The sequence below is a fragment of the Sphingobium tyrosinilyticum genome (genome assembly GCF_042654265.1).
In the GTDB taxonomy this organism is placed as follows: Bacteria; Pseudomonadota; Alphaproteobacteria; order Sphingomonadales; family Sphingomonadaceae; genus Sphingobium; species Sphingobium tyrosinilyticum.
The window spans coordinates 278,406-334,770 of record NZ_JBHSFZ010000001.1 but is presented as its reverse complement, the minus strand read 5'-3'; the positions used below and the strand labels follow the sequence as shown (position 1 = coordinate 334,770).

The window sequence follows — 56,365 nt, the reverse complement described above, 5'->3', positions numbered from 1 at the left end:
AAATCCTGGATCTGGTCGCCGCCGTCCAATGCTCCAGCGCCCTTGAAGACGAACCAGTCAGCGCCCGCGCCGCCCCACAGCTTGTCCGCGCCAAGTTCGCCCGTCAGCTTGTCGAACCCGGCATCGCCGTGCAGCTCGTCCGCGCCGTCGCCGCCCAGCAGCAGGTCATCGCCGTCACCACCATAGAGGATATCGACACCCGCCTCGCCGTTCAGCGAGTCCGCGTCCGCTCCGCCGTCGAGAAAGTCATTGCCTGCTCCGGCTTCCATCGTATCGCGGCCTGTGCCGCCATAGAGACGATCCATGCCCCATTCGGAATCGAGAATGTCATCGCCTGCGTCGCCGTAGAGGAAATTATTGCCGTCACCGCCATCAACGCGATCATTGCCGTTGCCGCCGAAGACATGGTCGTCGCCTGACTGGCCCTTCAACTTGTCGTTGCCGTCCTCGCCGTAGATCCAGTCATTACCAGCGCCGCCGCCTACAGCCTGAGACGTCATCAGTCCGGTCGCCGGGTTGATCTCGTTCAGGAAGCCATCGTCGCCCGCGCCGGCATAGATGATATCGTCGCCAGCACCACCGTCGATATAATCGCGACCGCCTCCGGCATAGATGGTGTCGTTGCCGATATCGCCCAGGATCTGGTCATGGCCGTCGCCCCCCTCGATCCAGTCATTTCCTGTGCCGCCCGACATGATGTTGTTGCCGATACCGCCATAGAGCCGGTCATTGCCATCGCCGCCGTCGAGCTTGTCGTTTCCGTCTTCGCCCCAGATCTGATCATCGCCTAGGCCGCCCTTGATATAATCGACGCCGCCCTGGCCGTGCAGAATGTCGTGGCCGTCGCCGCCTTCAATATAATCGTCGCCCAGATCACCCCAGATTTGATCGTCGCCTGCGCCGCCATAGATGCTGTCGGCTAACGTCGTTCCCTTCAGCAGGTCATTTATGACCGTTCCGTTTATGCGCCCCATTCCGCTTCTCCCAAAATCTGCGTGCAGCCCTCCCCGGGCGGACCGGACGAATGACCACAGATTTATGAACGCTATATTTACAGGCTGAATCGAAGATGCTGCTGAAGCATGTCCATCGCAAGATAACGGCAAATCGTTACGAAATCGCATCGGAAAATTGTCTTTTATTATCAATGAGCGGAGCTTCGGTTCCTGAGGGATTTTTCCGTTCGTCTGATCAGCAAGCCGAATGGACGCACCTTCATCCATCCGGTTGCTCACAAAATGTGCAGAAAACCTGTCCTATTGCATCAGGGACTCGATCGGTGCGTCGCCATCTTCCAAGCAGTTCGTTGTTTTTAGTAGATAAATCATATTTTATTTAAAGTGCGTGCGGAAAAATCAGTGGTTCCAGGCTCATTGACTGAATGTTATTCCGTGCATCATCTGGAACGCGCTGCACTTAACTGTTGAGCAGTTCACCGTAAATTTATGGTCTTCTGTCATTTCAACGGCTCCATCAACTTGACGCTAGCTGGAGCAGGAATGACAGCGCTGTTTGACCGATCGGAAATGCACGGCTGCGTCAGTTATTCTGCGCGCATGCTGACAGGCGTTCTGGCCGGTCCTCGGGGTGGGAAATTTCAGAAAATGCCTCTGTGCGGCTCGGGTCTGCATGCCCCATGCGGTGAGCCAAAACCAGCGATCGGCGGGCGCTGGGCCAGTATCTTTGCGACTCCGTCCGCTGCGGAGCTGAACGATGGACGATGAACGCACAAGCCGCTGATCGACAAGGTAAGCGCGTGCCGCCTGCAGATAGCGGGCCGGCCGCTTTGGCGGCCTTGCTTGGCATGCACGGCATTTCCGCCGACCCAAAGCTATTGCGGCACGAATTGGGTCATTCCGATCCGCTCGATACGCGCGACATGCTTCGCCTGGCCAAGCGTCACGAAGGGGTTCGCGCCCGCGCCGTGGAGCCCGGCGGGGACCGTCTGAAGCGCGCTGCCTTGCCTGCCTTGGCGCGCGGAACGGACGAGTGGTTCATCATGGGCCGGGTCACGGACGACGGCGTCATGATCCACCGTCCCGGCGAAGGCGTGCAAAAGATGACGCACGACGCGCTTGGCGATATCTGGTCCGGCGAACTCGTGCTGATCGCCACGCGCGCCGGCGTCGTTGGCGCCAAGCCGCGCTTCGACCTGCGCTGGTTCATTCCCCAGATCGTGCGCTATCGCCGCCTTATCGGTGAAGTGCTGCTCATCACCTTGTGCCTCAATTTGCTGGGCCTTGCGGCGCCGCTTTTCTTCCAGAATGTGATCGACAAGGTGCTGGTCTATAACAGCATGGCGACCCTGCAGGTCCTCATGCTCGGCTTTGTGATCGTGTCCTGCTGGGAGGTCGCCTTCGGCTGGCTGCGGACGCGCATCTATTCCGAAACGAGCCAGAAGATCGATGTTGAGCTTGGATCCCGGCTGTTCCGCCATCTGATGCGCCTGCCGCTCGCTTATTTCGAAGGGCGGCGCGTCGGCGATACCGTGACGCGGGCAAGGCAGCTTGAATCCATCCGCGAGTTCCTGACCAACGCGTCCTTGTCGGTCCTGGTCGATCCGCCATTCACCATCGTCTTCCTGATCGCGATGTGGCTCTATTCCCCGATGCTCGCCTGCGTCGCGATGCTGACGCTGCCTGCCTATGTCGCCGTGTCCTTCATGGTCACCGGGCCGTTGCGCCAGAGGTTGAGCGAGAAGTTCGAACGCAGCGCGGCGACCAACGCCCTCCTTATCGAGAGCGTCTCGGGCATGCAGACGATCAAAGCGGCGGCTGTCGAGCCGCAATGGCAGCGTCGCTGGGAGATGCAGCTGGCCTCCTACAGCGCCGCCAGCCAGCGGGCGATCAATCTCGGCAACGGCAGCAGCCAGATGGTGCAGCTGATCTCGAAGCTCAGTCTTGCTGCCATTCTCTATTTCGGTGCGAAGGAGGTCATCGCCGGAACCTTGTCGGTGGGCGGGCTGGTGGCGTTCAACATGTTCGCGCAGCGCGTGTCTGGCCCCGTGATCCGCATGGCTCAGCTGTGGCAGGATTTTCAGCAGGTGCGGCTCTCCGTCGATCGGCTGGGGGAGGTGCTGAACGCGCAGCCGGAGCCCAGCTCGACGTCCCGCCTGGCGCTCCCGTCCATGAAGGGCGAAGTCCGGTTCGAAGGCGTCCGCTTTCGTTATTCGGACGACGGCCCGTGGATCCTGCGCGACATCAATCTCGCCATTCCCGCCGGTGGGTCGGTCGGCATTGTCGGCTCCTCGGGATCGGGCAAATCGACGCTTGCCAAGCTGCTGCAGCGCATGTACCTGCCCGCCGGCGGCCGCATCCTCGTCGATGATATCGACATTGCGCAGGTGGAGCCCGCATGGCTGCGGCGGCAGATCGGCGTGGTCCTTCAGGAAAATCTGCTTTTCAATCGCAGCCTGCGGGAAAATATCGCACTGGCCGACCCGGCGACGCCCCTGCCGCAGGTCATCGCGGCGGCGAAATTGGCGGGCGCGCACGACTTTATCATGGCGCTGCCGCACGGCTATGACACGATGATCGAGGAACGGGGCGTCAACCTGTCGGGAGGGCAGCGGCAGCGCATCGCAATCGCCCGCGCGCTCGTCACCAAGCCCCGCATCCTGGTCTTCGACGAAGCCACATCGGCCCTCGACGCAGAGAGCGAGGCGATCATCCAGAACAATCTTCAGGCCATCGCCCGGAGCCGAACCGTCCTCATCATCGCCCACCGCCTGTCTGCGGTGAGGACCTGCGAGACGATCATCGCGATGGAGAAGGGGCGGATAGTCGAGCGTGGAACCCATGAGGAGCTGATGGCGCTCAATGGCCGCTACGCCTTGCTCTTCCGCTTGCAAAATGGGCTGACGGAAGAATGACGAGCCTTGCGAACCACTGGGCGATGGCGCGCCAGCTGATAAAGGAAGAGAAGGCGCGCAGCCGGTCGATGACGCAGGTCGATGATGTCGATTTCCTGCCCGCCGCTCTCGAGATCATCGAACGCCCGGTATCTCCAACAGCCCGCTATACCGCCATGATCCTTGCCGCAGGGGTGGCGATCGCCATTTTATGGCTGATCCTCGGGCGGCTGGACATCGTCGTATCGGCGGCGGGACGCCTGGCGCCGACGGATGCCGTGAAGGTCATCCAGGCTGCAGACGGCGGGGTCGTGCGCGCGATTCTGGTGCGGGAGAGCCAGCCTGTCAAAAAGGGGCAGGTGCTGGTGGAGCTGGACCCCACCTTGTCTTCAGCAGATACGGCGCAAGCGCAAAAGGCGCTGGAGACCGCGGAATTGCAGGCGGCGCGGAGCAGGGCGGTCCTGTCATCGCTCGATGGAAAGGGCCTCGTCTTTCTCCCACCGCCGGGCACGCCTCAGTCCGTTGTCGATGTTCAGACGGCGCTTGCGCGGGCGGAGCTGGAAAATATCCAGGGGAGTTCCTCGATGCACGACGCAGAGCGGCAGGCGGCAAGTTCAGCCTATTCCGAAGCGATGCTGCAGACTGCCAAGATCAGCGAAACGCTTCCCCTTGTGGAACAGCAGATCGAAGCCAACCAGAAGCTGCTCGCCAAGGGCTATGTCTCCAAACTGCGTCTGATCGAGATGAACCGGCAGCGGCTTGCCCTGATCAAGGACAGGGAGATCGCGCAAGAGACGGCGCGAAAGGCGCGCGCCCAGATAGCGTCGGTCAGCGGTAATATCCGCCAGTCGGACGGCGCAGCGCGGGCGAAGCTGTTGCAGGACCTGGCCCAGGCGGAAGCGGAGGTGCGCCTGCGGCGGGAAGAGCTGGTGAAGGCGAGCCGCAGGTCCACCTTCCAGCGGCTGGTGAGCCCAGTTGATGGCACGGTGGCGCAGCTTTCCCTGCATACCGTGGGCGGCATAGTGGATGTGGGTAAGCCATTGATGGTGATCGTCCCTGCCAAAGGGCAGCTCGTGGCGGAGGTCAAGATGCTCAACAAGGATGTGGGCTTCGTGCGCACCGGCCAGGACGTAGCGGTGAAGGTCGCCGCCTTCCCCTTCACCCGCTTCGGAGTCGTGTCGGGCAGAGTCGAAACCATAAGCACTGATGCTATTCCGGATGAGAAGCTGGGGCTGGTCTATGTGGCGAGGGTCGCTTTGGATCGGACATGGCGCACGCGCGACGGTGGCGAGATTTCCTTGATCCCCGGTATGGAGGTAACTGCCGATATCCGCACGGGAAGGCGGAGCATCGCAAGCTATCTGATCAGCCCGCTGCAAGCGACGGCGGCCGAGGCTGGACGGGAACGCTGACGCGGCTTTGGGCGCGTTATACCTTCTGATATACCCCGCCATAGCACTGCGCCCCGCGCCGGGCAGGTGGTAGTTTCAGCCAACCCTGCATTAAAGGAGGCTACCCTTGGCTGAGGAACCTACCATCCTGTCCGCGGTCGAAGACCGGCGCCGTTTTCTCATGAACTGCGGCCGCTTCGCAGCGACTGTTCCACCGGCGATGACGATCATGTTATCGACCTCCCTTTCCTCTGCTGCGATCGCGAAGTCGAGCGGCGGCGGCGGTGGCGGCCATGGTCATGGACCCAAGGGCAATAACGGCGTCGGCAACGGCCCGGACCCGCAGCCTCCGGGCAATCCGCCGATCAACGACGGCCCCGGCACCGGCCCCGGCAATCCGGGGAACAAGGGCGGCGCGCATAAACCCTGACCTTGTACCTCAGCGACGAAATGGCAGATGGGCGGAGCGCCCGTGACGGGGCTGAACTGATGCTGCGCCTTACTCCGGGGACCTCGATGACTTTCATCGACGACCAGCCGATTATCGTGTCGCGGTCCCGCCATGCCCTTTTCGAGCTGAACCAGATCGCCGGCTATATTGGGTGCCGCCTGGAAGAGGGTGTGAGCCTGCCGCAGCTTGCGCAGGAGGTTGTCGAGCGCGGGTTCACGCCCGCATCGGCGATGCTCAAGACCGTGTTGGCGGACTGGTCCCAATCAGGGCTGGTGCATGCCACCAACCGTCCGCCCGTCTCTTCTCCCCTCCTGCTCCAGCAAATATCGCTCGGCGGGCGCAGCGTCGTACTCCGGTATCATGACGAAGCGCTGGTTCGGCATGTCGCCCCGCTGTTCACTCATTTGCAGGCGCAGGTATCCGACCGCCCGATCGACGCGACCTATCATCTCTGGTCAGCCCATGACTTGTGCCTGTTCAGCCGCGATGAGGGCCATGCTTCGGTCTTGCAGCTCAATCAGGCGGCAACCATCGTCAAGGCGCAACTCACACAGGACATCATCAACGATCCCCGCTGGAGCTTGGCCCTTCATGCAGGCTGTGTGAGCCGCAACGGGCAGGCGTTGCTGCTGACCGGCCATCCCGGCGCTGGAAAGACCACGCTGATCTCCTGGCTGCTCAAATGCGACTTCGCCTATCATGGCGACGATATCGTCATGCTGGACTCGCGCGGAAGGGTGCAGGGCCTGCCTTTCCTCCCAACGATCAAATCCGGTGCCTGGCCCATGATGGGGTTGCGTTATCCGGGCCAGCTTGAGACCCAGGTTCACTGGCGGCCTGACCGCCGGCGGGTGCGCTACCTCTCTGTGCCCGCCATGGCAGAGCAGAGTCCGGTGCCGGTCGGCTGGATCGTCAAGCTACGGCGGGTAAGAGGCGCGCGCGCGCAATTGGTGCCGCAGCATCCCGCCGCGCTCATCAAACATCTTCTCTCGGAAGCCGCCTCCGCCAGCGGTGAGGCCGATCCGCTCGCACTCGACACGCTGATCCGGACCGTAAGCGCGGCACGGACCTGCGAACTTCATTATGATGATCTGGACGAGGCGGCAGCGCTGCTTGGCACTTTCTGTGGCGCGGCTTGATCCCCTTCACGGGCTGCTCGCCTGCCTGCGCGGAGAGATGCCTGCCGTTGCCGATTGGCCTGCGATCATCGCTCTTGCCAACAAAACGCTGTGCAGTCCCACCGTCGCGACGCGGCTGCGCGACGCCGGACGCCTGGCGGACGTGCCACCCGACGTTCACCTGTTCCTGGGCGAGATGGAGAGCCGTAATGCCGAGCGCAACGATCGGCTCCTGGCCCAATTGGATGAAGCGGCTGCGGTGATGAACGCCCATGGCGTTCGCCCGATCTTGCTGAAGGGCACCGCCTGGCTCGCCCACAGCCCGCCACAGCAGCGATCGGGCCGGATGCTGGCGGACATCGATCTTATGGTTGCGGCGGATCGCTTCAGCGCCATGATCGAGCAGCTTTGCAGCATTGGCTATCAGCCGGAGTCGCTGGATCTTCCGCCGGGCGTCCCTGCCGTCCTTTCACGGCCACAGGATGCCGCGACGATCGATCTCCACTCCGAATATGGCAGCCCTAGCACGCTCTTCTACCGCTACGACGATCTCGCAAGCGCGGCGAGTGAAGTGGATCTGCCCGGCAGCATGGTCCTGCTGCCGTCTCCCGTCGCTTGCACCGCCATCCTGCTGCTGCACGACCAGCTCAAAGGCCGCGATTATCTGCGGGGCCGGATCGATCTGCGCCACCTTCTCGACATGCAATCCTATACCGCGCACTTTGAAGAGGCGGATTGGACGGAATTGAACCGGCTGTTCGGCTCGGCCTATGCGCGCAACGCGATGCGGACGCAGCTGCTCACCGCCCGTAAATTATTGGGACTGAAGGTGCCCCGCTCCCTTACGCGCGGCGTCCGCGCGCGGCTGCAATATGGGCGGCGGCTGATCCAGCTGCGGTGGCCCGGCACAGCGCCGCTCCTCACGCTGCTGTCGCTGCTTGACCCCTGCTACCTCGCGGCGCGGCGCGCTTCGCGGCGAAAGGGTGGGGACGGGACATCCTTGGAAGGCGCGGGGCTGCCCCGGCGCGACAGCCTTGAGCGGCTTTTCATCCGCAATGAGTTGGGGAAAATCTAGGAAGCGGCACTGTCCGGCGCTTCAGCCAAGAACAATCGGTCATAAACGACCAAGCGGCATCTCCAACGCGACGCCGGTTCTTTCCGCTTCTCCCGAGAGAAGAAATGGTGCGGTCGAGAAGACTCGAACTTCCACGGCCTTTCGGCCACAACGACCTCAACGTTGCGCGTCTACCAATTCCGCCACGACCGCACATTTTCCGGGGAACCGGCGGGGCCGGTGCCTTGGTAGGAGGCGGCCCTTAGCAAAGGCTTTGGCCCCATGCAACAACCGATCTTCATGCGCGTTTCTTTTGCCGGTGGTGATGACGAACAGGGCGCCGGGCGCAAAAGGAGAAGGTCGCATGTCTGCCCGTTTCTGGTTGTTCAGCATGGCGAGTGCAGGAGCGGCGCTGGCGGGCGGTCTGGCGCTTGGCCTTTATGCGACGACGCCGCCGCGCATCGCCTTCACCGACGCGGAAATACCCTATTCCGCGCAGCAGGAGAGCGCCTCACAGCCGGACGTCACGGGTTTGAGCGGGCCGACCGATATTAAGTGCCAAGGCTGCGGCCCGACTTTGGCGGACCGGCAGATGGCGGTGATGATGGGCGGGGGATGGAGCGGCTATGACGATCCTGCCGTACGCGACTATATGGCGCAGGAATATTCCGCCGACGACGATGCGCCACTGCCGCAAGATTATGAACAGCCGACGCCGGTCCGGCTACCCGCGAATATCGAGCGGTTTGCAGCAGGCGAGAGTGACGGGTCCCAGCCGGTTCAAATCGCCCAAGGCAGCGTAGCTACGGCTTCGCCTGTGACCGCCACCTCTTATTGAAGGGTAGGGTCGGAAAGGGGGCCTTATCCCACAAGCGAAGCACGAAAAGGGGGGCGAGACATCCGCCTCGCTCCCCCATTGTCCCTTATTCCGCGGCGACCACCTCAGCAGACGCATCGCTCAACGGGTGGGTCAGCCGGTGCACCATTTCCTTCGGGCAGACCTGCCAGACATAGCGCCTCCAGCGGTCCCAATCGTCCAAGATGGTGTTCGACCACTTGCTGTCGGTCGTCACCGCATGCTCGGCGATCAACGCCTTCAACTGGGCTTCCCAATGGGCGCTTTCCAGTCGCTGCCAGACAATGCTTTCCGGGTTGGCGCGCCGCTCGAAGCTGCCGTCCTCGTCCAGGATGAAGGCCATGCCGCCGGTCATGCCCGCGCCGAAGTTAGCGCCGGTGCGGCCCAGGATCACAGCCGTACCGCCGGTCATATATTCGCAGCCATTGGCCCCGCAGCCTTCCACGACGACCTGCGCGCCCGAGTTGCGGACGGCGAAGCGTTCGCCCGCCTGACCCGCCGCGAACAGCTTACCCGCGGTCGCGCCGTATAGCACGGTGTTGCCGATGATCGTGTTGTCCTTGCTCGACAGCGGCGATGACACGGTCGTGCGCACGACGATCGTGCCGCCCGACAGGCCCTTGCCCACATAGTCGTTGGCGTCGCCAAAGACTTCCAGCGTAATGCCCTTGCACAGGAACGCACCCAGCGACTGGCCAGCCGACCCGCGCAAACGCACGGTCAGATGCCCGTCCGCCAGCGTGGACATGCCGAACCGCTCGGTCACGGCGGCGGAAAGCCTGGTGCCGACCGCGCGATGCGTGTTGCGGACCGTATAGGTCAGCTGCATCTTCTCGCCACGCTCGAACACGGCCTTGGCGTCACGCATCATCTGCGCATCCAGGCTGTCGGGCACCTCGTTGCGCCATTCGGTGAGGGAGAAGCGCCGCTGATCGTCGGGCGCATCCACCTTGGCCAGGATGGGATTGAGGTCGAGATCGTCGAGATGCTCGGCGCCGCGATTGACCTGCTTCAGCAGTTCGGTGCGGCCGATCACCTCATCCAGGCTGCGATAGCCCAGCCGCGCCAATATCTCGCGCACTTCCTCGGCGATGAAGGTCATGAGGTTAATGACCTTTTCTGGCGTGCCGGTGAACTTCTGCCGCAGCTTTTCATCCTGCACGCAGACGCCGACAGGGCAGGTGTTCGAGTGGCACTGGCGCACCATGATGCAGCCCATGGCCACAAGGCTCAGCGTACCGATGCCAAACTCTTCCGCGCCCAGGATCGCCGCGATCACGATGTCGCGCCCGGTCTTTAGGCCGCCGTCGGTGCGCAGCTTCACCCGATGGCGCAGGCCATTGAGGGTGAGCACTTGGTTCGCTTCCGACAGGCCCATTTCCCATGGCGTGCCAGCATATTTGATCGAGGTCTGGGGCGACGCGCCCGTGCCGCCGACATGGCCCGCGACCAGGATGACGTCGGCATGCGCCTTGGCCACGCCCGCCGCGACCGTGCCGATGCCGGCCTGGCTCACCAGCTTGACGCACACCCGCGCGCGGGGGTTGATCATCTTGCAGTCGTAGATGAGCTGCGCGAGATCCTCGATCGAGTAGATATCATGGTGGGGCGGCGGCGAGATCAGCATCACGCCGGGCGTCGAATGGCGCAGCTTGGCGATGAACTCGGTCACCTTGAAGCCGGGCAGCTGGCCGCCTTCGCCGGGCTTGGCGCCTTGCGCGACCTTGATCTCGATTTCTTCAGCCGAACCCAGATATTCCGCGTGAACACCAAAACGGCCCGACGCGATCTGCTTGATCACGCTGTTCGCATTATCGCCATTCTCATAGGGCTTGAAGCGGGTCGCATCCTCGCCGCCCTCGCCCGACACAGCCTTTGCGCCGATGCGGTTCATCGCGATCGCCAGCGTCTCGTGCGCCTCGGGAGAGAGCGCGCCCAACGACATGCCCGGCGTCACGAAGCGCTTGCGGATCTCGGTGGTCGCCTCGACCTCGTCGATCGGCACCGCCTCGCGAGCGAAGTTGAACTCCAACAGGTCGCGCAGATAGACCGGCGGCAGGTCGCGCACGCCGCGCGCGAACTGCAGATAGGTCGAATAGCTGTCGGTCCCGACCGCCGTCTGCAGCAGGTGCATCAACTGCGCGGAATAGGCATGGCTCTCGCCGCCGTTCCGCTGGCGATAGAAGCCGCCGACGGGCAAACGCACCGCCGCGCTGTCATAGGCCGCCTCATGCCGCAGCTTGGCGTTATGGTGCAGCGAGGCATAGCCTTCGCCCGAAATCTTCGCAGGCATGCCGGGGAAGAGGTCGTTCACCAGCGCGCGGGACAGACCCACCGCCTCGAAATTATAGCCGCCGCGATAGCTGCTGACGACCGCGATGCCCATCTTGGACATGATCTTCAGCAGGCCCTCGTTGATCGCGACCCGGAACCGCTCGAAACACTGGTCGAGGTCCAAGTCGCCGAATAGGCCGCGTCCATGGCGGTCGGCGATGCTGGCTTCAGCCAGATAGGCGTTCACCGTGGTCGCGCCGACGCCGATCAGCACCGCGAAATAATGAGTGTCGAGCGCTTCGGCGCAGCGCACGTTGATCGATGCGTAGCTCCGCAGCCCCTTGCGGACGAGATGCGTATGCACCGCCGCCGCCGCCAGCACGCCAGCGATGGCGACCCGGTCCTCATTCACATATTCGTCGGTCAGGAAGATTTCGGTGCGGCCTTCGCGCACCGCCTGCTCGGCTTCCTCGCGAATGCGGGCGATCGCCGCGCGCAGTTGCTCTTGCCCGCCCTCGGCCGGGAAGGTGCAGTCGATTTCCGCGACGGCCGGGCCGAAATGCGCCTTCAACCGCGCCCATTCGGACGAGGTCAGAACGGGCGAGTCCAGCACCAGCACATGGCTGTTCTGCGCGTCCTGCTCCAGAATGTTGTGGAGGTTGGAAAAGCGCGTCTTCAGGCTCATCACATGCCGTTCGCGCAAGCTGTCGATCGGCGGATTGGTGACCTGGCTGAAATTCTGGCGGAAGAAGTGGCTGACCGTGCGCGGCTTGTCGGAAATGACCGCCAGCGGCGTGTCGTCGCCCATCGATCCCACGGCTTCCTTCGCGTCCTCGACCATCGGGGCGAGGATCAGCTCCATATCCTCCAGCGTCAGGTTCGCCGCGACCTGGCGGCGCGTCAGCTCCGCCTTGTCCCAGTCGGGCAGCGCGCGCCCCGCGTCCGGCAGATCGCCGATCGTCATGAAGTCCTTGATCAGTTCGGCATAGGGCCGCTCGCTCGCGATCTGGTCCTTGATCGCGCGATCGTCATAGATTTCGCCTTCCTGCAGATCGACGGCGATCATCTGGCCGGGGCCCATGCGGCCCTTCTTGACGATGGTGGTTTCGGGAACGACCACCATGCCGGTTTCCGAACCCACGATCAGCAGATTGTCGCCGGTCAGCGTGTAGCGCAGCGGACGCAGCGCGTTGCGATCGACGCCCGCCACGGCCCAGCGGCCGTCGGTCATCGCGAGCGCGGCGGGGCCGTCCCATGGCTCCATCACGGACGCGAGATATTCATACATATCGACATGCGACTGCGGCGTTTCGTTCGCCGCCGCCTGCCAGGCTTCGGGCACCAGCATCAGCTTCGCGGTCGGCGCATCGCGGCCCGAGCGGCAGATCGCCTCGAACACGGCATCGAGCGCGGCGGTGTCGGACGCACCGGCCGGAATCACCGGCTTGATGTCCTCCGAATGATCGCCGAAGGCCAGCGAGGCCATCTTGATCTCGTGGCTCTTCATCCAGTTCTTGTTACCGCGGATCGTGTTGATCTCGCCATTATGCGCCAGCGTGCGGAAGGGCTGGGCCAGCCACCATTGCGGGAAGGTGTTGGTCGAATAGCGCTGGTGGAAGATCGCCACCCGGCTCTCGAACCGCTCATCCTGCAGGTCGGGATAGAAGACCGACAACGATTCAGCGAGGAACAGGCCCTTGTAGATGATCGAGCGGCACGACAGCGAGCAGATGTAGAAATCCTGGATCTGCGCGGCGATCACCTTCTTCTCGATCCGGCGGCGGATGAGGTAAAGGTCCTTCTCGAACTCGGCGATGTCGCGTTCTTCGGGCATCGGCCCGGCGATCATGATCTGCTCGATCTCGGGGCGCGTGCGCTGCGCCTTCTCACCGATGACCGACACGTCCACCGGCACCTGGCGCCAGCCATAGATGGTGTAGCCCGCGTCGATGATCTCGCTCTCGACGATCGTGCGGCAGGTTTCCTGCGCGGAAAGGTCCGTGCGCGGCAGGAAGATCATGCCGACGGCAAGGCGGTTGGGCAGGGGCTTGTGCCCCGAATCCGCGATCGCGTCGTCAAAGAAGCGCACCGGCAGATCGACATGGATGCCCGCGCCGTCGCCGGTCTTGCCATCCGCATCGACCGCGCCACGGTGCCACACCGCCTTCAGCGCATCGATCGCCGAAGCGACCACACGGCGGCTCGGCCGGCCATCGGTCGCCGCGACCAGGCCCACGCCGCAGGCGTCGCCTTCCATCTCCGGATGATACATGCCCTCGGCGGCAAGGCGCGCGCGCGCTTCGGGGCTCGCCATATAGGGGGTGTTGGCCATAATGCCTCCTCGTCATTCCGTTCGGTTCAAGCCCTTCGACGGGCTCAGGACATGCTTGTCTTCAAAATCTCTGTGCCACGTTCTCGACAAGCGCGAACCGAACGGGCTGAATATGCGGTTTAGGCGGCGACTTTCTCGCCCACCGCTGCCTTGGCCTTGGCCTTCAGGTAGCGGTGCATATGCTCGGTCACGTCCCGACCGTCGCGGATGGCCCAGACGACCAGCGAAGCGCCGCGCACGATGTCGCCCGCCGCGAATACGCCATCGACGCTGGTCATCATCGTCTTGTGATCGACGCGCAGCGTGCCCCAGCGCGTGACCGACAGGTCGTCCGCGCCGAACAGCTTGGGCAGTTCTTCCGGATCATAGCCCAGCGCCTTGATGACGAGGTCGGCTTCCATCGAATATTCGCTGCCCGGATCGGGCTCGGGCGCACGGCGGCCCGACGCGTCGGGCTGGCCCAGGCGCATCTTGGTGACCTTGACGCCCGTCACATGCTCCGTGCCCTCGAACGCGATCGGCGCGGAAAGCCAGACGAACTCGACGCCTTCTTCCTCGGCGTTCTGCACTTCACGCTGCGATCCGGGCATATTGTCCCGGTCGCGGCGGTAGAGGCACTTCACCGAAGTCGCGCCCTGGCGGATCGCCGTGCGGACGCAGTCCATCGCCGTGTCGCCGCCGCCGATGACGACGACCTTCTTGCCGTTCGCATGCAGCGTGCCGTCTTCATGCTCGGGCACGGAATCGCCGAAACCCGCGCGGTTGGAGGCGGTCAGGAAGTCTAGCGCCTTGACCACGCCCGCTGCGCCCACACCGGGCGCCTTGATGTCGCGCGGCTTGTAAACGCCGGTCGCAATCAGGATCGCGTCATGGCGGGCGCGCAATTCCTCAAGGGTTGCCTCGCGGCCGACCTCGAAACCTTCATGGAAGATGATGCCGCCATCCTTCAGCCGCTGGACGCGGCGCATGACGACGTCCTTCTCCAGCTTGAAGCCTGGGATGCCGTAGGTCAGCAGCCCGCCCGCGCGGTCGTGCCGGTCATAGACATGCACCTCATAACCAGCGACGCGCAGATATTCCGCGGTGGTGAGGCCCGCCGGGCCCGAACCGATGACGCCCACCGACTGGCCCAGCGGCTTGCCGGGGACCAGCGGCTCGACCCAGCCTTCCTTCCAGGCGGTGTCGGTGATGTATTTTTCGACCGAGCCGATGGTGACAGCGCCATGGCCGGAGAATTCGATGACGCAATTGCCTTCGCACAGGCGGTCCTGCGGGCAGATGCGGCCGCAGATTTCCGGCATGGTGCTCGTCAGGTTCGACAGCTCATAGGCTTCGCGCAGCCGCCCCTCGGCCGTCAGGCGCAGCCAATCCGGAATATGGTTGTGCAGCGGGCAATGCGTCGAGCAATAGGGGACGCCGCATTGCGAGCAGCGCGACGCCTGCTCTTCCGCGCGCTCCAGCAGGAAGCTGCGGCTGATTTCCAGGAAGTCGTCGGCGCGATCATCGGCCGAACGCTTCTCGGGATAGGCTTGGCCCGTTCCCACGAATTTCAGCATCGGATTGTCAGCCATGATGAGTCCCTAAAATGAGTCAGGGGCGCACATAGCAGAAAAACCCGCAGAGTCACGCGGATTTTGAAAAGTAAGGCAGCTATTGTGACCTAAATTCGAGGGATTTTTGGCTCATTTCGCCGATAGGGGCAAAATACGCTCTAAGTTTAGTTCCAAGTCGGCCCTATCGCAAGGCCAGCCACATCAGCGCCGCGATTCCCACAACGATTCGATACCAAGCGAAGGGCGCAAAACCATGGCGCGAAACCAGCCCGACGAACCAGCGGATCACCAGCAGCGCAACGATAAAGGATACGACAAAGCCCAAGGCGATGCTGTCCCATCCTACCGCCGCCGACGTGATCTTCTCGCCCTTCTTCAGCAGTTCCAGCGTCGTTGCGCCCAACATCGTGGGGATGGCGAGGAAGAAGCTGAACTCAGCCGCTGTCCGCCGCTCCACGCCCAGCGCCAGCGCGCCCATGATCGTCGCGCCCGACCGGCTGACCCCTGGGATCATCGAGATACATTGGATCAAGCCGATGCCCAGCACGCGCACCAGCGGAATGTCGGCAATGCCATGGAAGCGCCCGGCCTGGATCATCCGCTCGATCAGCAGGATCGCAACGCCGCCCGCGATCAGCGCCCAAGCGACCACGTGGGGCGCGCCCAGCAGCATCTCGATATAATCGTGTAACGCCAGCCCAATGACCGCAGAGGGGATGAAGGCAAGCACCAGATTGCGCAGGAAACGCCAGCTGGTCGGTTCGCGCCGCAGCAGTCCCATGCCGACCGCCCAGAATGTGCGCCAATACAGCACCACCACCGCCAGGATCGCGCCCAGCTGAATGACGACATTGAACATCGCCCAGACCGACGCGTCATAACCCAGCAGTTCGCTCGCCAAAATCAGGTGCCCGGTGGAGGAAACCGGCAGGAACTCGGTGAGCCCTTCGACGATGCCAAGCAGGATGACCGTCAGATAATGCAGGTCCATGGGCGGCGCTGGTCCTTGAACTGAAAGGGGAAATCCGCCCCGGACGGGACGGATGCAAGATCGGTGTGCCTATTGTGCAGAAGCAACGGGCGCACGCAATGGCCGCGCGGGCATATCGGCCGCGCCAGCCTGTCGTCCCGCCGACAGTAGGGCAGGGCGGGGGGCAGGGGCGGCCTGTCCGTCAGACCTTGGCGCGTCCGGCGAAGCGTCCGTGCCGGCGATAGCGGACCAACCAATTTTCGGCCACCGCCTCCATCGGAGTTGGCGAAACGCCCAATTCGGTCAGGCCAGCAGCGCCCGCCGTTACGACATTGTCCCTCTGCAGCATTGCATATTGATCGCGCGTGATTGGCGCGCCCGGAAGCCAGCCAAAGCTCGCGATGGTCGATGCGATCGAAGGCGGCACGGCGACCAGGCTGCGATCGCGGCCGATTGCCTTGGCGATCCAGCGGTTGAGGTCGATCATGCTGATTTGCCGCGGCCCGCCCAGCTCGAATGTCTTGCCGCCATGAAGGCCGGGGTTGGCGGCCGCATTGGCGATCGCCTGCGCGACATCGGCGACATAAACGGGCTGGAATTTCGTGTCCGCGCCGATCACCGGGACGACCGGCAGGCGGCTGATAAGGTCGGCGAAGCGGTTGAGGAACTGATCCTCGGGGCCGAAGATGATCGATGGGCGGATGATCGTCGCCTGCGGGAAGGCGGCCTTCACCGCCGCCTCGCCAGCCGCTTTCGACCGGCCATATTCGGATGGGCTTTGCGGATCGGCGCCGATCGCCGAGACATGGACCAACGCCTGCACGCCCGCTTCCGCCGCCGCCTTGGCGACATTGGCCGCGCCGTCATGATGCGATCCTTCGAGGTCGCCGCTCAACACGCCCACCAGGTTGATGACAATGTCGCTGCCCGCAATCGCGCGCGCGACGCTTTGCGGCTTGCGAATGTCGGCTGCGACGAACTGTTTCTGGCCTAGCGCCCCCAGCGGCTGCACGCGCATCGCCCCTGCCAGGTCCCGCTGCGCCACGCGCACGCGCGCGCCGCGCTCCATCAGCGCCTGGGCGACCTGACGGCCGAGGAAGCCGCCGCCGCCGAACACCGTAACCAGACTGTTCTTCATCACGCGTTCCATGCCTGTCCTGCTTGGGGGAATGACTGCAAGCGCTCCCCTTGCAACAGCCGCCGCCCGCTGACAACAGGCGGGCGGCCGGGCATGTTCCTTTTTTAGGCGATCCAGCCCTGAAGACCCGCAATCATCCACAGGCCGAGCGCAAGGAACAGCAGCGCCGCGCCGATCTGCAGCGCGCGCATCGGCACCATTTTCGCCAACGCTTCGCCGAACAGGACGGCCGGGACATTGGCGATCATCATGCCCAGCGTCGTGCCAGCCGTCACCGCGAAGACATTCTCGAACCGCGCGCCCAGCGCCACCGTGGCCACCTGCGTCTTGTCGCCCATCTCGACCAGGAAAAAGGCGATCAGCGTGGTCAGGAACACGCCTGCCTTGGATGGGGCCTTCAGCGGCTCATCCTCATCGATCTTGTCCGGGATCAGCGTCCAGGCCGCCATCACGATAAAGCTCGCCGCGACGGCGTAGCGGAACCAATCCTGCGTCAGCACGCCCGCGATCGAATGACCGACCAGCGCCGCCAGGAAATGATTGGCCAGTGTCGCGAATAATATGCCCATAATGATCGGCACCGGCTTTCTGAAGCGGGTGGCGAGCAGCATGGCGAGCAGCTGCGTCTTGTCGCCCATTTCCGCAAGCGCGACCAGGGCAGTGGAGGTGAAGAGAGCTTCCATAAGGTTCGATCCGGGCCGGGCGAAGGGTTGAAGACGCAATGCCACCGCCTCCTCCCGCCCGGCCGGACAGGGAAGAGCCGATGCCATTGGTCTCGCCCGATACGGCCGGCCCGAGCCTTCGCCCGTCCACCCCGCATCCCGCATGCCACGGCCTCTCGGCCAAATATGTTGACATACGGCCCGCTCGCTTCTGCGAACGGCTGGCTACTCCCCAGATGACAAGGGGCCTTTAGGGAAGATTGGCGGCGGAAACAAGATGTTCGGCGGTTCCGGCATTTTGCCCCGAAGTTCACGCGCTGTTGGGGCGTTCGTGCTTACGACCGCTTCTGGGAGAGGTGCGATTAATCGAACGATTCAATGAGGAATGCGGGATCAGCTGTTCGGCGCGAAATAGAATATGGTGAAGCGACCGTGTCGGGACATGGGATTTTTAGGAAGAATCTGTAGCCATTGGGTCACCCATCATTCTGAGCAGCTATTCCGGCCCAAAGGCCGGTTGGCGATGCGGACCTTGCAAAGTCCGTCGTTACACCAAGGCTTAACGGGCGGCGCGTTGGCATCTACGCCGACGAGCGCACCTTCAAGAAGGCTCCCCGCCGACCGACACCCTTCACCGTTGTTGGATCTACGCATCCTGCAAGACGGAGTGGCCTGGCGCGATGATGGTGCTCGGCTATTGCCATTTTTCAGATGGGCCATTCTTGAAGGTGTCGCAAACGCGGCCTGCGCATCGACGCGACGTCCGCTAATCGAGTTCCCAACAGTGGCCGGTCGCTAACCACCCTCACGGAACCAACTATCGCCCTCCCTACTCCGCCGCGTCCGCCACCACCTCCGGCAGGGCGCGCACCGCCTCGGCGGACGCCGGTTCGCGCACCAGCGCCTCGACCGGTTCCAGCGCCTCCAATTCCCGTCCGCCCGTCTCGATATTGAGGTCGCGCAGCTTGCGGCCCGTCACCAGCACCCGGCTCTCAAAGCTGCCGATGAAACTGTTATAATCGCTTACCGCCCCGGTCAGCCGGTTGCCCAGCTTCTTGAGCGATCCCGCCGCACCTGCAAGCCGCTCATACAGTTCCTTGCCCAGCGCGCCGATCCGCTTGGCTTCGTCCGCCATCTTCTCCTGCCGCCATACCGCCGCAACGGTGCGGGCGATGGCGATGAGGTTGGTCGGTGTCGCCAGCAGCACGCGCTTGCCGAACGCATGGTCCCATAGTTGCGGATCATGTTCCAGCGCGGCGGAGAGGAAATGTTCGCCCGGCACGAACATGATCACATAGTCGGGCGCCTCATCGAACTGGTCGGCATAGCTTTTGCGCCCCAGCGTATCGACATGCGCGCGCATCGCCGCGGCATGGGCGGAGAGCAGTCGCTTCCTTTCATCCTCGCCATCGGCCCCGTAGGCGTCCTGGTAGGAGTTCAGCGACACCTTGGCATCGATCACCAGTGCGCGGCCGCCCGGCACGCGCAGGATCGCGTCGGGCCGCAGCCGCCCGTCCTCGCCCTCGACGCTCACCTCGGTGTGGAAATCGACATACTCGGACAGCCCGCACGTCTCCAGCACATTGCGCAACTGCTGCTCACCCCAGCGGCCCCGCGCCTTGGGCGCATGACGAAGCGAATCGACGAGCCGCTGCGCTTCGGCGCGCACGGCTTCCTGCCCCGACTTCATCGATTCGATCTCGCCGCGCAGGATGCCGTATGCCTCCGTCCGCTGCTGCTCGATCTGGCTGATCTTCTGATCGTAGCGCTGGATCGTCTCGTTGACGGGGTGCAGCAACTGCTTGAGCTGCGCCTCGCTCTTCTCATGCGCCTGCGCCAGCCGCTGGTCGGCACGCTCTAGAAAATGGCTCTGCGCCTGATGGAGCAGTTTGCCGCCGATCTCGCTGAACTGCGCCGACAACTGCTCCTTCGCATCCTTCAGCGCCGCGATCTGCGCTTCGAACGCCTCGGCTCGCGCCTGTGCCTCGGACCGCAGCGCCGCCAGTTCGCGTTCGACAAGGCCCCGCGCCGCCCGCTCATCGTCTAGCCGCCGCGCCAGGTCGCCCGCCTGCACCGCCCGTTCCTGCGCCACCACCAACTCCTGCAGCGCGCCGTTCCGCTGCGCCTCGGCTTGGCCCAGCTTACCCGCAAGCTCCACCTTCTCCGCAGCCAGCGGCGCCACCGCCTTGCCACGCAGCAGCCAGCCGAGCCCCAGCCCGGCAACGAGCGCCGCGAGGCATAAGATAACGGCCAGGCTGTCCATGATGATCCCCCTTATGGAACGAAAGGTGAACCTAGCGACCCAGGCCGGTCCCCGCAAGTCTTGTTGCGGTCAGCCGATCGACGCCCGGAACCTGCCCAGCCGCGCGACCGCCCCATCGATCACCGCGTCGCTCTTGGAAAAGCACAGACGCACCAGATGGGTGACGGCAGCGTCGGGATAGAAGGCCGAAATCGGGATCGCCGCGACCCCCGCCTCGCCGATGATCCGCTCGCAAAAGCTGACATCGTCCAGGCCGATGCCCGACGCCGTCAGGTCGAGCGTCACGAACCATGTCGCCGCGCTCTCCTTAACGGCATAGCCTGCGCCGCGCAGCCCGTTCACCAGCCGGTCGCGCGACGCCTGATAATCCGCGCGCATCGCGGCGAACCACGCGTCCGGCTTGCCCAGCCCCTCGGCCACCGCCCATTGCAGGCTCGGTGCGCTGGTGAAGGTCAGGAACTGATGCGCCCGACCTAGCAGCGTGGCGAGGGGCGCCGCGGCGCACATCCAGCCGATCTTCCAGCCCGTAAGCGAAAAAATCTTGCCCGCCGATCCGATCTTCACGGTCCGCTCGCGCATGCCGGGGAACGCCATCAAGGGCTGATGCCGGATGCCGTCGAACGTCACATGCTCCCAAACCTCGTCGCAGATCGCGATCAGATCATGATCCACGCAAAAGGACGCCAGCATCGCCAACTCCTCCTGCGTCGCCACGCTGCCACTGGGATTGAGCGGATTGTTGAAGATCAGCAGGCGCGTGCGCGGCCCGACCGCCGCCTCCAGCGCCTCTCGCCTGATCCGCCAGTCGGGAGGCATGAGCCGCACCACCCGCGCGACGCCGCCCGCGCGCTCCACCAGCGGGAGATAGGCGTCATATAGCGGCGCGAGCAGCAGCACCTCATCGCCCGGCTGCACCAGCGCGAACAGGCTCGCCGCGATCGCCTCCGTCGCGCCGGACGTCACGATCACCTCCTCCGTGCGCAAATCCAGGTCCTGGTGCCGCCCATAATGGGCCGCCACCGCTTGCCGCAATTCGGGCAGGCCGGCGCTCGGCGGATATTGGTTGGATCGGTTGAGCAGCGCATCGGCAGCGGCGCTGAGGATATCGTCCGGCCCCTGCGCGTCGGGGAAACCTTGGCCCAGATTGATCGCGCCCGTCTCCCGCGCGCGTGCCGACATTTTCTCGAAGATGGTCGCTGGCATGTCCCGATAGACGGGATGGCCGATGGGAGCGCTGGTCATGGGGTGAGAGGTAATGGCTCTCAAGCCCGGAGTATAGCATCCCGAACATATCCCCGTTCGGGATCAGCCTGTCGAAGCCTTTCGTCAGCGTACGAGGCTGCGGCACCTTACGGTGCCGAATAAACCGGATGACCGTCCCCCGGACGGTCACTTAATCCGGTTTATTCCCACTCGATCGTGCCCGGTGGCTTGGATGTGAAGTCATAGCACACCCTGTTGATGCCCTTGACCTCGTTGATGATCCGCGTCGCCACGCGGCTGAGGAAGGAGGCGTCGAACGGATAGATGTCTGCCGTCATGCCGTCCGTCGATGTCACCGCCCGCAGCGCGCAGACGCTGTCATAGGTGCGGTGGTCGCCCATCACGCCGACCGTCCGCACCGGCAGCAGCACGGCGAAGGCCTGCCAGATCGCGTCGTAAAGGCCCGCGTTGCGGATTTCCTCCAGATAGATGGCGTCGGCCTTGCGCAGGATATCGCAGCGTTCCTTGCTGACCTCGCCCGGAATGCGGATGGCGAGGCCCGGCCCGGGGAAGGGGTGGCGGCCGACGAAGATTTCCGGCAGCCCTAGTTCGCGGCCCAGCGCGCGCACTTCGTCCTTGAACAGCTCGCGCAGCGGCTCGACCAGCTTCATGTTCATGCGCTCGGGCAGGCCACCCACATTATGATGGCTCTTGATCGTCACCGAAGGGCCGCCGGTGAAGCTCACGCTCTCGATCACGTCGGGATAGAGCGTGCCCTGCGCCAGGAAACCGGCCCCGCCGATCTTCCGCGCCTCATCCTCGAACACGTCGATGAAGGTCTTGCCGATGAACTTGCGCTTGGCTTCCGGATCGGTGACGCCTTCCAGCCCCTTCATGAACAGCGTTTCCGCGTTCACATGGACCAGCGGGATATTATAGCTGCCCCGGAACAGCGATACGACCTGCTCCGCCTCGCCGCTGCGCATCAGGCCATGATCGACGAAGACGCAGGTCAGCTGGTCGCCGATCGCCTCATGGATCAGCACCGCGGCCACCGCGCTATCGACGCCGCCCGACAGGCCGCAGATCACCTTGCCGTCGCCGACCTGCTCGCGGATCTCGGCGATCTTGGTCGCGCGGAATTCGGCCATCGTCCAGTCGCCCTTCAGGCCGCAGACATGGCGCACGAAATTGGCGAGCAGCTTGGCCCCATCAGGGGTGTGCACGACCTCGGGGTGGAATTGCGTGGCGTAGAAACGCTTTTCCTCATTGGCCGTCATGGCGAAGGGCGCGCCCTCGCTCACCGCAACCACTTCGAAACCGGGCGCCAGCTTGGTCACCTTGTCGCCATGGCTCATCCACACCTGATGCCGTTCGCCTTCTGCCCACAGGCCGTCGAACAGGGCGCAGCGCTTCTTCACCTCGATGAAGGCGCGGCCGAACTCGCCGCTCTCGCCGCCTTCCACCTGGCCGCCCATCTGCTGCATCATCGTCTGCTGACCGTAGCAGATGCCCAGGATCGGGATGCCCGCTTCGAAGAAAGCCTGCGGTGCGCGCGGGCTGTCCTCCCACATGACGGAGGAGGGGCCGCCCGACAGGATGATGCCCTTGGGCTGCAGTCGCTTGAAGGCTTCGGCGGCGCTGTTGAACGGCGCGATTTCGGAATAGACGCCCGCTTCACGCACGCGCCGGGCGATCAGCTGCGTCACCTGGCTGCCGAAGTCCACGATAAGGATGGAATCCTGAAGGGGCAGCGTCATCGAATCGCCTTTACGAACCGGAGAGAATGGGATGCCGCGCGGTTAGTCTCTGGGCGGCCATATGTCCAGTTTCCTGCCTCCGTTCGTTTCGAGCGCAGTCGAGAAACGGTCAAGAAAACCGTTACAAGAACACCTTGGCCTTCCCCTCACGCCCGGCCGCCCATCCCAGCAGCGCCGCGCCCGCCAGCACCGCCGCCGCGATCAGGAAGGCGCTGCCTATGAAGGGCAGCATCGGGCCCGGTCCCACCGACATGGAATAGATGGCGCCGAAAAAGAGCGGCGACAAAATGCCCGCGATCGATCCGACGCTGTTGTTCGCGCCCTGCAACTGGCCCTGCTCGGTTTCCGACACGCGCTGTGTCATCAGCGACTGGATCGTCGGCATGGCAAGGCCCCAGAGCGCATTGGGGAACATGGCCGCCACGAACAGCCAGCCGGTCGGGGCCAGTCCCATCGCCGCTATGCCGACCGCGCCGAAGCCGAGGCCCGCGACCATCGTCGCCCGGTCGCCCAGCCGCTTCACCACCGGGCCCACCAATATGCCCTGCACACCCATATCCATCAGGCCCACCAGCGCCAGCAACGTCCCTACCTGCCACGCGCCCCAGCCATAGCGGTCGCCCGCATAGAGCACGAACACCGCCGAAAAGAGGTGATGCGCGAAATAAAGCAGGAAATTGACGATGGAGAGGCTCGACAGTTCCGGATGCGACCGCAGCAGCTTGAGCGCGCCGAAGGGGTTGGCGCGCTTCCAGGAAAATTCCATGCGCTTCTCGCGCGCCAGTGATTCGGGCAGCACAAACAGCCCGTAGAAGAAGGCGAGGGCGGACAGCCCCGCCGCCGCCCAGAAGGGCGCGCGCACCGAAATCTCGCCCAGCACTCCGCCCAACAGCGGCCCGGCGACGAAGCCGCCGCTGAACGCCGCGCCGATCAGCCCATAGCCGCGCGCCCTTTTGTCAGGCGGGGTGATGTCGGCCATATAGGCGAATGTCGATGTAAAGCTGGACGATGTGACGCCTGCCAAAATGCGGCCCAGCGCCAGCCACCACAGATTGGGCGCAACCGCCATTAGCAGGAAGTCGAGCGCCAGCCCAGCGACTGAAATCAGGATCACCGGCCGTCGCCCGAAACGGTCGGACAGCGAACCGATCACCGGCGAACAGAGAAACTGCATCGCCGCCCACAGCGCCACGAACAGCCCGTTCCACAATCCCGCCGCACTGGTCGATCCGGAAAGCTGCTCGATCAGTTGCGGCAGCACCGGGATGATGATCCCCATCGACATGACGTCGAGCAGTGCGGTCACCAGGATGAAGGCGATCGCCGCGCGGGGAGGGGCAGGGGGAGAGGACATGAGGCTGCGCTAGAGCCATGGGCGGCGGATGCCAAGGGGCCGTTCAGCGCCGCCGATGTCCGCTCCGCTTATATGCGCTCAATCGAACTCATAAGCCCTCTCGCCATGAAGGCTGAGGTCAAGACCGTCATGTTCCTGCTCGGCATTGACCCGCATCGGCAGAAGCAGGGCCGCCGCCCGTGCCACGATCAGTGTCGCGACTGCCGACCAAAGGGCGACGATCAGCACCGCTTCCGCCTGCACCAGCAATTGACTCCCAACGCTCAGGCCGGTGCCCAATCCGGTGCCGCCCAGCGTTTCGCTGGCGAAGACCGCGAGGAGGATCGAGCCCAGCATCCCGCCCACGCCGTGGACGGCGAACACGTCAAGGCTGTCGTCCACCTTCCAGCGATGCTTCACCCCCAGCACGGCGGCGAAGCAGACAAGCGAGCCAAGAATCCCGATGATGACCGCGCCCGTGGGTGAAACATATCCGGCAGCAGGCGTGATCGTTGCCAGCCCCGCCACCGCGCCGGTCACGACGCCGATCGACGTCGGCTTGCCGATCTTCAGATGCTCGGCCGCTGCCCAAGTGAGCGCCGCCGACGACGCAGCCAGATGCGTTGCGATGATGGCGGAGCCTGCTGCACCATCGGCGACCAGAGCCGATCCGCCGTTGAAACCGAACCAGCCGACCCACAGCATGCCTGCGCCGATCATCGTCATCGCCGGGCTGTGCGGCGGTATCATCGAATTGGGGAAGCCCTTCCGCGGCCCGATCATGATCGCCATCACCAGCGCTGCGATGCCCGCCGTGGTATGAACCACGATGCCGCCCGCAAAGTCCCGCGCGCCCCATTGCGCCAACCAGCCATTATCCCACAGCCAATGCGCGGCCGGGGCATAGACCAGCACCAGCCACAGTGCGGAAAACAGCATCAGCCAGCCAAACCGCACCCGCTCGGGAAACGCACCGACGATCAGGGCAGGGGTGATGATCGCGAATGTCATCTGATAAAGCGCGAAGACATTTTCGGGCACGGTCAGCCCTTCGCGGATGGCGCTGAGCCCGTTCAGCCCGATTGCAGACAGGTCGCCAATGAACGGATTATCGCCCCGGAACGCGAGGCTATAGACAAAGAGGAACCACAGGATCGACGCCAGCGCCGCGAGCCCGAAACAGTGCATCAGCACCGACAGGAAATTTTTCGCGCGCACCAGCCCGCCATAGAAAAGCGCCAGGCCCGGCAATGTCATAAACAGAACAAGCGCGGCGCCAAGGATCAGCAGCAGCGTGTCCGCCTTGTCGATAGTCCTGGCGGCAGGAGCGGCCGCAGCCACGCTCGCGCAGGATGCAAGGCAGCCCGCCACCCCAAGACGAAATATTCCGCGCAACATGATAGCTTTTCCCTGCCGCCCCATTTTCTGCCGTGCGGCAGCTAGCCTCGGGCAAAGCTTCACGCAATGCGGAACATCGGGCGGAAACAGGAAAGAAGCCTGTCAGACGCGGAAAGGTCTGTCTTCAACGCATTCGAAAGCGGTCATGACTCCATTGGGGAAGTGAATTGCCGTTTGAAGCAGTGGCCGATCAGCGCGGCGCGGGCTCCCGACGGACATAGACGTTCGCGATCCGGCCGTTCTGGATGGAGCAGGTGAAATGCCGCGATCTGCCGTCCTGCGTCCGCCAGCCGGAGCGGACCTCGATATCGCCTTCCACATCATAGCCGTTCCGGGTTTCGCGCGGCTCCTGCACCTGGCGAACCTCGGCATAGCCGCCATCGCGTTCGGCCTCTTCCCGGGCGGCAAGGGCACAGCTGGTGATCGCGTCCTCGTCCTCCTCGGGCTCGGCCTGGGTCACGGCATCCTGGCGGCGGAGACGATCATCGCGTGGGTCGGAGTCCGATTGGTTGGGGTCTTTCGCCGCGACGTCTGAGAAATCATCGTCGGCGCGGGGCTGGGCGGCCTGGCTCTCGGAGTCATCGGGCGCGGAGGGCTGGGCGTCGTCCGGCCAGTCGTCCTGTTCCTGCAGGTCGCTTTGCCGCGGCTGATAGCCCTGCGCTACCGCTACGCCGCTCGCCAGCAGCGCTGCGGCCAGCACCGATCCCTTGATCCAACCCGCTTTGCCCGTCATCCCGGTGGCTCCTCTTCATTGCGGGGAGGCTCCTACACCCGACCGGCTGTCGCGCGGCTGAACGCTGATCAGGGCGCTGCGCGGATCTTGAGCCCCGTATGATAGGCCGCGAAGGCGTAGCTATCGGCGTATTCTTCGATCAGCTTGTCGATAGGCTTGCCCGATCCATGTCCCGCGCGGGTGTCCACGCGCAGCAGTCGCGGCTTGGGGCCAAGGTTCGCCGCCTGCAACGCGGCGGCATATTTGAAGCTGTGCGCCGGCACCACGCGGTCGTCGGTATCGGCGGTGCTCACCAGGATCGCCGGATAATCCTGCCCCTCGCGGATATTATGATAGGGCGAATAGGCACGCAGCAGCCGGAAGTCCGCTTCGCGATCCGGCGACCCGTAATCCTCGATCCAGTAGCGCCCGGCCGTGAAGCGGTCGAAGCGCAGCATGTCCATCACGCCCACCGCCGGGAGCGCGGCGGCGAACAGGTCGGGCCGCTGGTTCACCACCGCCCCCACCAGCAGCCCGCCATTGGACCGCCCCTCGATCGCCAGCCCGTCCCTGGACGTATAGCCCTGTGCCTTCAGCCACTCGCCCGCCGCGATGAAATCGTCGAACACATTCTGCTTGTTCGCCGCCCGCCCGGCATCATACCAGGCGCGGCCATATTCTCCGCCGCCGCGCAGGTTCGCGACCGCATAGACGCCGCCCTGTTCCAGCCAGGCGAGCCGTGTCGCCGAATAGCCGGGCGTCAGCGATATGTTGAAACCGCCATAGCCGTACAGGATCGTCGGCGCGGGGGTTTTCGACAGCGCCAGCGCCTTCTTGCGGATGATCGTCATCGGGATCAGCGTGCCGTCCTTCGACGGATAGCTCACCTGTTCGATACCGAACTGCTCCGGGTCGAAGGGCAACTCCGGCCGCGCGAACAGGTCGTAGCGCATGGTCGCCGTATCGAAGCGGTAGATGCTCGCCGGGCTCACGAAACCGGAAAAGCTGAAGAAGGTTTCCGGATCACCGTCCCGCCCCGAAAAGCCCGCGGCCGTGCCCACTCCTGGCAGCGGCACGTCGCTCACGCGCCGCCCGTCCAGCTCGACCAGGTCCGCCACCGTCTGCGCATCGGTCGCATAGGCGAGGATCAGCCGGTTGCCGACCAGCGCGCCGCCGGCCAGGCTGTCCTTTCGCTCCGGCACCACTACCCGCAGGTCCCGCCAGCGGTGGCGCGCATCGATTGCGACCACCCGCAGATGCGGCGAATCCAGGTCCGTGATGAAATAGAGCGTTGATCCCCGGCTGCCGATCAGCCGCCAGTCGTTGGCGATCCCCCGCACCAGCGCCCGCAGCTTCAGCCGCCCGCCGGTCAGCTCCGCCACCCGCAATTCGCGGCGCGGATCGGTGCCCTCGAAGGAACTGACCAGCAGCCAGCGCCCGTCGCCCGTCACCTGCGCCATATGGCCGAGCTTGGGCCGATCCGGCGTCGCATAGACCAGCACATCCTGCGCCTGCGCCTGTCCCAGGCGATGATAGAAGATCTGCTGCCCCAGATTTTCCGAGCGATAGGCTTCCTGCGGCGCGGCGAAACGCGCGTAGAAAAATCCCTCGCTCCGCCCGTCCCAGGCCAGTTGCGAGAATTTCACCCATTCGATCCGGTCGTCCAGCACCTTGCCGCTGTCGACGTCCAGTATCTTGAGCGTGCGCCAGTCGCTGCCCGCCTCCTGAACCGCATAGAGCAGGCGGCGGCCGTCGGGGGAGGGCGCCCATTCGGCAAGCGCCACTCCGCCGTCCTCCGCCCAGCTATTGGGATCGATCACCAGCCGTTGGGCCCCGTTCAGCCCCTCCCGCACATAGAGCGGGGTCTGCCGTTCCAGCCCGCTATTATAGCCGTAGAAATAGCGCTTCCCGGCCTTGCGCGGCAGGGTGAAGCGGCCGTGGGAGAATAGCGCCTCGATCCGCTTGCGCAGGATCGTGCGCCCCGGCAACGGGTCGAGCGACCGGCGGGTGAGCGCGTTTTCCCGCGCCACCCAGTCGCGTACGGCCGGGTCGGTGCGCACGTCATTTTCCAGCCAGCGATAGGGATCGGCGACCTTTATGCCGAAATGCTCCTCGACCAGGTCCGTCCGCTTGGCCACCGGATAGCGAAGCGCGCCGCCGCGATCTGCGGCGCCCGCATCGCGTTCGGCTGCAGCAGGGGAGGCCGCCGCGAGCAGGACCAGCGATGCCAGTAGCAGCCGAAAAGCGCGCATCTCTCCCGTTCGTATCGTTGAAAATGAAACAGGCCACGGCTCGATTGAGCCATGGCCTGTGTCTAATCTATTGATCCGCCTTTGGTAAAGCGGATGTGCCTATCAGGCCGCTTCCAGCTCGTCCGCGTCGGCGTTCTGGACCGGACCCGAATCCTGACCCTTCGCATCGACATCACGATCGACCAGTTCGATGATCGCGATCGGCGCCGCGTCCGAAGCGCGGATGCCGGCTTTGATCACGCGGGTGTAGCCGCCGTTGCGATCCTTGTAGCGCTCGGCCAGAACTTCGAACAGCTTGGTCAGCTGGGTGTCGTCCTGCAGGCGGGCATGGGCCAGACGGCGGTTCGACAGGCCACCCTTCTTGGCGAGGGTGATCAGCTTTTCGACGTAGGGACGCAGTTCCTTCGCCTTGGGCGTGGTCGTCAGGATCTGCTCATGCTTGATGAGCGAAGCGGCGAGGTTGCGGAGCAGCGAGTTACGATGCCCGGCGCTGCGCTGCAGCTTACGATGACCAACCTTGTGACGCATATCTTCTTCCTTCGTTCGTTAAGGGCCCGTGTAAGGTAGCCCAGACCAGGCGGTGTTCAGGGCCACCGCCCATCAGCCCATAATTCGTCATCCCAGCGAAAGCTGGGATCTCCTGCCCCAAGGTCGCCCGTGTGGCCCGAGACCCCAGCGTGCGCTGGGGTGACGAGTTTGGATCAGCCCAGTAGCTCCTGTTCGAGCTTCTTGGCCATTTCCTCGATATTTTCCGGCGGCCAGCCGGGGATGTCCATCCCCAGACGCAGACCCATGGACGACAGCACTTCCTTGATTTCGTTCAGCGACTTGCGGCCGAAATTGGGGGTGCGCAGCATCTCGGCTTCAGTCTTCTGAACCAGATCGCCGATATAGATGATGTTGTCGTTCTTGAGGCAGTTTGCCGAACGGACCGACAGTTCCAGCTCGTCCACCTTCTTGAGCAGGTAGCGGTTGATCTGGTTGGTGTCGCTCTCGCCCTCGGCAGCGGCCGAAGCAGCAGCGCCAGCAGCCGGAGCGGCGACGGGCAGCGCGTCTTCGAAGTGGACGAACAGCTGGAGTTGGTCCTGCAGGATGCGCGCGGCATAGGCCACCGCGTCTTCCGGCGTGACGGTGCCGTCGGTTTCGACGGTCAGCGACAGCTTGTCATAGTCCAGTTCCTGGCCGACGCGGGTGTTGTCCACCTTGTAGGCGACCTGACGGACCGGCGAGTAGAGCGCGTCGATCGGGATAAGGCCGATCGGCGCGTCGGCCGGACGGTTGGCGACGGCGGGGACATAGCCCTTGCCGATGTCAGCAGTCAGTTCCATGTTCAGCGTCGCGCCCTGGTCCAGGTGACAGATCACCAGGTCGGGGTTCATCACTTCGATGTCGCCGACGGTGGTGATGTCACCCGCGCGCACTTCGCCGGGGCCAGTGGCGGACAGCTGGAGACGGCGAGGACCGTCGCCTTCCATGCGCAGCGCAACCTGCTTGATGTTGAGGACGATGTCCGTGACGTCCTCACGCACACCGGCGAGGGAGGAGAATTCGTGCAGGACGTTCTCGATCTTGATCGAGGTGACCGCCGCGCCCTGGAGCGAGGAGAGAAGAACCCGGCGCAGCGCGTTGCCAAGCGTCAGGCCAAAGCCGCGCTCCAGCGGTTCGGCGACGAAGGTCGCCTTGCGCTTGCCGTCGCCCGCCGCCTTGATCTCCAGGCTGTTGGGCTTCTTCAATTCCTGCCAGTTCTTCATGTTGACAGTCATGTATTTCCCCTAGGGATGAGGCCGGTAACGCTGAAATCCTGACCCGACAGGACGTTCCGGCCGATGCAAACGGGTGAGCGGGCGGCGCGTCCGCCGCCCGGCAAGCCTCGCGCCGGAGTTAGACGCGGCGGCGCTTGGAAGGACGCACGCCGTTGTGCGGGATCGGCGTCACGTCGCGGATGGAGGTGATGTGGAAGCCAACGGCCTGCAACGCGCGAAGAGCCGATTCACGGCCCGAACCGGGGCCCTTCACTTCGACTTCCAGGGTGCGCACGCCATGTTCGGCGGCCTTGCGGCCAGCGTCTTCGGCGCAAACCTGCGCGGCATAAGGGGTCGATTTACGGCTGCCCTTGAAGCCCATCATGCCGGCCGAGGACCAGCTGATCGCATTGCCCTGGGCGTCGGTGATGGTCACCATGGTGTTGTTGAAGCTGGCGTTGACGTGCGCCACGCCGGCCGAGATGTTCTTGCGTTCGCGGCGCTTAATGCGCTGGGGTTCGCGTGCCATTTTGCTCTATCCTACTGAAATCGTTTAAAAGCAGAAGTCGCCGGAGGGTCAAGCCGAAGGGCCGACCCTCAACGATTACTTCTTCTTGCCGGCGATCGGCTTCGCCTTGCCCTTGCGGGTGCGCGCATTGGTGTGCGTGCGCTGGCCGCGGACCGGCAGGCCCTTGCGATGACGCAGGCCGCGATAGCAGGCCAGGTCCATCAGGCGCTTGATGTTCATCGCGGTTTCGCGGCGCAGGTCGCCTTCAACGGTAAGGTCGGCGTCGATGGCTTCGCGAATCTGCAGGACTTCGGCGTCCGACAGGTCCTGAACGCGGCGGCCGTGGTCGATGCCCAGCTTGTCGGCCAGATCGACGGCGGTCTTGCGACCGATGCCGTGAATGTAGGTGAGCGCGATGATCACGCGCTTGTTGGTCGGGATGTTGACACCCGCAATACGTGCCATGGTAATCTGTACTCCTGCTCCACGGGGCGGTTGGCGCCGTCCCATCTCAAAGCGTCCAGGCCGGAGCCCTAGAAGGACTTCGGCCGATTCGATAGCCCCCGAGACGCAAAAAAGACGGCCAGTGCCATGCACCGCCGCTCACCAGCGTGTCCGGGATGGGCCAGCCCCTAGCGATTCGGCGGGAAACTGTCAATCGCGCGGCGCTTGTTTTGCACGCTGAGAGATGCGCCTCCTTAGCCCTGGACGGCTCCTGGTCGCCGTTCGCCACGAGCCTGTCCTTGGCGGCAAGTCGAAGAGCGCTTGCATCTGGGAATAAGGACAAGTCTGCCGGGGGCCTTCCCCTCGCCAACGCCCCTTCGCCTCATCCGGCCCTTTTCCGGTTGAAGCGCGCCCCCGGCCTCGGGCATGACGGCATTATGCGTCTTCACCCGATCCCGGCCGCGTTCGCGCCCTTGCTGTTTCTGCTCCCTTCCTGTGTCGGCGCGCCCGATCAGGCGCAACGCCCGGCGCCCCGGCAAGTCCCGCCGCGCGCCGCTCCGGCTCCTGCGCCCGCTTCCGCTCCCGCGCCGCTCGAGTGGCAATATCGTCCCGCCACGCCCGGCAACTGGACCTATCGTCAGGAAGGGCAGGGATCGGCGGCCCTTTTCACCAGCCCCGCGGCCGGGCCGCTGCTGACGCTGCGCTGCGACCCTGCGGCCGGCCGCATCAGCCTGCTCCGCGCGGGAGCCGGCCAGGCGGCGATGACCTTGCGCACCAGCTACGGCGCCGTCAACTGGCCCGCCGCCGCCTCACCTTCCGGCACGATTGCCACCCGCGCGGCAAGCGACGCGGCGCTCGATCAGATCGCTTACAGCCGCGGCCGTTTCGCCGTCGAGGTGCAAGGGCTCGATACGCTCATCATACCCGCCTGGGCAGAGGTTGGCCGCGTCATAGAGGATTGCCGCCGCTAATGCGTACTTCTCGCATATCTTGTGGGCCGATTGCCGTGCCAAGCACCAGATCGGCTTTTCGGACGGACGCGCTAGTATGATTCCAAAAAAGAATTTTACAAGACTTGATCATGTCTTCCGTCTGATTCACAGTCCATCTCGTGGCCAGGTCTAGGACGGTTTTCCAAGATGGGCCGCGCGGGGCTTCAACAGTCGAAAGGAGGTGATCCGATGTCTCATGGTTCAGCAGTGAGGTCGGTCAAGTCCATTCGGGAAACGCGCCGCTGAGCGACGCCGTCAGCGTCGATCTTCTTCAGCATTGGGACATCTGACACGCGATATGTCGCGAAGGACGTCTCATACTCGCGAAGATAGCGCGATCCACGTTTTCCTTGGGCGGCACTTCCGGCCGCTGTGACCATGTCAATGATGGGCCGCTGGGACTTATCTACCCAGCGGCCCCTCTCATTTATGGGGTGCAGTGCGTTTCAATTCCCTCGCCCTTCCAAAGAGAGCGAGAGGGGCCGTCATCCTACCGCTCGACCCCCTTGACCTTCCCCCAGGCCCGCGCCGCAGTGTATCCCAGATATCCCGTGCCAAACAGCGCATAGAGCGGCTCCGGCAGCGCCTCGAAATAGGCCCGCATCGCCCGCACGATCGCCGCTGCAACCTCCGGCCGCGCCCCGCCAATCAGCCCAAGCGGCACCGACCAGAGCAGCAGTCCATACATGACATAGAGAAAGGCCGGCCGCGCCCGCGCCGTCCATCGGTCGGTCCGGGTCCGCCTGAGCTTGATGTGGCTCATTAGTAACCGATCCGGTTCGCCAGCCACCCATAGAGAAACGCCTCATTGGCGGGCCGGCCCTCCGCCAGCGCGACATAGCGTTCCCCCTGCAGCGCCTCCATCGCCTTCAGCAGCACCTTTTCCCCCGCCTTGCCGCGCAGCCGCATGAAGGCGCCGAGCGCCGCCAGCGTTTTCGCCCCGATCAGTTGGTCGGCCTTCAGGTCGGGATAGTCCCGCTGATTGCGGTTAAGTGCATTGAGCGCCCGCTGCAGGAAGCGGGTGGCTGTCGCGGGTCCCATGTTGACCGCGCTGTCGAACAACTCCCCCGCGACATTCGGCGCGATCTCCGCGACGAAGCCATAACCGGGCCGCTCCCAATAGAGCCGCCGGTATATCGCTTCCGCCACGGCGCGTGGCAACTGTCGCATATCGCCCGCATAGCCATTGGCGCGCGCAACGGCCTGGGTGATGCCGAAATTGGTAGGACCGCCGCGATCCGCCGGGTGGTTGCTATAGCCGCCCTCCCGCGCAATCACTTCATCGATCAGCGCCGCAACATCCATTAACCTGCCTCCTCTGTCCGAATGAGGCGGATCATTTATCCCATCTGGTTCGCTGTAGGACAGCAAAAATCGCTGCCGCCGAGCAGAAATAGGAAAAGTTGGATTCTGGTTGGGGATGGAAGAGCGCCCGCAAAAACGCGTTCAGTTCGCTACTTCATTTATGATTTTGGTCGGGACGAGAGGATTCGAACCTCCGACCCCCACACCCCCAGTGTGATGCGCTACCAGGCTGCGCTACGTCCCGACCGGAGCGGCGGCACATAGAAGCATGTTTGAGAACATGCAAGCGTTTCGGCGCAGCCTTTTTGCCTCATTTCACAATCCCTAATCATATTGCTTCGCTATCCCCATCTGTGTTAGCCGCGCGCCCTTGATCCGCAGCTGATTGAACAGCCAGCGGCACGACAAGACAAAAGGCGAAAGTCCCACCCATGCTCATTACCCCAGCCTTTGCCCAGACCGCGGGCGAGCAATCGTCCGGCGCTTCCATGCTGGTGCAGATGGCGCCGCTCGTCCTCATCTTCGTCGTCTTCTACTTCCTGCTGATCCGCCCGCAGCAAAAGCGGATGAAGGAGCATAAGGCGAAGATCGACGCCGTCAAAAAGGGCGATCAGGTGGTGACCGGTGGCGGCTTGGTTGGGAAGGTCGCCCGCGTCGATGAACATTATGTCGATGTCGAACTCGCGCCCGGCATGAAGGTGAAGGCCGTCAAGTCCACGCTGACCGACGTCGTCGATCCGGCGACCGCCAAGCCCGCAAACGACTGATCGCCGGATGCTGAACTTCTCGCGCTGGGCCATCGCGGCGATTTTGCTGCCTCTGGTCATCGGCATCCTGTGTGCGGTGCCGAGCTTCCTGCCCGACACGACGGTCGAGCGGCTGCCGCACTTCATGCAGACCCGTGTCAATCTGGGCCTCGACCTTTCGGGGGGCAGCCATCTGCTGCTCGAAGCCTCGACACAGGATGTGGCCAAACAGCGGCTCGCCAACATGGAGGAGCAGGTTCGCACCGAACTGCGCCGTGGCGCGCCGCGGATCGCGATCGGTGACATCTCCAGCCGCGACGGGAAGCTCAGCTTCATGGTCCGCGATCCTGCGCAGGTCGATGCCGCGGTCGAGCGCATCCGACCTTTGACCCAAGGCGCGGGTCTTACGGGTCAGCGCGACTTCAATGTGGAGGTGGTGAACAGTTCCACGGTCGTGATCACGCCGACAGAGGCGGGGATCGACAATGCGGTCAAGGGCGCGATGGAAGTCGCGACCGAAGTGATCCGCAAGCGCATCGACGAAATGGGCACCCGCGAGCCCACGATCCAGCAGCAGGGTGGAAACCGCATCGTTGTCCAGGTGCCGGGCCTTCAGAATCCAAAGGCGCTCAAGGACCTCCTCGGGCAGACCGCCAAGCTCGAATTCAAGCTCGTCGATACCAGCGCCAATCCTGCCGAAGTCGCCCAAGGCCGCGCTCCGGTCGGCAGCGAAGTGCTGCCTTATCCCGCCAATCCATCCGGCGTTCCGGCGATCGCCGTGAAGCGGCAGGTCATGGTGTCGGGCGAGGATTTGACGGACGCCACGCAGGGCTATGACCAGAATAACCAGGCGATCGTCAACATCCGCTTCAACGGATCGGGAGGCCGTAAATTCGGCCAAGTAACGTCGCAGAATGTCAACCGGCCCTTCGCCATCATCCTGGACGGCAAGGTGTTGTCAGCGCCGAACATCAACGAGCCGATCCTTGGCGGCTCCGCTCAGATCAGCGGTAACTTCACGGTGGAAAGCGCCAATCAGCTAGCCATCGCGCTCCGCTCGGGCAAGCTGCCGGTGGCCCTGACTGTCGTCGAAGAACGCACTGTCGGCCCGCAGCTCGGCGCTGACTCGATCCGCGCGGGCCTGCTGGCGTCGGTTATCGCCGTTGCCGCTGTCGCGATCTTCATGTTCGCCAGCTACGGCCGCTTCGGCATGTATGCGAACATGGCCGTCGCCATCAACGTGCTCGTGATCCTTGGCGTCATGGGCATGCTCGGCGCGACGCTGACGCTGCCAGGCATTGCGGGATTTGTGCTCACGATCGGCACCGCGGTGGACGCCAACGTCCTCATCTATGAACGCATCCGCGAAGAGCGGCGGCGCGGGCGCGGCGTCGTGCAGGCGATCCAGTTCGGTTACAAAGAAGCCAGCCGCACCATCTTCGAAGCCAACGTGACCCATGCCATCGCGGGCGGCATCATGCTTGCGCTGGGTTCCGGCCCGGTCAAGGGCTTCGCCATCGTGCTGCTGATCGGCATCGCGACCAGCGTGTTCACTGCCGTGACCTTCACCCGCCTGCTCGCGTCGCGCTGGCTCCGTGCCAAGCGTCCGACCGAGATCCACATTTAAGGGGCCGGGAGAAAGACCCATGAAACTTCTGAAGCTCGTCCCCGACAATACCAATATCGGCTTTGTGAAGCTGCGCCACTGGGCCTTCGCCCTGACGGCGTTGCTGACCGTGCTTGCCGTCGGCGCCACCGCCTATCGCGGCCTCAACCTGGGCGTCGATTTCGTCGGGGGCCTGATGATCGAGGCGCGCTTTCCGCAGGCTGTCGAAACCGACCGTGTTCGCAGCACGATCGCGGCGTTGGATGTGGGCGAAAGCTCGCTCCAGCAGTTTGGCGATCCCAACACCGTGCAGATCCGCCTTCCGCTGCCCGAACAGGGCGGTGCTGGTGCAGCGAACGCGGTTGTCGAAAAGACGCGTAACGCCATGACGGCCCAATTCCCGGGCGTTACCTTCTCCCGTTACGACACGGTGTCGGGCAAGGTATCCGGCGAGTTGATCCAGAACGGCGTGTTGGCGGTGATGCTGGCCGTGATCGGCATCGCGATCTTTTCCTGGTTCCGCTACGAATGGCAGTTCGGCGTCTCGACTTTCGTCGCGATCATGCACGACGTGCTGATGACGCTCGGCTTCTTCGCCATCACCCAGCTTGAATTCGACCTCAATATCGTGGCCGCCGTGCTGACGATCGTCGGCTATTCGATCAACGACAAGATGGTGATCGACGATCGTATCCGCGAGAATATGCGCAAATATCGCAAGATGGATATGAAGGCGCTCATCGATCTGTCCGTCAACGAAACGCTGCCGCGTACGGTCATGACCTCGGTCACCGTGATGCTCGCCCTTGGCGCACTGCTGCTCTTTGGGGGCCATGTGCTGCGCGGCTTCACCGCCGCCATGATGCTGGGCATCATCGTCGGCACCTATTCTTCGGTTTATGTGTCGTCGTCGTTGCTGATCACGCTCGGTCTTTCGCCCCAGCTGGCGGAGCGCAAGGCGAGCAAGACCAACATTGCCGATCGCGCCGAGCGCCTCGGGCCGCGTGATGATGGGGCGCGGCCCTGACCGACAAGCGCACCGGCATCGAACTGCGCCGCGATGAGGCGGGGCAGGGGCCGATTATCACCGGCTTTGCGGGTCGCGGTTTTCGGGTTAGGGATGATGTCTTTCCCGGCGGACTGCTTCTAAACCCCGCGCGCGCACTTGCATGGGAAGATGCGCCCACGGCCGATGAACTGTCGATCGCCGCGTTGGGGGATCTTCTGGACACCGACCCGCTGCCGGAATTCCTGCTGCTAGGCACCGGAGCAGGTTTGCGCCAACCGCCGCGCGCCTTCGTTCGCGAACTGGAAGCGACAGGCATCGGCGTCGAAGCCATGGACAGCCGCGCCGCGGCGCGCGCTTGGGGCGTGCTTCGGGCCGAAGAGCGCTGGATCGTGGCGGCTTTACTGCCGCTCTGATCAAGCCCGCATGCCGTAGCGCAATGTTATCGGCTTTTCTGGCCGCGTCTTGCGCTTTGCCTTGCATCCGCATAGGCTGAACCCAAGTTCCGGCACCTGTCGGTGTCGGCGAAGAAGAAAAGAGTTACGGCCATGGTGCAGCACAGCCGCCCATTGCCGCAGAGTTCCGGTCCCGCCGGGGGCGCTTCGGGCAAGGACGCCCTTTCCGGCCAGGGTAATGGGAGCAAGGCTGCGGCCATACCTCCCCCGTCGAAGCAGCGGGGCTCCTTGCCTCATTTGCCGCGCGGCAGACGCTCTTATGCCGCGATCGACCTTGGCACCAATAATTGCCGCCTGCTGATCGCCAAGCCCTCTGCCGATGGCTTCATTGTTGTCGATGCCTTTTCCCGTATCGTCCGGCTGGGTGAAGGCTTGGCATCGACGGGCCGGATCAGCGACGCTGCCATCGATCGCGCCATTGCGGCCCTGTCGATCTGCGCCGACAAGTTACGCCGCCGCCATGTCACCCTGGCCCGGTCGGTCGCGACGGAAGCCTGTCGCCGTGCCTCCAACGGCGCTGAATTCATCCAGCGCGTCTATCGCGAAACCGGGATAGCGCTCGACATCATCAGTGCGCAGGAAGAAGCGCGGCTGGCGGTGATGGGTTGCCATGCCTTATTGGAACCGGGCGATGGCCCCGCGCTGATCTTTGACATTGGCGGCGGGTCCACCGAACTGGTCCTGGTTGACGCCAATCGCTCCGGCGCGCCGCATATCGTCGATTGGGTCAGCGCTCCCTGGGGTGTCGTCTCGCTGACAGAAAGCGAATTGTTCGAACATGCCGACCCTGGCGAGCGGTTAGCCGCCTATTCGCGAATGCGGTCGCGGGTCGCCGATGCTTTCGCGCCGCTCGCCCGCCGCCTTCCTCGTGAGGCCCCCGCGATCCGGCTGCTGGGCACCTCGGGCACGGTGACGACGCTGGCCAGCCTGCATCTCAATCTGCCGCGCTATGACCGGCAGGCGATCGACGGGCTGATCGTACCGTCGGCGTCGATGCGCGCAATTTCCGGCAGGCTGTCCACCATGGCGTTGCCGGAACGGCAAAAGCTGCCCTGCATCGGATCGGAGCGAGCGGACCTGGTGGTGGCAGGATGCGCGATCCTCGAATCCATCCTCGACATCTGGCCCGCCGAACGGCTGGGTGTGGCCGATCGCGGCATACGCGAGGGAATTTTACGGGGCCTCATGGACCGCGACGGAGCAATGATGTGAGAGGTGCAGGTGCGGGCAAGGTCCGGGTCAAGTCGGCCAAAGGGCGGACGGCGCAATCGACGCGGTGGCTCGAGCGGCAACTCAATGACCCCTACGTCCGCCGCGCCAAGGCGGAAGGCTGGCGCAGCCGCGCCGCCTTCAAGTTGATCGAACTGGATGAGAAGTTCCACTTTGTGAAGGGATCGCGTGCCGTCGTCGATCTGGGCGTTGCGCCCGGCGGATGGGCGCAGGTTGTCAGGAAGCTGTCGCCCAAGGCCAAGGTTGTCGGCATGGACCTGCTGCCTACTGATCCCATCCACGGCGTCACCCTGTTTCAGATGGACTTCATGGATGACAAGGCGCCTGCTCTCTTGGCCGAGACGCTGGGGGATGCGCCCGACCTCGTTATTTCAGACATGGCGGCGAACACGGTGGGCCATGCGCAGACCGACCATTTGCGGACAATGGCGCTCGTCGAAGCGGCCGCCTGGTTTGCTGTGGAAAATCTGCGAAAGGGCGGCACCTTTGTCGCAAAGGTATTTGCGGGCGGCACCGACGCTGACCTGCTCGCCATATTGAAGAAGCATTTCACCACGATCAAACATGCCAAGCCACCCGCGAGCCGGAAAGGCAGCGTCGAATGGTATGTCGTGGCGCAGGGCTTCAAGGGACGCCCCATCGAGCAGGGCTGACGCCGCAGTACGCGCGGCTTTTATAGGAAAATGGGGGCACATTGGTTTCGACGGTATCGACGGTCGCCTATCTCGGGCTGGACGCGCGCAGCGTGGAGGTGCAGTGCCAACTGGTTCCCGGCTTGCCCAATTTCATCGTTGTGGGACTGCCTGACAAGGCGGTGGCGGAAAGCCGCGAACGTGTGCGTAACGCCATCGCGGCGATTGGCCTGTCCCTCCCGCCCAAGCGCATTACCGTCAACCTTTCTCCCGCTGACTTGCCAAAGGAAGGCTCTCATTTCGACCTGCCCATAGCGTTTGCGCTTCTCGGCGCGATGGGCGTGATCGATGCCGAGACGCTGGCCGGTTATGTGGTGGTCGGAGAGCTTGGCTTGGACGGACGCATCGCCTCGACCCCGGGCGTCCTGCTCGCCGCTCTGCACGCCGGAGAACGAGAACTCGGCTTGGTGTGCCCGGTATCCCAAGGACCGGAGGCGGCATGGGCGGGTCAGGTTGAGGTGATCGCGGCTCCCGATCTGCTCAGCCTTCTCAACCATTTCAAGGGCAGTGCGGCGCTCTCGCCTCCACGGCCCGGCGCGGTCGAACCGCCGCTGCGCACCTCTGACCTCAAGCAGGTCAAAGGGCAGGAAACCGCGAAGCGTGCGCTGGAGATCGCGGCCGCCGGAGGTCACAACTTATTGATGGTAGGGCCTCCCGGCGCGGGGAAGTCGCTGATGGCGAGCTGCCTGCCCGGTATATTGCCTGAACTGACCCCGGCTGAAGCGCTGGAAAGGTCTATGGTCGCGAGTGTCGCCGGATCGCTGGAAGGCGGACGGATCAGCCGCGCCCGGCCGTTCCGCAATCCTCACCACAGCGCCTCCATGGCGGCGTTGGTCGGCGGCGGCCATAAGGCGCGGCCCCGGTGAGGTCAGCATGGCGCATCTGGGGGTGCTGTTCCTTGACGAGCTGCCCGAGTTTCAACGCACCGTCCTCGACTCGCTGCGCCAGCCGCTGGAGAATAGCGAAGTGACGGTGGCGCGCGCCAATGCGCATGTGACCTTCCCTGCGCGGGTGCAGCTGGTAGCTGCGATGAACCCCTGCCGCTGCGGCCATCTCGGTGATCCCGCCTTGGCCTGTTCACGCGCCCCGCGCTGCGCCGCCGACTATCAGGCAAAGGTCTCTGGCCCGCTGCTCGACCGTATTGACCTGCATGTTGAGGTGCAGGCCGTAACCGCCGCCGATCTCGTCCTTCCGCCGCCCTCGGAAGGTTCGGTCGAGGTCGCGGCGCGCGTCGCTGCGGCCCGGCAGGTGCAGACGCAACGCTATGCAGGCAGCAAGATACGTACCAATGCGGAGGTGGATGGCGAGCGGCTGGAGGATGTGGCTGGCCCTGACGCGGCAGGGCGCGATCTGTTGGCTCAGGCGGCGGCCGCGATGAAGCTGTCGGCGCGTGGCTATACGCGGGTGTTGCGGGTGGCGCGGACCATCGCGGACCTCGCCGGAGCGGAAAGAGTGGGCCGCGTGCATGTCGCAGAAGCGCTTAGCTACCGGCGACGCGCTCCGGTGAATTGACGAAGATCAGGCGGCGTTCTCGGCGGTGATCAGCTTCAGCTCGCCGCCGCCCGCAGGGCCGTTTTCCTTGTGCGTAAAGCGTCCATCGATGCGGCTGCCGGGTGCGATCGAAATGCGCTCATAGAAAACATCGCCGGTGATCCGCGCGCTGCTTTCTATGACCAGATCATCAGCGGTGATAGATCCGTCCACTAGCCCTGCGAGCCGCGCGCTTTGCGCGTTGATATGGCCGGTGACCTGGCTGCCCGGGCCCTGGACGAGCGCCACACAGCTGACGTCGCCAGTCACCTCGCCGTCGATATGCAAATCAACCGAAGCGCTGATGTCGCCGCTGATCGAAACGCCGCCCGCAATCAGCGAGAAGGACGAGCCCTTAGCCACGGTGACCGACATCGGCGAGGCGGGCCGTGGCGATTTGCTGGACTTGGAGAACATCTTTGCGTGCCTCTAGAAAACGGCGGGGATTGATGGGCTGACCGTTCAGCCGTACCTCGAAATGCAGATGGTCGCCGGTCGATCGGCCGGTCGAACCCATGCGAGCGATCATGACGCCGCGATCGACTTGCTCACCGACCCGCGCGGCAAAGCCGGACAGATGGGCGTAGCGGGTCATGAGGCCGTTGCCATGGCTCACTTCCACCACATTGCCATAACCGCTGCGCTGGCCGACAAAGCTGACCTTGCCTGCGGCGGCCGCCAGGATCGGTTGGCCATGGCTACCGGGAAAGTCGATGCCTGCATGAAAGGCGGCATGTCCGTTAAACGGGTCGCGGCGATAGCCGTAGGAACTGGACTGCATCGGCGCCAGGGTCGGGCGGCCTGAAGGGATTGTCATCAGGCTGCTTTCCAGAAATTCCATGCGGGACAGCGCGCTTGCCAGCCGTTCGAACTCCTTCGGCATCGCGTCGCGCTGGCCGCGCCAAGGGACGAAGGGGCCGCCCTGCGCCCGGGCCGCGGTTCGCGCCAGCGTATCGGGGTTGAGGCCAAAGCTGCGGATCGCCGCCGCCGTCTTGTCCGCGCGCCGCTCCACGGCACGGGTCAGCAGCATCGCGAAACGCCGCTGGCGCGCATCGATCGTCAGCAGGGGCTCGGCTTCAGGGGCGGCGCCGATGCGGACCTTGAGCGCATGCGCGCCGTCCTTGGAGGTAGCCTTGTCCGGCTGACCGACCAGCCCTTCCGCCGCACCGCTTTCTTCCTTGCCGAAATGGGTGCGGTACAGATCGTCCATGAAGTTCTGCCGCGCCTCAAGGTCGCGGGCGAGGTTCTCGACTGATTGGCGATAGCCCTCCACCTTACTCGCTGCCTTGGCAACGGCGCGGCCCTGAGCATCGAGCGCGGCCCGTTCGCGATCCACTGATGATGGACGAAGCGCCATGGAAAGGGTGAGTGCAATCCATCCGAGCAGGAGCGAGGATAGGACGGCGGCGGCCGACAGCTGAACGCGGGTGGATATCCGGATGAACTTGACCTGTCCGCCAGATCGCAGGAAGATTTCCCGCTCCGGACACAGGGCGACAATCCTGGCCCAGAGGGCGGAAACCCCCTTCTTACTCCGATATAACAATTGCGACCCCGCGTTCGATTTTTTCGAGATTCGGGCCGGTAGCAAAAGGAGAGAGGACGCGCGAATCCGCTGGAACGGACTCGTGACGAGTCGAAATGAAGGTGGGGTGAAACGTGTTATCGGCAGTCCGGTTCCCGACCCGACAAAATATTTTCAGCCGATTTGGGAGATCGCGGCGGCATGCCAGCCAAGCAGGGCAGGAACCTCGGCTGAAGGCACGGCGGCGCCAAAGTGGAAGCCCTGTGCATAATGACATCCGCCCGCTCGAAGATAGTCGAGCTGGTGCACATTCTCGACGCCTTCCGCCACAGTACGGATATTGAGGCTGTAGGCGAGATTGAGCAACGTCCGTACAATGGCCGCATCATCCGGATCAGTCTCGAGATCGCGGACGAAGCGCTGGTCGATCTTGATGACGTCGATCGGAAATTGCTTGAGGTGAGAGAGCGACGCATAGCCCGTGCCGAAATCATCGAGCGCAATGGATATGCCCGCGCTGCTCAACCGGTGCAGGCTGCGTTCCACAACTTCGGCATTGCGGCCAAGGAAGACTGATTCGGTCACCTCCAACTCGATCTTCGAAGGCGGCACGCCCACTTTTTCCAATTGCGCGATCAGGCGATCGGGAAAGCCGCTGTCGTGCAGTTCCACGCCCGGCACATTGATCGCGACATGGCCGATATCAAGCCCATGTTCGTGCCATCGACGGCAGTCGGCAAGCACTTGTGCCAGCATCCGGTCAGTGATTGTGCGGCCCAGTTCCGAATGTTCAAACGCCGCGGCGATCTCGCCGGGCATGATAATGGTTCCATCTGCACGGACACAGCGGAGGAGCGCTTCGAAGCCGATGATCGCTCCGGTCGCAAGATCGACCTTGGGCTGATACCAGGGTGCGGGCGGCGCGTGGACCAGCGCATGGCGCGCGCGTTCCAGCATACGGGCCTCGCGCTGCCATCGCTCCAGCAGCCAAGGCTCGAACAGGCAAGCCCGGCCGCGGCCGCCATTCTTTGCTTCATAAAGGGCGATGTCGGCGAATTTCATGAGGTCCGCGATGTCGCCCGCATGTTCGGGGAAGAGCGCTACACCCATGCTTACACGGCAGTCCACATCGCGAGCGCCGTGGCTCAACGGCTGGTGCAACTGTGCCGTCATCCGCGCCAATATAGTCTCCAGGTCGGATGCGTTGCGTAGCCGGGTCAGCAGTACGGCAAATTCATCCCCACCCATGCGCGCGACCAGATCCCCGGGCCGAACCGCAGTGCGCAGTCGCTCGCCGACTGCGCAGAGCAGCGCGTCGCCCACATCATGCCCCGCGCTATCGTTGATCCGCTTGAACTCATCGACGTCGATCAGCACCACCGCCATCTGCCCGCCGGCCCGGTCGGTCGCACTGGCCGCCTGCGCCAGCGTCGCCATGAAGTGCGATCGATTGGCAAGGCCGGTGAGCGCGTCGGTCATGGCGAGATGGGCAAGATGCCGCTCTGCCTCCTTCCGGTCGGTTATATCGACGATGCTGGAAAGGACGCATTCCTCCCCCCCCACCATGATAGGGCGCGAGGCAAGCAGGACGTCGTGAACAACGGCGTCCTTGCCCACGATGCGGCATTCCTGATTGTCCACCGCTTCTCCGGTTGCGATCTGGTCGCGCAGGCTGGCCTTGGCTGCTGCGCCTTCGCCCAACAGATGTACGCGGGAGATATCACCGTCCGAGCCGAAAGCGCGGGCGGCTGCGTCGTTGAAGCGGACAACGGTGCCGTCCGGGCGCGTAACCAGCAGAGGGATCGGCACGCTCATGAACATGCGCTCAAGCGTTTCGCTGTTGCTCGCAAGGGCTGCCCGGGCTTCCTGGGCCGCCTGGCTCGCCAACCATTCCTGCCGTTGGAGGCGGTTGGTCCGGCTGATGGCGATCCACATGCCGCAGTGGAGCATCAGCACTGCCAGGATCATTCCTGGCGTCGTCGGCGATAAAGGCGCAGGCGAGAGATAGCCGATCAGCAGCGCGATCCCACAGCCGAGACCGCCCCCGAAATTGCCGCGAAAGCTGGTAGGCACGACAAGATAGAAGACCAGCGGCAGCATCACCAACACGAAAATGGCTATGTCGCTGCGTGAACTGACTAGGAAGGCGACGCCGATCGCGGTGACGATCTGCCATATGAAGCAGAGGCGCTCGACCGCCTTGAAATCAGTCATCCTGCGGCTGAATGACAGGCAGACCAGCGACCAGAGTACGACCGTCAGCCGCGCCGGAATGGCTACCCAAAAATGAGGCGTACCGGCGAAACGCCAATCGCTTATCAGGAACAGCGCATTGAGGATCGCAGAAAGGATAAACAGGGTGCGCGCATGGCGGCACGACTCAGGCAGCCGCTCCCCCTGAAATGCAGCTTCCCGGGCCGGGTTGCAAAACTCGCCGGTAAAAGGAGAAAGTGGGGTCACGACCTGTCCATATGGGCGCTCGTGAGTGGGCGCCTGTTTAGAAACAATAGCTTGCCTACCCTTAGCAATTTCCTAATGAGTCGTTCACCATGCCGGTTCGCACGCGAAACGAAGTTTGTCGGGCCGCCGCTTGACCCTGAATGACGCCATGTCTATAGGCGCGCCTGCTCAGCTACCGGAAATCCTGACAGATTCGTCTTCAGGCCAAGGGTTCTGGGCAGAGCTGAACATTGCCGGCTGCTCTTGCGGTCCAGGGGGCATCTGCCCTCCGGGACCTTTGCTGTTTTAAGGCTTCGCGCCTTTCTGCAGCAAGCAACGCGGGGATGGTTCCGGTAAAGTAACTGAAAAGGTGAAGGGCTTCATGCCAACAATCAACCAGCTGGTCCGCAAGGGCCGCGAGCTGCAGAAGACCAAGTCGAAGGTCCCTGCAATGGAAGCGAACCCGCAAAAGCGCGGCGTTTGCACCCGTGTTTACACGACGACCCCGAAGAAGCCGAACTCGGCTCTCCGCAAGGTGGCGAAGGTGCGTCTGGTCAACCAGCGCGAAGTCATCACCTACATTCCGGGTGAAGGCCACAACCTTCAGGAGCACAGCGTTGTGCTGATCCGCGGCGGTCGCGTACGCGACCTTCCCGGTGTGCGCTACCATGTGCTGCGCGGCGTTCTGGATACCCAGGGCGTCAAGGACCGTAAGCAGAGCCGTTCGAAGTACGGCGCGAAGCGTCCGAAGTAAGGGAGACTAGAGCATGTCACGTCGTCGTCGCCCAGAAAAGCGCGTTATCCTGCCCGATCCCAAGTTCGGTGATATCGTGCTGTCGAAGTTCATGAACAGCATCATGCAGGACGGCAAGAAGGCCGTCGCCGAGTCCATCGTTTACGGTGCGCTCGAAACCGTCGAGACGAAGTCCAAGAAGGACCCAATCGCGATGTTCCATGATGCGCTGAACAATGTGAAGCCCGGCATCGAGGTCCGCAGCCGCCGCGTTGGTGGTGCGACCTACCAGGTTCCCGTCGAAGTGCGCCCCGAGCGCGCCCAGGCGCTGGCCATCCGCTGGTTGATCACGGCTTCGCGCAACCGCAGCGAAACCACCATGGCCGCCCGTCTGTCGGGTGAGCTGCTGGACGCCGCCAACAACCGCGGCAATGCCGTGAAGAAGCGCGAAGACACGCACCGCATGGCGGAAGCGAACCGCGCCTTCTCGCACTACCGCTGGTAATGTGAAGCGGGCGCTCCCGTGCCCGCTCCCTATCATGGTTTTGAAGATCGGTCCGTTCGCCGTGGGGCTACCCATGGCGGACGGATTGGTTTAGGGGCCAGCCGCAAGACTCATTCACTCACCGCCGGCGTGCCGGCAACGGAGAAGCATCATGGCCCGCAGCCATCCGCTCGAACGCTATCGCAATTTCGGTATCATGGCGCATATCGACGCCGGCAAGACCACCACGACCGAGCGTATCCTTTACTATACCGGCAAGTCCTACAAGATCGGCGAAGTCCATGACGGCGCCGCCACCATGGACTGGATGGAGCAGGAGCAGGAGCGTGGTATCACCATCACCTCGGCTGCGACCACCTGCGTGTGGAAGGCCGAAGAGGGCAAGGGCCCCGAGCATCGCCTGAACATCATCGACACCCCCGGCCACGTCGACTTCACCATCGAAGTCGAGCGTTCGCTGCGCGTGCTGGACGGCGCGGTCGCCGCGTTCGACGGCGTTGCCGGCGTCGAGCCGCAGTCGGAGACCGTGTGGCGCCAGGCGGACAAGTACAAGGTTCCGCGGATGTGCTTCATCAACAAGCTCGACCGCACCGGCGCCAATTTCTATTATTGCGTGCAGACGATCATCGATCGCCTGGGCGCGACCCCGGCCGTCCTCTATCTGCCCATCGGCGCGGAATCGGAGTTCAAGGGCCTTGTCGATCTGGTCGAGAATCGCGCCATCATCTGGAAGGATGAGAATCTGGGCGCCGAATTCTCCTATGAAGCGATCCCGGACGACCTCGCCGACAAGGCTGCCGAATATCGCGAGAAGCTGATCGAACTTGCCGTCGAACAGGACGACGAGGCGATGGAAGCCTATCTGGAAGGCAATGAGCCCGACGTCGCTACGCTCAAGAAGCTGATCCGCAAGGGCACGTTGAACCAGTCGTTCGTGCCGGTGCTGTGCGGCTCGGCTTTCAAGAACAAGGGTGTCCAGCCCCTGCTCGACGCGGTCGTCGACTATCTGCCTTCGCCGCTCGACATCGAGGACGTTCAGGGCATCAACCCCGACAACGATCAGCCCGACAGCCGCGCGACCGCAGACGACGCGCCCTTCTCGGGCTTGGCGTTCAAGATCATGAACGATCCGTTTGTCGGCTCGCTGACCTTCCTGCGCGTTTATTCGGGTACCCTGACCAAGGGCACCTATCTGAACTCGGTCAAAGACAAGAAGGAAAAGATCGGCCGTATGCTCCTCATGCACGCGAACTCGCGTGAGGACATCGATGCCGCTTATGCCGGCGACATCGTCGCGCTGGCCGGCATGAAGGAAACCACCACCGGCGATACGCTGTGCGCCGAGCGCCAGCCGATCATCCTGGAGCGGATGGAATTCCCGGAGCCGGTCATCGAGCTGTCGGTCGAACCCAAGACCAAGGCGGACCAGGAAAAGATGGGCGTCGCGCTCAACCGCCTGGCTGCCGAGGATCCGTCCTTCCGCGTCACGACCGATCACGAATCGGGCCAGACCATCATCAAGGGCATGGGCGAACTGCACCTCGAAATCCTCGTCGATCGCATGAAGCGTGAGTTCAAGGTTGAGGCGAATGTCGGCGCGCCGCAGGTGGCCTATCGCGAATATCTCAAGAAGCCGGTCGATATCGACTACACCCACAAGAAGCAGTCGGGCGGCACCGGCCAGTTCGGCCGCATCAAGGTGAAGCTGACTCCGGGCGAGCGCGGTGCGGGCATCATCTTCAAGGACGAGATCAAGGGCGGTAATATTCCCAAGGAATATATCCCCGCGATCGAAAAGGGCATGCGCGAAACGGCGGCCACCGGCTCGCTCATCGGTTTCCCGATCATCGACTTCGAAATCCTGCTCTATGACGGCGCCTACCACGACGTCGACTCGTCGGCGCTGGCGTTCGAAATCACCGGCCGCGCTGCGATGCGCGAAGCGGCGCAGAAGTCGGGCATCACGCTGCTCGAGCCGGTCATGAAGGTCGAAGTCGTCACTCCGGAGGAATATCTGGGCGACGTCATCGGCGACATGAACAGCCGCCGTGGCCAGATCCAGGGCACCGACAGCCGCGGCAACGCGCAGGTGGTCGAGGCGATGGTTCCGCTGGCCAACATGTTCGGCTATGTGAACTCGCTGCGTTCCTTCACCCAGGGGCGTGCGAACTACTCGATGATCTTCTCCCACTATGACGAAGTGCCGCAGAATGTGGCGGACGAAGTCAAGGCGAAGATGGCCTGATGATTTTCCTTGGCCGGGCCGTGCAAACGGCTCGGTTAGGGGCTGGTAATCTGTGAATTTGCTGCTATGGACGCGCCTTCGCGAGGCGCGGCCGAGCGGTCAGACCAAAGCTGATTTGATTAGAAGGTAGGATAAAATGGCTAAGGCTAAGTTTGAGCGGAACAAGCCGCACTGCAACATCGGCACCATCGGTCACGTCGACCATGGCAAGACCTCGCTGACCGCAGCGATCACCAAGGTGCTCGCCGAAACCGGCGGCGCGACCTTCGTTGATTACGCCAACATCGACAAGGCTCCTGAAGAGCGCGAGCGCGGCATCACCATCTCGACCGCTCACGTCGAATATGAGACCGAAGCCCGTCACTATGCGCACGTCGACTGCCCGGGTCACGCTGACTACGTCAAGAACATGATCACCGGTGCTGCCCAGATGGACGGCGCGATCCTCGTCGTTTCGGCCACCGACGGCCCGATGCCCCAGACCCGTGAGCACATCCTGCTCGCCAAGCAGGTCGGCGTTCCCCAGCTCGTCGTGTTCATGAACAAGGTCGATCTGGTCGATGATCCGGAAATCCTCGAGCTGGTTGAGCTGGAAATCCGCGAGCTGCTGTCGTCCTACGACTTCGACGGCGACAACATCCCCGTCATCCCCGGCTCGGCCGTGAAGGCGCTGGACGGTTCCAACGACGAAATCGGCAAGCAGGCTGTCCTGAAGCTGATGGCTGCCGTTGACAGCTTCATCCCGCAGCCGGAGCGTCCGGTTGACAAGCCGTTCCTGATGCCGATCGAAGACGTGTTCTCGATCTCGGGCCGCGGCACCGTCGTGACCGGCCGCGTCGAGACCGGCATCGTGAAGGTTGGTGAGGAAGTCGAGATCGTCGGCATCCGCGACACCCGCAAGACCACCGTCACCGGCGTCGAAATGTTCCGCAAGCTGCTCGATCAGGGTGAAGCCGGCGACAATATCGGTGCTCTGGTTCGTGGCGTTGGCCGTGAAGACGTTGAGCGTGGTCAGGTTCTGGCGAAGCCCGGTTCGGTTACGCCGCACACCGAGTTCGACGCGGAAGTCTATGTTCTGTCGAAGGAAGAAGGCGGCCGTCATACCCCATTCTTCGCGAACTATCGCCCGCAGTTCTACTTCCGCACCACCGACGTCACCGGCGAAGTTATCCTGCCGGAAGGCACCGAGATGGTCATGCCTGGCGACAATGTGAAGCTCGGCGTGAAGCTGATCGCCCCGATCGCGATGGACGCGGGTCTCCGCTTCGCCATCCGTGAAGGCGGCCGCACCGTCGGTGCCGGGGTTGTCGGCACGATCTCGAAGTAATATAGGACCGCAGCGGCGCGAATCGTCTGATTCGCGCCGCTGAGGATTTCAACCGCCTCGGATCGCCTTTCTCCGGCTCGAATGAGCTAGAAGGGCAAGGCTGGGGCGGTTTGTTTTTGGCTCTTTCGCATCGGTACAGGAACAATGGACAGCAACATCCGCATTCGCCTCAAGGCGTTCGATCATCGCGTGCTTGATCAGGCGACCGGCGACATCGCCGACACCGCCCGCCGCACCGGCGCCCTTATTCGCGGTCCGATTCCCCTTCCGACGCGCATCGAAAAATTCACGGTGAACCGTGGTCCGCACATCGACAAGAAGTCGCGCGAGCAGTTCGAAGTCCGCACGTACAAGCGTATGCTTGACATTGTGCAGCCGACGCCGCAGACGGTCGATGCGCTGATGAAGCTGGACCTGGCTGCCGGCGTGAACGTCGAAATCAAGCTGGCCTAAGCTGGCAAGTCCCTGCTTTCCTTGGGGAGGGCAGGGTATCGGGCATTCCGGGATCCGGAAGCTCAAACGACACAAGGGATACCGCACGGCGATCCGGTGAGCCGGAAAGGCTCGTGGTCCTGGTCCCCCGTCGCCGTTCCCGAGTAGGGGGTGGCATCCAACCCGGACGGGGTGATCTATATTTGGGTTGGGCCGCGAAGGAGGGATCCTGAGCGGTTTTTTCGTTGGATACGCCCGCTGCTAAGGCGGGCCTCTATGGGAGTAATCAGTGATGCGCACAGGCGTGATCGCTAAGAAAGTCGGGATGACCCGTCTGTTCCAGGAGGACGGACGGCATGTACCGGTTACGGTTCTGGCCCTTGAGGGCAATCAGGTCGTGGCTCGCAAGGAAGTTGATCGGGACGGCTATGTCGCGGTTCAGCTCGGCGCGGGTGTCGCGAAGGTTAAGAATGTCGCCAAGCCGCAGCGCGGTCACTTCGCCAAGGCGGAAGTGGAGCCCAAGGCGCGCTTGGTGGAATTCCGTGTCGCCGAGGATGCGCTCCTCGATGTCGGCGCTGAAATCGCGGCCGATCACTTCATTGCCGGTCAGTTGGTCGATGTTGCCGGTCACACCCAGGGTAAGGGTTTTGCCGGTGCCATGAAGCGTTGGGGCTTCGGCGGTATGCGCGCCACCCACGGCGTGTCGATCAGCCACCGTGCCCATGGTTCGACCGGTAACCGCCAGGATCCGGGCCGCGTCTTCAAGAACAAGAAGATGGCGGGTCACATGGGTGACCGTGAGCGGACCCAGCAGAACCTCGAAATCGTCCGCACCGATGTCGAGCGTGGCCTGTTGTTCGTCAAGGGCAGCGTTCCGGGCGCCAAGGGCACTTGGCTGACCGTCAGCGACGCCGTCAAGGTGAAGCGTCCGGCTGATGCGCCCTATCCGGCGAGTCTCAAGCAGGCCGCCAACAGCAACCCCGCTCCGGCCGAGACGCCCGCTGAAGAAGCGGCCGCTCCCGAAGCGACCGAAGGCCAGGAGGGCTAATCATGAAGGTCAATGTACAGACCCTCGACGCAGCAGCGGCTGGTGAGCTGGAGCTGAACGATGCCGTGTTCGGCGTCGAGCCCCGCACCGACATTCTGCATCGCGTCGTTACCTGGCAGCTGGAAAAGCGTCGCGCTCCGGCTCGCGCCACCCGTGAGCGTTCGGACGTTGCCCGTACCGGCAAGAAGTTCGGCCGCCAGAAGGGTGGTGGTACCGCCCGTCACGGCGATCGCAAGGCGCCCGTGTTCATCGGCGGTGGTAAGGCGCACGGCGCCCGTGCCCGCGACTTTGGCCACGACCTCAACAAGAAGGTTCGTGCGCTGGGCCTCAAAATGGCTCTGTCGTCGAAGGCGAAGGACGGCTCGCTGATCGTCCTCGACAATCTCGATGTGGCGGAAGGCAAGACCAAGGCTCTGGTCGCGCATCTCGCCAAGCTGAACCTCAACAAGGCGCTATTTATCGACGGCGACGCGGTGAATGTCAGCTTCGCGAAGGCTTCGGCGAACATCGTCGGCGTGAACCTGCTGCCGGCTGTCGGCGCCAACGTTTACGACATCCTTAAGGCGGATTCGCTGGTGCTGACGCGCGCCGCGGTCGAAAAGCTGGAGGCGCGTTTTAATGGCTAAGAAGCAGGCCGCAACCGTCGATAACCGTCATTATGACGTCGTTGTCGCTCCGGTCATCACCGAGAAGTCAACCCTTCTCTCCGAGAACAATGCCGTGGTCTTCAAGGTCGCCAACGATGCGACCAAGCCGGAGATCAAGGCGGCCGTTGAAGCGCTCTGGGGCGTGACCGTCAAGAGCGTGAACACGCTGGTCGCCAAGGGCAAGACCAAGAAGTGGAAGGGCAAGCCCTACACGCGGTCGGATGTGAAGAAGGCGATCGTTCGTCTGGCTGATGGTCAGTCGATCGACATCACCGAAGGAGTGCGCTGATCATGGCGCTTAAGAGCTACAACCCGACGAGCCCCGCTCAGCGCGGTCTGATTCTCGTCGATCGCAGCGGCCTGCACAAGGGCAAGCCCGTCAAGGCGCTGACCGAAGGCAAGCGCAAGACCGGTGGCCGCAACAACAAGGGCCATGTGACCTCGCGCGGCATCGCCGGCGGTCACAAGCAGCGTTACCGCATCGTCGACTTCAAGCGTCGTCTGTGGGACGTTGAGGGTACGGTCGAGCGTCTGGAATATGACCCTAACCGCACCGCCTTCATCGCGCTGGTCAACTATCCCGACGGCACCCAGGCCTATATCCTGGCGCCGCAGCGTCTGGCTCCCGGTGACAAGGTCGTCGCGGGCAAGAAGACCGATGTGAAGCCGGGCAATGCGATGGAACTCGGCCAGATGCCGGTCGGCACCATCATCCACAATATCGAGATGAAGCCCGGCAAGGGTGGGCAGCTCTGCCGTTCGGCGGGCACCTACGCCCAGCTGGTCGGTCGCGATCGTGGCATGGTCATGGTTCGCCTGTCCTCGGGCGAACAGCGCTACATCCGTTCGGACTGCATGGGCACCGTCGGCGCCGTGTCGAACCCGGACAATGCTAACACCAACCTCGCCAAGGCCGGCCGCAACCGCTGGCTTGGCAAGCGTCCGCTGACGCGCGGTGTGGCGAAGAACCCGGTCGATCACCCGCACGGCGGTGGTGAAGGCCGCACCTCGGGCGGCCGTCACCCGGTCACCCCCTGGGGCAAGCCGACCAAGGGTGCGCGCACCCGCCACAACAAGGCGACGGACAAGTTCATCATCCGTAGCCGCCACGCTAAGAAGAAGAGGTAAGCGAGATGGCTCGTTCCGTCTGGAAAGGTCCGTTCGTGGACCTCAGCCTTCTGAAGAAGGCGGAAGTGGCGCAGGACGCCGGTGGCCGTTCGGGTCCGATCAAGACCTGGTCGCGCCGTTCCACCATCCTGCCGCAGTTCGTTGGCCTGACGTTTAACGTCTATAACGGCCGCAAGCATGTGCCGGTCTCGGTGAACGAGGACATGGTGGGTCACAAGCTGGGTGAGTTCGCCCCGACCCGCTACTTCCCCGGCCACGCTGCCGACAAGAAGGGCAAGCGCTAATGAGCAAGGAAAAGGCTCCCCGTCGCGTCGCCGACAATGAGGCGCTGGCCGTTGGCACGCAGATCCGTGGTTCGGCCCAGAAGCTGAACCTGGTCGCCACGCTCATCCGCGGTCGCAAGGTCGAGGAAGCGCTGAACATCCTCGCCTTCTCGAAGAAGGCGATGGCGGTCGATGTGCGCAAGGTGCTGGCTTCGGCCATCGCCAATGCGGAAAACAACCACAATCTGGACGTCGACGCTCTGGTCGTCGCGGAAGCATCGGTGGGCAAGAGCTTCACCATGAAGCGCTTCCACGCTCGCGGCCGTGGCAAGTCGACCCGGATCCTGAAGCCCTTCAGCCGCGTGCGCATCGTCGTGCGTGAAGCAGCTGAAGAAGCGGAGGCGTAAGACTATGGGTCACAAGAGCAATCCGATCGGTCTGCGCCTGCAGATCAACCGTACCTGGGACAGCCGCTGGTTCGCCGAAGGCGCTGACTATGGCCGCCTGCTGCTGGAGGATCTGAAGATCCGCCAGTATATCATGAAGAACCTGCCGCAGGCTGCGATCTCCAAGGTCGTGATCGAGCGTCCGGCAAAGCTGTGCCGCGTGTCGATCTACGCTGCCCGTCCCGGTGTCATCATCGGCAAGAAGGGTGCGGACATTGAGAAGCTGCGCAAGAAGCTGGGCAGCCTGACCTCTTCGGACGTCAGCCTGAACATCGTCGAGATCCGGAAGCCGGAAATCGACTCCAAGCTGGTTGCGCAGGGCATTGCCGATCAGCTGGAGCGCCGCGTGGCGTTCCGTCGCGCGATGAAGCGTGCGGTGCAGTCGGCTCTGCGTCTCGGCGCCGAAGGCATCAAGATCACCTGCGGCGGCCGTCTGGGCGGCGCGGAGATCGCGCGCGTCGAATGGTATCGCGAAGGTCGCGTTCCGCTGCACACGCTGCGTGCGAACGTCGATTATGCCGAAGCCACGGCGCACACCGCCTATGGCGTCTGCGGTATCAAGGTCTGGATCTTCAAGGGTGAGATCCTGGGCCACGATCCGATGGCCACCGACCGGCTGATGCTGGAGGCTCAGACCTCCGGCGTGCGCCCGGCGCGCTAAGAATAAGAAGGTAATAGCGTCATGCTGCAACCGAAGAAAATGAAGTTCCGCAAGACCTTCAAGGGCCGGATCAAGGGCGACGCCAAAGGCGGTTCGGCTCTGAACTTCGGCTCCTATGGTCTTAAGGCTTTGGAGCCCGAGCGGATCACCGCGCGCCAGATCGAGGCGGCCCGCCGTGCGATCACCCGTCACATCCGCCGTCAGGGCCGTTTGTGGATCCGGGTGTTCCCCGACGTTCCGGTGTCGAAGAAGCCCGCCGAAGTCCGTCAGGGCAAGGGTAAGGGTTCGGTCGAATATTGGGCGGCCCGCGTTAAGCCCGGCCGCATCCTGTTCGAACTGGACGGCGTACCCGGCCCGCTCGCAGCAGAGGCATTCTCGCGCGCCGCGATGAAGCTGCCCGTCAAGACCAAGGTCGTTGCCCGCCTCGGCGACACCTCGCACCTGGAGGGCTAAGCCGTGGCGAACGTTGCCGACCTCAAGACCAAGACGGACGACGAACTGTCGACCGAACTCAACAACCTGAAGCGTGAGCAGTTCAATCTGCGCTTCCAGGCGGCCACCAACCAGCTGGAAAAGCCCAGCCGGGTAAAGGAAGTCCGCCGGTCGATCGCGCAGATCAAGACCCTGCAGACCGAGCGTTCGCGCTCGGCCGCGAAGTAAAGGAAACACACGATGCCCAAGCGCGTGCTGACGGGAACGGTGGTTTCCGACAAGACCGACAAGACGGTGGTGGTTCGCGTAGAGCGCAAGGTTAAGCATGCGCTCTACGGCAAGATCATCCGCCGTTCGAAGAAGTACCATGCCCATGACGAGGGCAATGTCTACAAGGAAGGCGAAACGGTCCGCATCGAGGAGACCGCTCCGATTTCCAAGCTCAAGACCTGGAAGGTCATCGAGCGCGTGGACACCCACAAGTCGCCGGAAACGGCCGCCTGAGGTCAGTCACCGACCTTAAGGGTCGAAATTTCGGACGCGGGGCTGGCCTTTTCGGAAAGAAGAGGTTACAGGCCCGCGCTTCGTGTTTCGAATCTTCCGGTCGAAACCACGAATTCGGAACCGCCGGGATCGTCCCGGTAGGCCAAATAAGAAGGAACCGGATCCATGATCCAGATGCAATCCAATCTTGACGTCGCTGACAACAGCGGCGCCAAGCGCGTCCAGTGCATCAAGGTGCTGGGCGGCTCGAAGCGTCGCTTCGCGAGCGTAGGCGACATCATCGTCGTCTCGATCAAGGAAGCTGCGCCTCGTGGCAAGGTGAAGAAGGGTGACGTGCATCGCGCCGTCATCGTGCGCACCGCCAAGGACGTGCGTCGCGCTGATGGCAGCGTGATTCGCTTCGACGGCAATGCCGCTGTGCTCATCAACAAGAATGAGGAGCCGATCGGCACCCGTATCTTTGGCCCGGTCGTTCGCGAACTGCGCGCCAAGAAGCACATGAAGATCATCTCGCTCGCCCCTGAGGTGCTGTAATGAGCGCTGCTAGAATCAAGAAGGGCGACAAGGTCGTCATCCTGGCTGGCAAGGACAAGGGCCGTACCGGCGCCGTCCTGCAGGTGCTGCCGAAGGACGACAAGGTCCTCGTCGAAGGCATCAACGTGCACGCGCGTCACCGCAAGCCCGACCAGGCGAACCCGCAGGGTGGTATCGAGCGCAAGCCCGCGCCGCTCCACATTTCGAACGTCGCTGTCGCCGACAAGGATGGCAAGCCGACCCGCGTCCGTTTCGAGGACCGCGACGGCAAGAAGGTCCGCGTCGCCGTCAAGTCCGGTGAGGTGCTGTAATGAGCGACAAGTACACTCCGCGCTCCAAGTCGCTCTATGACGCCGAAATCGCCAAGGCGATGACCGAGAAGTTCGGTTACAAGAACGTCATGGAAGTGCCCAAGATCGAAAAGATCACGCTCAATATGGGCGTCGGCGAAGCGACTCAGGACAAGAAGAAGGTCACTTCGGCCGCCGAGGAAATGGAGCTGATCGCCGGCCAGAAGCCGGTCATCACCAAGGCCCGCAAGTCGATCGCGCAGTTCAAGCTGCGTGAAGGCATGCCCATCGGCGCCAAGGTCACGTTGCGTCGCGAGCGCATGTACGAGTTCCTTGATCGTCTGATCAACGTCGCTCTGCCCCGTGTGCGCGACTTCCGA

53 protein-coding genes, 2 tRNA genes, 1 pseudogene and 1 riboswitch (2 of these 57 only partly in view) are annotated in these 56,365 nt (G+C 63.4%); of the genes and pseudogenes, 32 read left to right on the top strand and 24 right to left on the bottom strand.

Annotation, left to right across the window (positions count from 1 at the left end; translation table 11 throughout):
* Nucleotides 1–974, bottom strand: the 5' portion of a protein-coding gene (locus ACFO3E_RS01670) for a calcium-binding protein (RefSeq protein WP_066525528.1). 220 nt of this gene lie to the left of the window's left edge; the window shows 974 of its 1,194 coding nt (coding positions 1–974); the start codon lies at nt 972–974; the stop codon falls past the left edge of the window.
* A 746-nt stretch (nt 975–1,720) separates the two neighbouring features.
* On the opposite strand from ACFO3E_RS01670, the gene ACFO3E_RS01665 reads away from it, so the two are divergent.
* From ACFO3E_RS01665 to ACFO3E_RS01645, 5 genes are all read left to right on the top strand, one after another.
* The gene (locus tag ACFO3E_RS01665) at nt 1,721–3,871 is read left to right on the top strand and encodes a type I secretion system permease/ATPase (RefSeq protein ID WP_380801939.1); all 2,151 of its coding nucleotides are present in this window, start codon (nt 1,721–1,723) and stop codon (nt 3,869–3,871) included.
* Nucleotides 3,868–5,262 (top strand): HlyD family type I secretion periplasmic adaptor subunit, encoded by a 1,395-nt coding sequence (locus ACFO3E_RS01660; RefSeq protein WP_066525523.1) that lies wholly within the window; start codon nt 3,868–3,870, stop codon nt 5,260–5,262. The genes ACFO3E_RS01665 and ACFO3E_RS01660 overlap by 4 nt, the downstream gene beginning before the upstream one ends.
* A 106-nt stretch (nt 5,263–5,368) precedes the next feature.
* On the top strand, nt 5,369–5,671 hold the full coding sequence (locus ACFO3E_RS01655) for a hypothetical protein (protein WP_066525521.1): 303 nt from the start codon (nt 5,369–5,371) through the stop codon (nt 5,669–5,671).
* Nucleotides 5,672–5,757: 86 nt separating this feature from the next.
* On the top strand, nt 5,758–6,831 hold the full coding sequence (locus ACFO3E_RS01650) for a hypothetical protein (protein ID WP_156518412.1): 1,074 nt from the start codon (nt 5,758–5,760) through the stop codon (nt 6,829–6,831).
* The gene (locus ACFO3E_RS01645) at nt 6,806–7,885 is read left to right on the top strand and encodes a nucleotidyltransferase family protein (RefSeq protein ID WP_197486318.1); all 1,080 of its coding nucleotides are present in this window, start codon (nt 6,806–6,808) and stop codon (nt 7,883–7,885) included. The genes ACFO3E_RS01650 and ACFO3E_RS01645 overlap by 26 nt, the downstream gene beginning before the upstream one ends.
* Before the next feature lie 105 nt (nt 7,886–7,990).
* Here ACFO3E_RS01645 and ACFO3E_RS01640 read toward each other — a convergent pair.
* Nucleotides 7,991–8,077, bottom strand: a tRNA-Leu gene (locus ACFO3E_RS01640).
* Nucleotides 8,078–8,228: 151 nt separating this feature from the next.
* Here ACFO3E_RS01640 and ACFO3E_RS01635 point away from each other — a divergent pair.
* Nucleotides 8,229–8,702, top strand: a complete 474-nt coding sequence (locus ACFO3E_RS01635) for a hypothetical protein (protein ID WP_380801936.1) — start codon at nt 8,229–8,231, stop codon at nt 8,700–8,702.
* Nucleotides 8,703–8,787: 85 nt separating this feature from the next.
* Here ACFO3E_RS01635 and gltB read toward each other — a convergent pair whose 3' ends face one another.
* The 16 genes from gltB to rpsM form a co-directional block, all read right to left on the bottom strand.
* Complete coding sequence (gene gltB / locus ACFO3E_RS01630) at nt 8,788–13,326, bottom strand: glutamate synthase large subunit (RefSeq protein ID WP_380801934.1); 4,539 nt, start codon at nt 13,324–13,326, stop codon at nt 8,788–8,790.
* A gap of 119 nt (nt 13,327–13,445) precedes the next feature.
* Nucleotides 13,446–14,897: an NAD(P)-dependent oxidoreductase gene (locus tag ACFO3E_RS01625; protein ID WP_066525512.1), complete on the bottom strand. Its 1,452-nt coding sequence runs from the start codon at nt 14,895–14,897 to the stop codon at nt 13,446–13,448.
* A 163-nt stretch (nt 14,898–15,060) separates the two neighbouring features.
* Nucleotides 15,061–15,870, bottom strand: coding sequence for an undecaprenyl-diphosphate phosphatase (locus ACFO3E_RS01620; protein WP_380801931.1), 810 nt, complete (start codon nt 15,868–15,870; stop codon nt 15,061–15,063).
* Nucleotides 15,871–16,051: 181 nt separating this feature from the next.
* On the bottom strand, nt 16,052–16,987 hold the full coding sequence (locus tag ACFO3E_RS01615) for a complex I NDUFA9 subunit family protein (RefSeq protein WP_380801928.1): 936 nt from the start codon (nt 16,985–16,987) through the stop codon (nt 16,052–16,054).
* Nucleotides 16,988–17,091: 104 nt separating this feature from the next.
* Entirely contained in the window at nt 17,092–17,670 is a 579-nt protein-coding gene (locus tag ACFO3E_RS01610; protein WP_066525504.1) for a TMEM165/GDT1 family protein, read from the bottom strand.
* A 98-nt stretch (nt 17,671–17,768) separates the two neighbouring features.
* A riboswitch (yybP-ykoY riboswitch) is annotated at nt 17,769–17,896 on the bottom strand.
* 582 nt (nt 17,897–18,478) lie between these two features.
* Complete coding sequence (locus tag ACFO3E_RS01605) at nt 18,479–19,912, bottom strand: DNA recombination protein RmuC (RefSeq protein WP_380801925.1); 1,434 nt, start codon at nt 19,910–19,912, stop codon at nt 18,479–18,481.
* 69 nt (nt 19,913–19,981) lie between these two features.
* Nucleotides 19,982–21,154 carry an aminotransferase gene (locus ACFO3E_RS01600; RefSeq protein WP_380801922.1) on the bottom strand — a complete coding sequence of 391 codons (1,173 nt, stop codon included), beginning with the start codon at nt 21,152–21,154 and terminating at the stop codon, nt 19,982–19,984.
* A 161-nt stretch (nt 21,155–21,315) separates the two neighbouring features.
* Nucleotides 21,316–22,875, bottom strand: a complete 1,560-nt coding sequence (gene guaA, locus ACFO3E_RS01595) for a glutamine-hydrolyzing GMP synthase (protein WP_066525497.1) — start codon at nt 22,873–22,875, stop codon at nt 21,316–21,318.
* Nucleotides 22,876–22,996: 121 nt separating this feature from the next.
* Nucleotides 22,997–24,229: a TCR/Tet family MFS transporter gene (locus tag ACFO3E_RS01590; RefSeq protein ID WP_066525492.1), complete on the bottom strand. Its 1,233-nt coding sequence runs from the start codon at nt 24,227–24,229 to the stop codon at nt 22,997–22,999.
* 78 nt (nt 24,230–24,307) lie between these two features.
* Nucleotides 24,308–25,606: an ammonium transporter gene (locus ACFO3E_RS01585; RefSeq protein ID WP_380801919.1), complete on the bottom strand. Its 1,299-nt coding sequence runs from the start codon at nt 25,604–25,606 to the stop codon at nt 24,308–24,310.
* Nucleotides 25,607–25,796: 190 nt separating this feature from the next.
* On the bottom strand, nt 25,797–26,339 hold the full coding sequence (locus ACFO3E_RS01580; protein ID WP_380801916.1) for a hypothetical protein: 543 nt from the start codon (nt 26,337–26,339) through the stop codon (nt 25,797–25,799).
* A gap of 68 nt (nt 26,340–26,407) precedes the next feature.
* Nucleotides 26,408–28,570: a prolyl oligopeptidase family serine peptidase gene (locus ACFO3E_RS01575; RefSeq protein WP_380801913.1), complete on the bottom strand. Its 2,163-nt coding sequence runs from the start codon at nt 28,568–28,570 to the stop codon at nt 26,408–26,410.
* Between the two features lie 102 nt (nt 28,571–28,672).
* Nucleotides 28,673–29,098: a 50S ribosomal protein L17 gene (gene rplQ, locus ACFO3E_RS01570; RefSeq protein ID WP_013847805.1), complete on the bottom strand. Its 426-nt coding sequence runs from the start codon at nt 29,096–29,098 to the stop codon at nt 28,673–28,675.
* Nucleotides 29,099–29,271: 173 nt separating this feature from the next.
* Nucleotides 29,272–30,333, bottom strand: coding sequence for a DNA-directed RNA polymerase subunit alpha (locus tag ACFO3E_RS01565; protein ID WP_066525487.1), 1,062 nt, complete (start codon nt 30,331–30,333; stop codon nt 29,272–29,274).
* Between the two features lie 118 nt (nt 30,334–30,451).
* Nucleotides 30,452–30,841, bottom strand: a complete 390-nt coding sequence (rpsK, locus tag ACFO3E_RS01560; protein WP_004208752.1) for a 30S ribosomal protein S11 — start codon at nt 30,839–30,841, stop codon at nt 30,452–30,454.
* A gap of 75 nt (nt 30,842–30,916) precedes the next feature.
* Nucleotides 30,917–31,285 carry a 30S ribosomal protein S13 gene (gene rpsM / locus ACFO3E_RS01555; protein ID WP_066525485.1) on the bottom strand — a complete coding sequence of 123 codons (369 nt, stop codon included), beginning with the start codon at nt 31,283–31,285 and terminating at the stop codon, nt 30,917–30,919.
* 416 nt (nt 31,286–31,701) lie between these two features.
* Between rpsM and ACFO3E_RS01550 the strand changes: the two genes are divergently transcribed.
* Entirely contained in the window at nt 31,702–32,235 is a 534-nt protein-coding gene (locus tag ACFO3E_RS01550) for a hypothetical protein (protein ID WP_380801983.1), read from the top strand.
* A 511-nt stretch (nt 32,236–32,746) separates the two neighbouring features.
* Here ACFO3E_RS01550 and ACFO3E_RS01545 read toward each other — a convergent pair.
* From ACFO3E_RS01545 to ACFO3E_RS01535, 3 genes are all read right to left on the bottom strand, one after another.
* Complete coding sequence (locus ACFO3E_RS01545) at nt 32,747–33,019, bottom strand: 3TM-type holin (protein WP_380801910.1); 273 nt, start codon at nt 33,017–33,019, stop codon at nt 32,747–32,749.
* Nucleotides 33,019–33,561: a glycoside hydrolase family 108 protein gene (locus tag ACFO3E_RS01540; protein ID WP_380801908.1), complete on the bottom strand. Its 543-nt coding sequence runs from the start codon at nt 33,559–33,561 to the stop codon at nt 33,019–33,021. The genes ACFO3E_RS01545 and ACFO3E_RS01540 overlap by 1 nt, the downstream gene beginning before the upstream one ends.
* A gap of 167 nt (nt 33,562–33,728) precedes the next feature.
* Nucleotides 33,729–33,805: transfer RNA gene (locus ACFO3E_RS01535), tRNA-Pro, on the bottom strand.
* Nucleotides 33,806–33,992: 187 nt separating this feature from the next.
* Between ACFO3E_RS01535 and yajC the strand changes: the two genes are divergently transcribed.
* The 7 genes and pseudogenes from yajC to ACFO3E_RS01500 all read left to right on the top strand — a co-directional run bounded on the left by yajC (nt 33,993) and on the right by ACFO3E_RS01500 (nt 40,808).
* Entirely contained in the window at nt 33,993–34,328 is a 336-nt protein-coding gene (gene yajC, locus ACFO3E_RS01530) for a preprotein translocase subunit YajC (RefSeq protein ID WP_066525477.1), read from the top strand.
* A gap of 7 nt (nt 34,329–34,335) precedes the next feature.
* Nucleotides 34,336–35,934, top strand: coding sequence for a protein translocase subunit SecD (secD, locus tag ACFO3E_RS01525; RefSeq protein ID WP_066525474.1), 1,599 nt, complete (start codon nt 34,336–34,338; stop codon nt 35,932–35,934).
* A gap of 19 nt (nt 35,935–35,953) precedes the next feature.
* Entirely contained in the window at nt 35,954–36,940 is a 987-nt protein-coding gene (secF, locus tag ACFO3E_RS01520; protein WP_380801904.1) for a protein translocase subunit SecF, read from the top strand.
* A 56-nt stretch (nt 36,941–36,996) separates the two neighbouring features.
* Nucleotides 36,997–37,335, top strand: a complete 339-nt coding sequence (locus tag ACFO3E_RS01515; RefSeq protein WP_380801981.1) for an Mth938-like domain-containing protein — start codon at nt 36,997–36,999, stop codon at nt 37,333–37,335.
* Nucleotides 37,336–37,467: 132 nt separating this feature from the next.
* Nucleotides 37,468–38,586, top strand: coding sequence for a Ppx/GppA phosphatase family protein (locus ACFO3E_RS01510; RefSeq protein WP_066525467.1), 1,119 nt, complete (start codon nt 37,468–37,470; stop codon nt 38,584–38,586).
* Nucleotides 38,583–39,257: an RlmE family RNA methyltransferase gene (locus tag ACFO3E_RS01505; RefSeq protein ID WP_380801901.1), complete on the top strand. Its 675-nt coding sequence runs from the start codon at nt 38,583–38,585 to the stop codon at nt 39,255–39,257. Before ACFO3E_RS01510 ends, ACFO3E_RS01505 begins: the two co-directional genes overlap by 4 nt.
* Before the next feature lie 41 nt (nt 39,258–39,298).
* Nucleotides 39,299–40,808, top strand: a pseudogene (locus tag ACFO3E_RS01500) (YifB family Mg chelatase-like AAA ATPase).
* Between the two features lie 6 nt (nt 40,809–40,814).
* Here the strand turns inward: ACFO3E_RS01500 and ACFO3E_RS01495 are convergent.
* The 3 genes from ACFO3E_RS01495 to ACFO3E_RS01485 all read right to left on the bottom strand — a co-directional run bounded on the left by ACFO3E_RS01495 (nt 40,815) and on the right by ACFO3E_RS01485 (nt 44,811).
* Nucleotides 40,815–41,201, bottom strand: coding sequence for a bactofilin family protein (locus ACFO3E_RS01495; RefSeq protein ID WP_380801898.1), 387 nt, complete (start codon nt 41,199–41,201; stop codon nt 40,815–40,817).
* Nucleotides 41,182–42,372: a M23 family metallopeptidase gene (locus ACFO3E_RS01490; protein ID WP_380801896.1), complete on the bottom strand. Its 1,191-nt coding sequence runs from the start codon at nt 42,370–42,372 to the stop codon at nt 41,182–41,184. Before ACFO3E_RS01490 ends, ACFO3E_RS01495 begins: the two co-directional genes overlap by 20 nt.
* A 153-nt stretch (nt 42,373–42,525) precedes the next feature.
* Nucleotides 42,526–44,811 carry a putative bifunctional diguanylate cyclase/phosphodiesterase gene (locus tag ACFO3E_RS01485; protein ID WP_380801894.1) on the bottom strand — a complete coding sequence of 762 codons (2,286 nt, stop codon included), beginning with the start codon at nt 44,809–44,811 and terminating at the stop codon, nt 42,526–42,528.
* A 361-nt stretch (nt 44,812–45,172) separates the two neighbouring features.
* On the opposite strand from ACFO3E_RS01485, the gene rpsL reads away from it, so the two are divergent.
* The 18 genes from rpsL to rplE all read left to right on the top strand — a co-directional run.
* Nucleotides 45,173–45,544, top strand: coding sequence for a 30S ribosomal protein S12 (rpsL, locus tag ACFO3E_RS01480; RefSeq protein WP_007686591.1), 372 nt, complete (start codon nt 45,173–45,175; stop codon nt 45,542–45,544).
* Between the two features lie 13 nt (nt 45,545–45,557).
* Nucleotides 45,558–46,028, top strand: coding sequence for a 30S ribosomal protein S7 (rpsG, locus tag ACFO3E_RS01475; protein ID WP_037464411.1), 471 nt, complete (start codon nt 45,558–45,560; stop codon nt 46,026–46,028).
* 151 nt (nt 46,029–46,179) lie between these two features.
* Nucleotides 46,180–48,273 (top strand): elongation factor G, encoded by a 2,094-nt coding sequence (fusA, locus tag ACFO3E_RS01470; RefSeq protein ID WP_066525438.1) that lies wholly within the window; start codon nt 46,180–46,182, stop codon nt 48,271–48,273.
* 136 nt (nt 48,274–48,409) lie between these two features.
* Nucleotides 48,410–49,600: an elongation factor Tu gene (gene tuf / locus ACFO3E_RS01465; protein ID WP_066525434.1), complete on the top strand. Its 1,191-nt coding sequence runs from the start codon at nt 48,410–48,412 to the stop codon at nt 49,598–49,600.
* A 144-nt stretch (nt 49,601–49,744) separates the two neighbouring features.
* Nucleotides 49,745–50,053, top strand: coding sequence for a 30S ribosomal protein S10 (gene rpsJ, locus ACFO3E_RS01460; protein ID WP_007686587.1), 309 nt, complete (start codon nt 49,745–49,747; stop codon nt 50,051–50,053).
* A gap of 271 nt (nt 50,054–50,324) precedes the next feature.
* Nucleotides 50,325–51,080: a 50S ribosomal protein L3 gene (rplC, locus tag ACFO3E_RS01455; RefSeq protein WP_066525430.1), complete on the top strand. Its 756-nt coding sequence runs from the start codon at nt 50,325–50,327 to the stop codon at nt 51,078–51,080.
* A 2-nt stretch (nt 51,081–51,082) separates the two neighbouring features.
* The gene (rplD, locus tag ACFO3E_RS01450) at nt 51,083–51,706 is read left to right on the top strand and encodes a 50S ribosomal protein L4 (RefSeq protein WP_066525428.1); all 624 of its coding nucleotides are present in this window, start codon (nt 51,083–51,085) and stop codon (nt 51,704–51,706) included.
* Entirely contained in the window at nt 51,699–52,016 is a 318-nt protein-coding gene (locus tag ACFO3E_RS01445) for a 50S ribosomal protein L23 (RefSeq protein WP_066525425.1), read from the top strand. The genes rplD and ACFO3E_RS01445 overlap by 8 nt, the downstream gene beginning before the upstream one ends.
* Before the next feature lie 2 nt (nt 52,017–52,018).
* Nucleotides 52,019–52,855, top strand: coding sequence for a 50S ribosomal protein L2 (gene rplB, locus ACFO3E_RS01440; protein WP_066525423.1), 837 nt, complete (start codon nt 52,019–52,021; stop codon nt 52,853–52,855).
* Between the two features lie 5 nt (nt 52,856–52,860).
* Nucleotides 52,861–53,139 carry a 30S ribosomal protein S19 gene (gene rpsS / locus ACFO3E_RS01435; RefSeq protein WP_007686576.1) on the top strand — a complete coding sequence of 93 codons (279 nt, stop codon included), beginning with the start codon at nt 52,861–52,863 and terminating at the stop codon, nt 53,137–53,139.
* Nucleotides 53,139–53,525 carry a 50S ribosomal protein L22 gene (rplV, locus tag ACFO3E_RS01430; protein WP_066525420.1) on the top strand — a complete coding sequence of 129 codons (387 nt, stop codon included), beginning with the start codon at nt 53,139–53,141 and terminating at the stop codon, nt 53,523–53,525. Before rpsS ends, rplV begins: the two co-directional genes overlap by 1 nt.
* A gap of 4 nt (nt 53,526–53,529) precedes the next feature.
* Nucleotides 53,530–54,225 carry a 30S ribosomal protein S3 gene (gene rpsC / locus ACFO3E_RS01425; RefSeq protein WP_066525416.1) on the top strand — a complete coding sequence of 232 codons (696 nt, stop codon included), beginning with the start codon at nt 53,530–53,532 and terminating at the stop codon, nt 54,223–54,225.
* A gap of 21 nt (nt 54,226–54,246) precedes the next feature.
* Nucleotides 54,247–54,678 (top strand): 50S ribosomal protein L16, encoded by a 432-nt coding sequence (gene rplP / locus ACFO3E_RS01420; RefSeq protein WP_037464435.1) that lies wholly within the window; start codon nt 54,247–54,249, stop codon nt 54,676–54,678.
* Between the two features lie 3 nt (nt 54,679–54,681).
* Nucleotides 54,682–54,885: a 50S ribosomal protein L29 gene (gene rpmC, locus ACFO3E_RS01415; RefSeq protein WP_021244952.1), complete on the top strand. Its 204-nt coding sequence runs from the start codon at nt 54,682–54,684 to the stop codon at nt 54,883–54,885.
* Between the two features lie 12 nt (nt 54,886–54,897).
* Nucleotides 54,898–55,161 (top strand): 30S ribosomal protein S17, encoded by a 264-nt coding sequence (rpsQ, locus tag ACFO3E_RS01410; protein ID WP_006960320.1) that lies wholly within the window; start codon nt 54,898–54,900, stop codon nt 55,159–55,161.
* Between the two features lie 165 nt (nt 55,162–55,326).
* A complete protein-coding gene (rplN, locus tag ACFO3E_RS01405; RefSeq protein WP_007686569.1) occupies nt 55,327–55,695 on the top strand; it encodes a 50S ribosomal protein L14 in 369 nt (122 codons plus the stop codon).
* The gene (gene rplX / locus ACFO3E_RS01400; protein WP_066525414.1) at nt 55,695–56,006 is read left to right on the top strand and encodes a 50S ribosomal protein L24; all 312 of its coding nucleotides are present in this window, start codon (nt 55,695–55,697) and stop codon (nt 56,004–56,006) included. The genes rplN and rplX overlap by 1 nt, the downstream gene beginning before the upstream one ends.
* Nucleotides 56,006–56,365 carry the 5' portion of a 50S ribosomal protein L5 gene (rplE, locus tag ACFO3E_RS01395; protein WP_066525408.1) on the top strand. Its footprint extends 213 nt past the window's final position, so only the first 360 of its 573 coding nucleotides appear in the window; its start codon is at nt 56,006–56,008; its stop codon lies off the right edge, out of view. Before rplX ends, rplE begins: the two co-directional genes overlap by 1 nt.

Bases quoted from the DNA above. Each gene is read 5' to 3' on its own strand.
- rpsK (WP_004208752.1), bottom strand. From the start codon at position 30,841: ATGGCACGCGAACCCCAGCGCATTAAGCGCCGCGAACGCAAGAACATC.
- yajC (WP_066525477.1), top strand. From the start codon at position 33,993: ATGCTCATTACCCCAGCCTTTGCCCAGACCGCGGGCGAGCAATCGTCC.
- ACFO3E_RS01635 (WP_380801936.1), top strand. From the start codon at position 8,229: ATGTCTGCCCGTTTCTGGTTGTTCAGCATGGCGAGTGCAGGAGCGGCG.
- rpsC (WP_066525416.1), top strand. From the start codon at position 53,530: ATGGGTCACAAGAGCAATCCGATCGGTCTGCGCCTGCAGATCAACCGT.
- ACFO3E_RS01650 (WP_156518412.1), top strand. From the start codon at position 5,758: ATGACTTTCATCGACGACCAGCCGATTATCGTGTCGCGGTCCCGCCAT.
- ACFO3E_RS01550 (WP_380801983.1), top strand. From the start codon at position 31,702: ATGCGTCTTCACCCGATCCCGGCCGCGTTCGCGCCCTTGCTGTTTCTG.
- ACFO3E_RS01620 (WP_380801931.1), bottom strand. From the start codon at position 15,870: ATGGACCTGCATTATCTGACGGTCATCCTGCTTGGCATCGTCGAAGGG.
- ACFO3E_RS01510 (WP_066525467.1), top strand. From the start codon at position 37,468: ATGGTGCAGCACAGCCGCCCATTGCCGCAGAGTTCCGGTCCCGCCGGG.
- rplV (WP_066525420.1), top strand. From the start codon at position 53,139: ATGAGCAAGGAAAAGGCTCCCCGTCGCGTCGCCGACAATGAGGCGCTG.
- ACFO3E_RS01605 (WP_380801925.1), bottom strand. From the start codon at position 19,912: ATGGACAGCCTGGCCGTTATCTTATGCCTCGCGGCGCTCGTTGCCGGG.
- rplB (WP_066525423.1), top strand. From the start codon at position 52,019: ATGGCGCTTAAGAGCTACAACCCGACGAGCCCCGCTCAGCGCGGTCTG.
- rplD (WP_066525428.1), top strand. From the start codon at position 51,083: ATGAAGGTCAATGTACAGACCCTCGACGCAGCAGCGGCTGGTGAGCTG.
- ACFO3E_RS01615 (WP_380801928.1), bottom strand. From the start codon at position 16,987: ATGAAGAACAGTCTGGTTACGGTGTTCGGCGGCGGCGGCTTCCTCGGC.
- ACFO3E_RS01565 (WP_066525487.1), bottom strand. From the start codon at position 30,333: ATGACTGTCAACATGAAGAACTGGCAGGAATTGAAGAAGCCCAACAGC.
- rplN (WP_007686569.1), top strand. From the start codon at position 55,327: ATGATCCAGATGCAATCCAATCTTGACGTCGCTGACAACAGCGGCGCC.
- rpsJ (WP_007686587.1), top strand. From the start codon at position 49,745: ATGGACAGCAACATCCGCATTCGCCTCAAGGCGTTCGATCATCGCGTG.
- ACFO3E_RS01445 (WP_066525425.1), top strand. From the start codon at position 51,699: ATGGCTAAGAAGCAGGCCGCAACCGTCGATAACCGTCATTATGACGTC.
- ACFO3E_RS01625 (WP_066525512.1), bottom strand. From the start codon at position 14,897: ATGGCTGACAATCCGATGCTGAAATTCGTGGGAACGGGCCAAGCCTAT.
- fusA (WP_066525438.1), top strand. From the start codon at position 46,180: ATGGCCCGCAGCCATCCGCTCGAACGCTATCGCAATTTCGGTATCATG.
- rplX (WP_066525414.1), top strand. From the start codon at position 55,695: ATGAGCGCTGCTAGAATCAAGAAGGGCGACAAGGTCGTCATCCTGGCT.
- rpsS (WP_007686576.1), top strand. From the start codon at position 52,861: ATGGCTCGTTCCGTCTGGAAAGGTCCGTTCGTGGACCTCAGCCTTCTG.
- secF (WP_380801904.1), top strand. From the start codon at position 35,954: ATGAAACTTCTGAAGCTCGTCCCCGACAATACCAATATCGGCTTTGTG.
- rpsQ (WP_006960320.1), top strand. From the start codon at position 54,898: ATGCCCAAGCGCGTGCTGACGGGAACGGTGGTTTCCGACAAGACCGAC.
- rplP (WP_037464435.1), top strand. From the start codon at position 54,247: ATGCTGCAACCGAAGAAAATGAAGTTCCGCAAGACCTTCAAGGGCCGG.
- ACFO3E_RS01540 (WP_380801908.1), bottom strand. From the start codon at position 33,561: ATGGATGTTGCGGCGCTGATCGATGAAGTGATTGCGCGGGAGGGCGGC.
- ACFO3E_RS01610 (WP_066525504.1), bottom strand. From the start codon at position 17,670: ATGGAAGCTCTCTTCACCTCCACTGCCCTGGTCGCGCTTGCGGAAATG.
- tuf (WP_066525434.1), top strand. From the start codon at position 48,410: ATGGCTAAGGCTAAGTTTGAGCGGAACAAGCCGCACTGCAACATCGGC.
- rpsL (WP_007686591.1), top strand. From the start codon at position 45,173: ATGCCAACAATCAACCAGCTGGTCCGCAAGGGCCGCGAGCTGCAGAAG.
- rplC (WP_066525430.1), top strand. From the start codon at position 50,325: ATGCGCACAGGCGTGATCGCTAAGAAAGTCGGGATGACCCGTCTGTTC.
- ACFO3E_RS01600 (WP_380801922.1), bottom strand. From the start codon at position 21,154: ATGACCAGCGCTCCCATCGGCCATCCCGTCTATCGGGACATGCCAGCG.
- ACFO3E_RS01665 (WP_380801939.1), top strand. From the start codon at position 1,721: ATGAACGCACAAGCCGCTGATCGACAAGGTAAGCGCGTGCCGCCTGCA.
- ACFO3E_RS01545 (WP_380801910.1), bottom strand. From the start codon at position 33,019: ATGAGCCACATCAAGCTCAGGCGGACCCGGACCGACCGATGGACGGCG.
- gltB (WP_380801934.1), bottom strand. From the start codon at position 13,326: ATGGCCAACACCCCCTATATGGCGAGCCCCGAAGCGCGCGCGCGCCTT.
- ACFO3E_RS01575 (WP_380801913.1), bottom strand. From the start codon at position 28,570: ATGCGCGCTTTTCGGCTGCTACTGGCATCGCTGGTCCTGCTCGCGGCG.
- rplQ (WP_013847805.1), bottom strand. From the start codon at position 29,098: ATGCGTCACAAGGTTGGTCATCGTAAGCTGCAGCGCAGCGCCGGGCAT.
- ACFO3E_RS01590 (WP_066525492.1), bottom strand. From the start codon at position 24,229: ATGTCCTCTCCCCCTGCCCCTCCCCGCGCGGCGATCGCCTTCATCCTG.
- ACFO3E_RS01495 (WP_380801898.1), bottom strand. From the start codon at position 41,201: ATGTCGGTCACCGTGGCTAAGGGCTCGTCCTTCTCGCTGATTGCGGGC.
- ACFO3E_RS01660 (WP_066525523.1), top strand. From the start codon at position 3,868: ATGACGAGCCTTGCGAACCACTGGGCGATGGCGCGCCAGCTGATAAAG.
- secD (WP_066525474.1), top strand. From the start codon at position 34,336: ATGCTGAACTTCTCGCGCTGGGCCATCGCGGCGATTTTGCTGCCTCTG.
- ACFO3E_RS01580 (WP_380801916.1), bottom strand. From the start codon at position 26,339: ATGACGGGCAAAGCGGGTTGGATCAAGGGATCGGTGCTGGCCGCAGCG.
- ACFO3E_RS01585 (WP_380801919.1), bottom strand. From the start codon at position 25,606: ATGTTGCGCGGAATATTTCGTCTTGGGGTGGCGGGCTGCCTTGCATCC.
- guaA (WP_066525497.1), bottom strand. From the start codon at position 22,875: ATGACGCTGCCCCTTCAGGATTCCATCCTTATCGTGGACTTCGGCAGC.
- rpsM (WP_066525485.1), bottom strand. From the start codon at position 31,285: ATGGCACGTATTGCGGGTGTCAACATCCCGACCAACAAGCGCGTGATC.
- rpsG (WP_037464411.1), top strand. From the start codon at position 45,558: ATGTCACGTCGTCGTCGCCCAGAAAAGCGCGTTATCCTGCCCGATCCC.